The 57,671-nt window shown below is 60.5% G+C and carries 52 protein-coding genes (1 of these 52 running past the window's edge); 29 read left to right on the forward strand and 23 right to left on the reverse strand.

Annotation, left to right across the window (positions count from 1 at the left end; all coding sequences use genetic code 11):
• Window positions 1–1,441 (forward strand): hypothetical protein (locus D8Z78_RS20180; protein WP_206169717.1); only part of this gene is annotated, 1,441 nt, incomplete at its 5' end.
• Window positions 1,442–1,870: 429 nt separating this feature from the next.
• On the opposite strand, the gene D8Z78_RS20185 is transcribed toward D8Z78_RS20180, so the two are convergent.
• The gene (locus D8Z78_RS20185; RefSeq protein WP_121634364.1) at window positions 1,871–2,971 is read right to left on the reverse strand and encodes a DNA cytosine methyltransferase; all 1,101 of its coding nucleotides are present in this window, start codon (window positions 2,969–2,971) and stop codon (window positions 1,871–1,873) included.
• Between the two features lie 126 nt (window positions 2,972–3,097).
• On the opposite strand from D8Z78_RS20185, the gene D8Z78_RS20190 reads away from it, so the two are divergent.
• The 7 genes from D8Z78_RS20190 to D8Z78_RS20220 all read left to right on the forward strand — a co-directional run bounded on the left by D8Z78_RS20190 (window position 3,098) and on the right by D8Z78_RS20220 (window position 7,574).
• Window positions 3,098–3,322, forward strand: coding sequence for a helix-turn-helix domain-containing protein (locus D8Z78_RS20190; protein ID WP_121634363.1), 225 nt, complete (start codon window positions 3,098–3,100; stop codon window positions 3,320–3,322).
• A 4-nt stretch (window positions 3,323–3,326) separates the two neighbouring features.
• Window positions 3,327–4,997, forward strand: coding sequence for a hypothetical protein (locus tag D8Z78_RS20195; RefSeq protein WP_121634360.1), 1,671 nt, complete (start codon window positions 3,327–3,329; stop codon window positions 4,995–4,997).
• Between the two features lie 104 nt (window positions 4,998–5,101).
• Window positions 5,102–5,314, forward strand: a complete 213-nt coding sequence (locus D8Z78_RS20200) for a hypothetical protein (RefSeq protein WP_121634358.1) — start codon at window positions 5,102–5,104, stop codon at window positions 5,312–5,314.
• Between the two features lie 61 nt (window positions 5,315–5,375).
• The gene (locus D8Z78_RS20205; protein ID WP_121634356.1) at window positions 5,376–5,699 is read left to right on the forward strand and encodes a hypothetical protein; all 324 of its coding nucleotides are present in this window, start codon (window positions 5,376–5,378) and stop codon (window positions 5,697–5,699) included.
• A 525-nt stretch (window positions 5,700–6,224) separates the two neighbouring features.
• Complete coding sequence (locus tag D8Z78_RS20210; RefSeq protein ID WP_121634354.1) at window positions 6,225–6,773, forward strand: recombinase family protein; 549 nt, start codon at window positions 6,225–6,227, stop codon at window positions 6,771–6,773.
• Between the two features lie 32 nt (window positions 6,774–6,805).
• Complete coding sequence (locus tag D8Z78_RS20215) at window positions 6,806–7,159, forward strand: hypothetical protein (RefSeq protein WP_128910872.1); 354 nt, start codon at window positions 6,806–6,808, stop codon at window positions 7,157–7,159.
• A 55-nt stretch (window positions 7,160–7,214) separates the two neighbouring features.
• Complete coding sequence (locus D8Z78_RS20220; RefSeq protein ID WP_128910873.1) at window positions 7,215–7,574, forward strand: hypothetical protein; 360 nt, start codon at window positions 7,215–7,217, stop codon at window positions 7,572–7,574.
• Window positions 7,575–7,803: 229 nt separating this feature from the next.
• Here the strand turns inward: D8Z78_RS20220 and D8Z78_RS20225 are convergent, their stop codons facing one another.
• From D8Z78_RS20225 to D8Z78_RS25260, 9 genes are all read right to left on the reverse strand, one after another.
• The gene (locus D8Z78_RS20225; RefSeq protein ID WP_121634350.1) at window positions 7,804–8,145 is read right to left on the reverse strand and encodes a hypothetical protein; all 342 of its coding nucleotides are present in this window, start codon (window positions 8,143–8,145) and stop codon (window positions 7,804–7,806) included.
• Between the two features lie 53 nt (window positions 8,146–8,198).
• The gene (locus tag D8Z78_RS20230) at window positions 8,199–9,512 is read right to left on the reverse strand and encodes a tyrosine-type recombinase/integrase (protein WP_121634348.1); all 1,314 of its coding nucleotides are present in this window, start codon (window positions 9,510–9,512) and stop codon (window positions 8,199–8,201) included.
• A 283-nt stretch (window positions 9,513–9,795) separates the two neighbouring features.
• Complete coding sequence (locus D8Z78_RS20235) at window positions 9,796–11,697, reverse strand: DUF262 domain-containing protein (RefSeq protein ID WP_121634346.1); 1,902 nt, start codon at window positions 11,695–11,697, stop codon at window positions 9,796–9,798.
• Complete coding sequence (locus tag D8Z78_RS20240; protein WP_121634344.1) at window positions 11,687–12,154, reverse strand: hypothetical protein; 468 nt, start codon at window positions 12,152–12,154, stop codon at window positions 11,687–11,689. Before D8Z78_RS20240 ends, D8Z78_RS20235 begins: the two co-directional genes overlap by 11 nt.
• Window positions 12,155–12,273: 119 nt before the next feature.
• The gene (locus D8Z78_RS20245; RefSeq protein WP_121634342.1) at window positions 12,274–14,331 is read right to left on the reverse strand and encodes an ATP-binding protein; all 2,058 of its coding nucleotides are present in this window, start codon (window positions 14,329–14,331) and stop codon (window positions 12,274–12,276) included.
• Window positions 14,328–14,813, reverse strand: a complete 486-nt coding sequence (locus D8Z78_RS20250; protein WP_128910874.1) for a hypothetical protein — start codon at window positions 14,811–14,813, stop codon at window positions 14,328–14,330. The genes D8Z78_RS20245 and D8Z78_RS20250 overlap by 4 nt, the downstream gene beginning before the upstream one ends.
• Window positions 14,810–15,727, reverse strand: a complete 918-nt coding sequence (locus D8Z78_RS20255) for a hypothetical protein (RefSeq protein ID WP_128910875.1) — start codon at window positions 15,725–15,727, stop codon at window positions 14,810–14,812. The genes D8Z78_RS20250 and D8Z78_RS20255 overlap by 4 nt, the downstream gene beginning before the upstream one ends.
• A gap of 91 nt (window positions 15,728–15,818) precedes the next feature.
• Window positions 15,819–16,034 (reverse strand): hypothetical protein, encoded by a 216-nt coding sequence (locus D8Z78_RS20260; RefSeq protein WP_121634336.1) that lies wholly within the window; start codon window positions 16,032–16,034, stop codon window positions 15,819–15,821.
• 65 nt (window positions 16,035–16,099) lie between these two features.
• Entirely contained in the window at window positions 16,100–16,222 is a 123-nt protein-coding gene (locus D8Z78_RS25260; protein WP_255446366.1) for a hypothetical protein, read from the reverse strand.
• 274 nt (window positions 16,223–16,496) lie between these two features.
• Between D8Z78_RS25260 and D8Z78_RS25070 the strand changes: the two genes are divergently transcribed.
• Window positions 16,497–16,862, forward strand: coding sequence for a hypothetical protein (locus D8Z78_RS25070; RefSeq protein WP_240672198.1), 366 nt, complete (start codon window positions 16,497–16,499; stop codon window positions 16,860–16,862).
• A gap of 247 nt (window positions 16,863–17,109) precedes the next feature.
• Here the strand turns inward: D8Z78_RS25070 and D8Z78_RS20275 are convergent, their stop codons facing one another.
• The 4 genes from D8Z78_RS20275 to D8Z78_RS20290 form a co-directional block, all read right to left on the reverse strand.
• A complete protein-coding gene (locus tag D8Z78_RS20275) occupies window positions 17,110–18,921 on the reverse strand; it encodes an AAA family ATPase (protein ID WP_121634334.1) in 1,812 nt (603 codons plus the stop codon).
• Between the two features lie 51 nt (window positions 18,922–18,972).
• Window positions 18,973–19,197: a helix-turn-helix transcriptional regulator gene (locus tag D8Z78_RS20280; protein ID WP_121634332.1), complete on the reverse strand. Its 225-nt coding sequence runs from the start codon at window positions 19,195–19,197 to the stop codon at window positions 18,973–18,975.
• A 153-nt stretch (window positions 19,198–19,350) separates the two neighbouring features.
• Complete coding sequence (locus D8Z78_RS20285; protein WP_164933036.1) at window positions 19,351–20,034, reverse strand: hypothetical protein; 684 nt, start codon at window positions 20,032–20,034, stop codon at window positions 19,351–19,353.
• A complete protein-coding gene (locus D8Z78_RS20290; RefSeq protein ID WP_121634329.1) occupies window positions 20,012–21,205 on the reverse strand; it encodes a tyrosine-type recombinase/integrase in 1,194 nt (397 codons plus the stop codon). Before D8Z78_RS20290 ends, D8Z78_RS20285 begins: the two co-directional genes overlap by 23 nt.
• 295 nt (window positions 21,206–21,500) lie before the next feature.
• Between D8Z78_RS20290 and D8Z78_RS20295 the strand changes: the two genes are divergently transcribed.
• From D8Z78_RS20295 to D8Z78_RS20315, 5 genes are all read left to right on the forward strand, one after another.
• Window positions 21,501–21,761 (forward strand): hypothetical protein, encoded by a 261-nt coding sequence (locus D8Z78_RS20295; RefSeq protein ID WP_164933037.1) that lies wholly within the window; start codon window positions 21,501–21,503, stop codon window positions 21,759–21,761.
• Window positions 21,758–22,969 carry a cyclophane-forming radical SAM/SPASM peptide maturase GrrM/OscB gene (gene grrM, locus D8Z78_RS20300; protein ID WP_121634325.1) on the forward strand — a complete coding sequence of 404 codons (1,212 nt, stop codon included), beginning with the start codon at window positions 21,758–21,760 and terminating at the stop codon, window positions 22,967–22,969. Before D8Z78_RS20295 ends, grrM begins: the two co-directional genes overlap by 4 nt.
• The gene (locus D8Z78_RS20305; RefSeq protein ID WP_128910876.1) at window positions 22,953–23,822 is read left to right on the forward strand and encodes a hypothetical protein; all 870 of its coding nucleotides are present in this window, start codon (window positions 22,953–22,955) and stop codon (window positions 23,820–23,822) included. The genes grrM and D8Z78_RS20305 overlap by 17 nt, the downstream gene beginning before the upstream one ends.
• Window positions 23,823–23,833: 11 nt before the next feature.
• Window positions 23,834–24,574 carry an SAM-dependent methyltransferase gene (locus D8Z78_RS20310; RefSeq protein ID WP_164933038.1) on the forward strand — a complete coding sequence of 247 codons (741 nt, stop codon included), beginning with the start codon at window positions 23,834–23,836 and terminating at the stop codon, window positions 24,572–24,574.
• A gap of 1,093 nt (window positions 24,575–25,667) precedes the next feature.
• Entirely contained in the window at window positions 25,668–29,150 is a 3,483-nt protein-coding gene (locus tag D8Z78_RS20315) for a calcium-binding protein (protein WP_128910877.1), read from the forward strand.
• Window positions 29,151–29,489: 339 nt separating this feature from the next.
• Here D8Z78_RS20315 and D8Z78_RS20320 read toward each other — a convergent pair whose 3' ends face one another.
• Both D8Z78_RS20320 and D8Z78_RS20325 read right to left on the reverse strand, forming a co-directional pair.
• Window positions 29,490–30,929, reverse strand: coding sequence for a sensor histidine kinase (locus D8Z78_RS20320; protein WP_121633342.1), 1,440 nt, complete (start codon window positions 30,927–30,929; stop codon window positions 29,490–29,492).
• Window positions 30,926–31,657 carry a response regulator transcription factor gene (locus tag D8Z78_RS20325; protein WP_121633340.1) on the reverse strand — a complete coding sequence of 244 codons (732 nt, stop codon included), beginning with the start codon at window positions 31,655–31,657 and terminating at the stop codon, window positions 30,926–30,928. Before D8Z78_RS20325 ends, D8Z78_RS20320 begins: the two co-directional genes overlap by 4 nt.
• A gap of 194 nt (window positions 31,658–31,851) precedes the next feature.
• On the opposite strand from D8Z78_RS20325, the gene D8Z78_RS20330 reads away from it, so the two are divergent.
• The 4 genes from D8Z78_RS20330 (at window position 31,852) to D8Z78_RS20345 (ending at window position 36,022) form a co-directional block, all read left to right on the forward strand.
• Complete coding sequence (locus D8Z78_RS20330) at window positions 31,852–33,090, forward strand: ABC transporter substrate-binding protein (protein WP_121633338.1); 1,239 nt, start codon at window positions 31,852–31,854, stop codon at window positions 33,088–33,090.
• Between the two features lie 71 nt (window positions 33,091–33,161).
• Window positions 33,162–34,034, forward strand: a complete 873-nt coding sequence (locus D8Z78_RS20335; RefSeq protein ID WP_121633336.1) for a carbohydrate ABC transporter permease — start codon at window positions 33,162–33,164, stop codon at window positions 34,032–34,034.
• On the forward strand, window positions 34,027–34,920 hold the full coding sequence (locus D8Z78_RS20340; RefSeq protein WP_121633334.1) for a carbohydrate ABC transporter permease: 894 nt from the start codon (window positions 34,027–34,029) through the stop codon (window positions 34,918–34,920). The genes D8Z78_RS20335 and D8Z78_RS20340 overlap by 8 nt, the downstream gene beginning before the upstream one ends.
• A gap of 4 nt (window positions 34,921–34,924) precedes the next feature.
• The gene (locus D8Z78_RS20345; RefSeq protein WP_121633332.1) at window positions 34,925–36,022 is read left to right on the forward strand and encodes an ABC transporter ATP-binding protein; all 1,098 of its coding nucleotides are present in this window, start codon (window positions 34,925–34,927) and stop codon (window positions 36,020–36,022) included.
• Window positions 36,023–36,073: 51 nt separating this feature from the next.
• Here the strand turns inward: D8Z78_RS20345 and D8Z78_RS20350 are convergent, their stop codons facing one another.
• Window positions 36,074–37,009 carry an ornithine cyclodeaminase family protein gene (locus D8Z78_RS20350; RefSeq protein ID WP_121633330.1) on the reverse strand — a complete coding sequence of 312 codons (936 nt, stop codon included), beginning with the start codon at window positions 37,007–37,009 and terminating at the stop codon, window positions 36,074–36,076.
• A 205-nt stretch (window positions 37,010–37,214) separates the two neighbouring features.
• Between D8Z78_RS20350 and D8Z78_RS20355 the strand changes: the two genes are divergently transcribed.
• Window positions 37,215–39,194 (forward strand): oxidoreductase, encoded by a 1,980-nt coding sequence (locus D8Z78_RS20355; RefSeq protein WP_121633328.1) that lies wholly within the window; start codon window positions 37,215–37,217, stop codon window positions 39,192–39,194.
• A gap of 273 nt (window positions 39,195–39,467) precedes the next feature.
• Here the strand turns inward: D8Z78_RS20355 and D8Z78_RS20360 are convergent, their stop codons facing one another.
• The 6 genes from D8Z78_RS20360 to D8Z78_RS20385 all read right to left on the reverse strand — a co-directional run bounded on the left by D8Z78_RS20360 (window position 39,468) and on the right by D8Z78_RS20385 (window position 46,127).
• Window positions 39,468–40,667 carry an alpha-hydroxy acid oxidase gene (locus D8Z78_RS20360; RefSeq protein ID WP_240672199.1) on the reverse strand — a complete coding sequence of 400 codons (1,200 nt, stop codon included), beginning with the start codon at window positions 40,665–40,667 and terminating at the stop codon, window positions 39,468–39,470.
• The gene (locus D8Z78_RS20365) at window positions 40,667–41,407 is read right to left on the reverse strand and encodes an SDR family oxidoreductase (protein ID WP_121633324.1); all 741 of its coding nucleotides are present in this window, start codon (window positions 41,405–41,407) and stop codon (window positions 40,667–40,669) included. Before D8Z78_RS20365 ends, D8Z78_RS20360 begins: the two co-directional genes overlap by 1 nt.
• 10 nt (window positions 41,408–41,417) lie before the next feature.
• Window positions 41,418–42,182 (reverse strand): glucose 1-dehydrogenase, encoded by a 765-nt coding sequence (locus D8Z78_RS20370; protein WP_121633322.1) that lies wholly within the window; start codon window positions 42,180–42,182, stop codon window positions 41,418–41,420.
• Between the two features lie 3 nt (window positions 42,183–42,185).
• Window positions 42,186–43,484: a M24 family metallopeptidase gene (locus D8Z78_RS20375; protein ID WP_121633320.1), complete on the reverse strand. Its 1,299-nt coding sequence runs from the start codon at window positions 43,482–43,484 to the stop codon at window positions 42,186–42,188.
• Window positions 43,485–43,550: 66 nt separating this feature from the next.
• Window positions 43,551–44,360, reverse strand: coding sequence for an SDR family NAD(P)-dependent oxidoreductase (locus tag D8Z78_RS20380; RefSeq protein ID WP_121633318.1), 810 nt, complete (start codon window positions 44,358–44,360; stop codon window positions 43,551–43,553).
• A gap of 18 nt (window positions 44,361–44,378) precedes the next feature.
• On the reverse strand, window positions 44,379–46,127 hold the full coding sequence (locus D8Z78_RS20385; RefSeq protein WP_420824330.1) for an ABC transporter substrate-binding protein: 1,749 nt from the start codon (window positions 46,125–46,127) through the stop codon (window positions 44,379–44,381).
• 314 nt (window positions 46,128–46,441) lie between these two features.
• On the opposite strand from D8Z78_RS20385, the gene D8Z78_RS20390 reads away from it, so the two are divergent.
• The 10 genes from D8Z78_RS20390 to D8Z78_RS20435 form a co-directional block, all read left to right on the forward strand.
• Entirely contained in the window at window positions 46,442–47,404 is a 963-nt protein-coding gene (locus D8Z78_RS20390; protein ID WP_121633314.1) for a sugar ABC transporter substrate-binding protein, read from the forward strand.
• A gap of 81 nt (window positions 47,405–47,485) precedes the next feature.
• Window positions 47,486–48,289, forward strand: a complete 804-nt coding sequence (locus tag D8Z78_RS20395) for an SDR family NAD(P)-dependent oxidoreductase (protein ID WP_121633311.1) — start codon at window positions 47,486–47,488, stop codon at window positions 48,287–48,289.
• A 58-nt stretch (window positions 48,290–48,347) separates the two neighbouring features.
• Complete coding sequence (locus D8Z78_RS20400; protein ID WP_121633309.1) at window positions 48,348–49,322, forward strand: ABC transporter permease; 975 nt, start codon at window positions 48,348–48,350, stop codon at window positions 49,320–49,322.
• Between the two features lie 13 nt (window positions 49,323–49,335).
• Window positions 49,336–50,337 (forward strand): ABC transporter permease, encoded by a 1,002-nt coding sequence (locus tag D8Z78_RS20405; RefSeq protein WP_121633307.1) that lies wholly within the window; start codon window positions 49,336–49,338, stop codon window positions 50,335–50,337.
• A complete protein-coding gene (locus tag D8Z78_RS20410; RefSeq protein ID WP_121633305.1) occupies window positions 50,334–51,842 on the forward strand; it encodes a sugar ABC transporter ATP-binding protein in 1,509 nt (502 codons plus the stop codon). Before D8Z78_RS20405 ends, D8Z78_RS20410 begins: the two co-directional genes overlap by 4 nt.
• 35 nt (window positions 51,843–51,877) lie before the next feature.
• Window positions 51,878–52,732, forward strand: a complete 855-nt coding sequence (locus D8Z78_RS20415; protein ID WP_121633303.1) for a fumarylacetoacetate hydrolase family protein — start codon at window positions 51,878–51,880, stop codon at window positions 52,730–52,732.
• A gap of 172 nt (window positions 52,733–52,904) precedes the next feature.
• On the forward strand, window positions 52,905–54,155 hold the full coding sequence (locus D8Z78_RS20420) for a sarcosine oxidase subunit beta family protein (RefSeq protein WP_121633300.1): 1,251 nt from the start codon (window positions 52,905–52,907) through the stop codon (window positions 54,153–54,155).
• A 12-nt stretch (window positions 54,156–54,167) separates the two neighbouring features.
• On the forward strand, window positions 54,168–54,455 hold the full coding sequence (locus D8Z78_RS20425) for a sarcosine oxidase subunit delta (protein ID WP_121633297.1): 288 nt from the start codon (window positions 54,168–54,170) through the stop codon (window positions 54,453–54,455).
• Entirely contained in the window at window positions 54,452–57,403 is a 2,952-nt protein-coding gene (locus D8Z78_RS20430) for a sarcosine oxidase subunit alpha family protein (RefSeq protein WP_121633294.1), read from the forward strand. Before D8Z78_RS20425 ends, D8Z78_RS20430 begins: the two co-directional genes overlap by 4 nt.
• Window positions 57,396–57,671: the beginning of a sarcosine oxidase subunit gamma gene (locus D8Z78_RS20435; RefSeq protein WP_121633291.1), read on the forward strand. It continues 276 nt past the right edge of the window; only the first 276 of its 552 coding nucleotides appear in the window; the start codon lies at window positions 57,396–57,398; its stop codon lies off the right edge, out of view. Before D8Z78_RS20430 ends, D8Z78_RS20435 begins: the two co-directional genes overlap by 8 nt.

Below are 57,671 nucleotides of genomic sequence, written 5' to 3' on the forward strand. Positions count from 1 at the left end.
CGCACACTCATCACGCCACCTTCAAAGTGGCAACATTTTGCGCTGCCCTTTGGTCCAATTTTGCTCTGCCGTTGACACTCCCCGCAATATCACCGAGGAAGACCTTGCCGCAGCACGTGAAACGCTCGTCGACATTCTTTGTGATTTCGAGCTGGACGGCGTCAGTCGTGCCGATCTGGAAGCCGCTGTCTTGCGTGGAGAGGGCGAGAAGGTCTGGCGCAGCGGCAACGACCCTGATGTCAAGTCGGCGGTGCCCCCGTCCTTCCTTGGCGTTGTCGGCTTCATGCTTGAGCAGCTCGTCCGCCCGATGATCGACGGACCGCTCATGCCGCTGCTGATCTCGAAGACCGCAAAGCGTGCTGGTGGTGGCCTTCTGGCGAGCGTGCTCCAGACGGTGGTCAGGGGCAACGTCAGCGTCCGCCCTTTGTCCATGAATGAGGAAGAGCGCCGCAAGGCTGTAGTTTCCGCGCTCCGGTCGGGGACCTCAATCATCGCATGGGACAATCTTCCTGAGCGGCGGACGGTTGACTCGCCGACGCTGGCGACGCTCTTCACGGAAGGCACGGTCAGCGACCGTCTTCTCTCGACGAGTGACGAGGTCGAGATCGACGTCACCTGCTCGTTCCTGATGGTGGGTAACCGCCCGCCCTTCAGCGCAGAGCTGACCGAACGCCTGAACCTTGTTGAACTGGTGCCGCAGACCGACACGCCTGCTGAGCGCACCGGCTGGAAGCATGCATCCCTGCGCGGCTACGTGGCAGAGAACCGCGGACGCATCCTCGGTGCCCTGTTGGTGCTGGTGAAGAACTGGCTGGATAAGGGCCGTCCTGCGCCGCGCCACGCTCCCATCATCGGGCGCTTCGAAGAATATACCCGCGTAATCGGCGGCATCCTCGAAGCCGCTGGTAAGAACTGGACGAGCTGGCAGGGCAATCGGGACAAGATCAAGGCCGTCGCTGCAGACGACACGGAGGACAACTGGGCTGACCTGCTGTCGGCATGGGCCGCTGAACGCGGCCTCGGGGAAGCCGGGAAGATCGAGACCCATGACCTGATCGCTATTGCTGCCGAGGAAGAGATCGAACTTGATGTGATGCGCATCAAGGATGGCGGACCCTTTGCCTACAATGGTCGGTCCTTTGGCGCAGCGATGCGCTCAATGGTCGAGCGGGTCTTTTCTCTGGAAGGACACGGGAAGGTCATGCTGGTACGTCACGACAAGCGGGGTGACAACGGGGTTCCGTGGGTGCTGAAGCCCGTGAAGGCGGCTCCTACGGCCCCTGCAGCGACCTCAGGGCAGTCCAATGTCACGCCCATGATTGGGCGCAGTCTGCAGCGCCTCATGACGCCGGAAGAGAAGGCCGCAATGCGTTCCATGTCGCCCGAGCAGAAGGCCGCGCTGAAGCAGGTTCTCGAACAGCGGGCGAAGATGGCGGCATAGAGGAACAGAGAATTGGTGAGATGGGAGGGGCCGCGTTAGCGGCCCTTTCTCGTTGCGCCCGCCTTGCCCTTGCTTGGCGAAGGGCGCAGCCCTCCCTGATACGGTCGAATACGGTGGAAATACGGTCGCGAATACGGTGGGAAAATCATTTATTTTTAGTGACTTAGATTTCAGGCCGTATTAACCGTATTAGATTCATCGTTCATTCTACGTGTGGAACGTCTTTCTTTCCTATGATCAGAAAGAACACACACACGCGTGGAAAGGCTGGTGCGGGAAAACTAATACGGTTAATACGGTCGTATGACTAGGTGCCTGTTTTCGAAGGGTTTTGTCGACCGTATTCGCCCCGTATTCGACCGTTCCGTCGACCGTATTCGCCCGTAATCGTTACGGTCAAGGGCTGCGTCCTTCGCAAACGGTGAGCGATCACTCCGCGGCCACCTGCAGGGCGGCTCCGCCATCGAGACCTCTCGCAACGACATTGGCTACCGCTGCAGCCAGCATCGGCGGCACAGCATTACCTATCTGTCTGTACTGAGCGCTGCGTGATCCTGCCAATCGGTAATTCGCCGGGAAGGTTTGGATCGCCAAGCATTCATCCACTGTCAGGCGACGCAGCCGATCCGGCGCACAGCCAGTCCGCGGTTCGCCGCCATTCATTAGGTGGCGGTGGTATTCTTCGACGAAGCTCTGCTCTCCATCGAAAATCTCCGCCTCGTCGATAATGGGTGTCTTATTGCCTCCCATCGACGCAGGCAGCGTCGTCGCCCACTTCTTCGCCGGGAGAGGCCTGCCTGCACCGTTGAACATCATGCCTGCATAGGGTGACTTACGCAAAATCGGTGATCGGGCGTAAGTAATCTTCGCAGCACAAACTCGTGGGTTGGTCTCGGACCCAGCCTTACCAAGCGAGCGCACGATGTCAGAGACTGTAGTCGGGGCAGCTCTCTGGGCGTCAAGGCCGGTCTCAAGGTACGCCTGAAGGTCTTTGTCCGTTCCATCGAAGATGTCGCGATGCAACCCGACGAGGAACATCCGCTCTCTGATCTGCGGCACACCGAAATCGGTCGCATTCAGGATGACCAAGGCTACCCTGTGATTCTTGCGACCCCGCCTCATGAGCGCGGCACGGACGTCGGCCCAGCGGTTCAGAAAGCCCAAAGCCTTCACGTTTTCACATACGAAGGCTTTCGGTTGAAGCCTGTCGACGACATCAAAAAACGAATGTATCAAGCGGCTCCGTTCATCATCAGGGTCCATTTTCCCCGCGACGGAAAAACCCTGACATGGCGGTCCGCCGAATACCAAGTCGACGTCCTTCTGGGTGAGCATGCCTCCAACGCCGGGGTCTAACAAGCTGCCATGATGTATCTCGCCTGTATGGTTCAAGCGGTAGGTCGCGCACGCGTCTTTATCAACGTCATTTGCAAACACGATGTCAAAGCCAGCTTGAGAAAAGCCGACATCCATGCCTCCGGCACCTGAGAATAGTGATACCGCCGTGAAGGCGTTGCGACGATCCTGCATGTATGCCCTCCGCTTGGCATGATCACATCATTTAGTTACCGATAGCCTACCTCGTTTGATAAATCCACCCCAACGTGACTTATAGTCCGTGGACGTATGGTCCACATGCCATCTACGCGTAGCTGCATGGAAGTATTGGACTCGGCCCTCGTTCAGACGTTTGCCAACAACCTGAAAAGGTTGCGCAAAAAGGCGCGTATATCGCAGGAAGAGCTGGCCCTGAGAAGCGGCCTTGACCGAACATACATCAGCGGTTGTGAGCGCGGGGTTCGAAATCCGTCGATCATATCCATCGAAAAGATTGCTGATGCGCTGAACGTCCCTGCCAAAGATTTCTTTGAGGGTGAGTGAAGATATGACCTACGATCTACGAGCCGCCATCCGCGGAGTTCTCCTTCCGGTCGCAGCCTCCCGAGAACAGCAATTCCTTGATGCCGTTGCTGCTTACCTTGATGGCTTAGGTATCGTTCAGGACAAAGCGAGCTGGGTGAACCTCCAACTCAGGCGATGGAAGCGTGGCGGTTCACCGACACCTGCCTTCAGGGCGTTCGTGCGTGAAATGCTATACGCCGACGAACGAGACCCAGTCACCTTCATGTTCGACAGTGTGGACGGCCCCAACGGACCATCCTACCTGCGCGCTGCGCAGCTCGCTTCCAACAACTTCTTCGAACTCCATGCCTCACTCGTGTCTGCGCATTTGCTGCCGCATGACGCGGCTCGGCAAATACTCTCTCATGGCGGAATGATCGCGAGACTGGCCGTCGAAGAGCAGATGACTGCATCTGAAATCAGCCGGTTGATCACGGTCCGCGACAACCGCTTCTCGCTGAATTGGCGTGCAGTGCAGGCCATATTGGCAAAAATGGGATGTGCGCCCAGTCTATCGCTTGATCAGGCTCAACAGACATTTCAAGACGACGGCGCTGCTGAGCCTGAGTTGCTCGGTGACTTGGATATTGCAGGAAGCATCGAGCGCGTTGCCATTGTTGCTGACAGCCTTGGTTGCAAGGGCGACTTTGTCGAATGGCTGACAGACCTGTTCGTCACGGATTTCCATGCACCCTACCTGCTCTTGTTACACTATCAGCTCCTGATCCAAGACAGCTTCGACCACGCGGTAACCTACGCCTACGAATTCAAGCCTCGCGGACAGATCGCGGCATGGCTGACACAGGAGTACATCGCCGCAGGTATCCCCGTAGCTCGCAACGCTTTCTTAAACAACGCAAAAGCAACCCTGCGCTTTGATCAGGTCTGGGTGACAGGCCGAACTGACAGCCCTCGCTCGGCGACGGCGCTAGCAAACATCCTTGAAGCCATTGAAAATATGGGGGCGTTGGCGAAGGATGAGTTAGCATCCCAGATGCGTGGTCTGCTCCATCGTTACTTGCGCGTCGAATCTGAGCGCCACGGTGGCGCGCTTCCCCACATTGTTCCAGCGCTTACCGACTTGCAGTCCGAGGCACTTCTTGCGGCGACCGGCGGAGGGAATACAAACACCACGGGAATTTTGGAGCAAAGACTGGTCGACTGCTTTGGCCTGATTGAGCATGCTGACGATGGTTGGGTCGCAAAGGGCCTCGGCGACTCGGTATTTGCGGCAAATACCTACCGCAGGAAGCTTGGGGACATCGAGTTCGAGCTGCCACTTCGCCCGAATCCTCGGAGTATCTCGTACGAGTCGCATGGAGGTCACTTAACCGAACCCTACGTCCGGGACCATCTAGACTCCTTCGCCTACGTGCTTGGGGTGCGACAGGAAGAACTTGAGACCATTGCGTCGTTGCCGGACTGGCAGTTCGAGGTGGTTTTTGTGGCTCATACGTTCGACCCCGGCTTGCCCAACAATATCGAGGTGAGCGGTTCCAATGTCGCGCTTCGCTACGTCAGTTTCGAAGAAGCAGCACAAGCTTTGTCGGCAGGCCCGCATCTCGACATTGTCAACGAGCACCTTGTCACCCCACTGAACAGTGGTTTCGTCCATCCACGCGTTCGGGAGAGGGCGCTAGCATTTATCGCCTAGCGTTGTCATTCACACGAACAGTGTGTCATCATCACTTACATTGACTCCCATTAGTCCATAGCTTTAGTCTTCTGGTGAATCCTGAATCACCTACGGAGGATCGCTTGGATCAACGCACCACAGACCGCATTCGCGACACCCTGACTGCCCTCGATTGGGACGGACAGGACCTCGGCGTCATTGAAAAAGCGCACATCGCGCTTGCCTTCGAGGCGCTCGACACCGATGCCAGCGTCGAGGATGTCGTCGCCATGCTCCGCCGGGTCATTGAATTGATCGACCAGCTCGACGGCTTTGGCGACGCGAAGGTGCTCTGATGGGGTCCCTCGTTCTCGGTCTGATCCTCGTCCTTCTATTCGTCCAGTTTTAGAGGTAGGTATGCAAGATCAAGAAACTGCGCTCCGCGTGGAATTGGTCAGCGGCGTCACGACAGAGATCGGTAGAGACGTTGTCGAGCGACTGGAAGCGGTCGCTAAAGTTCCGACTTACACAGTCGAGGCGACGCTGGGGGATGAAGGTGTGCTAGTCTTTGATCTGGACCTTGAGATCGACCGCCCAGTCGCAGAGCTGATTGACCTCGCCCGCGCAAATATCCCTTCGTCGGTCTCCGTGCTGTTCACAATCTGGCGCTACTTCGAAGACGACGGCGTCGAGATTGCGCACATTTTTGGCGATCCGCTCCCCGGATTGTTTAATGATTAAACTATATCTCAGCGGCCATACTTGCGAATGATTCGCAATTGCGCAGGAGTGCACACAATAAGTCAGTATTGCTGATCTATTGTGCGCTGACGCGCACAACCCTGTTTCAGAAACCGCAGGGTCAGGGCAAATCAGCCCAGCGCCTAACGGCGCTCAGCACCCACTCCCAAACTCGCGCACGTACGATACGCCCTTCCGACGGCTCAGTGGCACGCCTATTGCCTGCGTCAGCAGGCCATACTGAAAAACCCGTTCAGACATTCCCTTTGCAGAATTTGAGACAAGCCGGGGACCCTCCGGGATTCAAGACCGGGCCGGGGTCCCCCACGGATTCGACGCCGGGGACCCTTCGAGATTCGAGAGGGGGTGGGGGTCATTTCTGTCAGATCGGACGTGTCAGATATAGTATAGATTCAACGACACCCCCCAAAACCGTATAAGAGGTGTACGATAATCTTGACGAATCACTTTTCTGACACTACCCATTAATCAGACAGTTTATCTGACAGGAAAGGAGGTGACGACATGTTGATTGGGTACGCGAGGGTGTCCAGCTCGGGGCAATCGCTTGAGGTCCAGCAGGAGAAGCTGAAGGCCGCGGGCGTCGAGAAGATATTCGAAGAGAAGAAGAGCGGAGCGCGGGCTGACGCCCGCCAGCAGCTTCAGGCAATGCTCGAATATGTCCGTGACGGTGATGTCGTCACCATAACCAAAATGGACCGCATGGCTCGCTCGATGCGCGATCTCCTCAACATCGTCGCCCAGCTCGAAGAAAAGGGTGTCGGTCTCAAGGTGTTGGATCAGGCCATCGACACCACCACACCCGAAGGGAAGATGACCTATCAGATTCTCGGGGCGGTGAGCGAGTTCGAGCTGGCAATCAGGAAGAACCGGATCGACGACGGTGTCGCGCGCCTGCGTGAGCAGGGCATCGAGCCTTTCAAGGGACGCCCTCCCAAGATTAAGCGTCAGGAGGTCGAGCAGGCCATCGAAGAGACCGGCAGCAAGGCCGCTGCAGCCAAGAAGCTCGGGATCAGCCGAGACAGCGTATATCGCGTCCTCAAGCAAGCCTGAGGCGCTGACGCGCCCAGCCTGCCGGAGCGGTGGTGGCGCGCGGCAGCGCGCATTTGACTGCGAGGCGCGTCTGCTCCGACTGCCACCCCGAAGCAAACGACCGTCATCACGATCACTCGATTTTTATCGGGGCTGTTTTGACGGGAGTCCGTTTTGATTCAAGCGCGATTTGTTTTGACGAGTCGTCATTTTTGTTTCTACGAGTCGCCATTTTTATTTTGACGCGCGCTCGTTTTGCCATCCGCGAAATCTGGCGCGAATCCAAGTCGATTTTCTGGGGAAAATCTGGGCGCGTCAGCGCCGCCTTGCAAGCACCTTACCGCGATTCGCATATGCGATGCAGGTACATTGAATCCGAATTTACTCCAATAATGACTCCATCTTGATATGCGAATCGCATATATTGTGAGAGTCAACAAAGGAGAATTGACCATGGAAACAATGGCTTATGTGATCAGCTTGCTAGACCGCGCGCACGCGATTGAACGCCACGCTGCGAACAATGCGATCCGCCTTCCCCGCGATCTAGGGCGCGCACGTCGCGCCATGCGCGCCGCTCTATTGCGCGCCACATGCCCGGACGCGTTGGGCCTTGCGGATGACCTGAACGCCGCCACGGCGCGCCTGATAGCGCAAGGCCGCTCGGGCGAGGTACTGCGCGCCCGTCGCGATCTGGCGTTGACCAGCGCGCGCGCTTATCGGCCTGACGCGATCACGCCTGAGATTGAGGAAGCAATCAACACCCTTGCCGCTGCCGTGGCGCGCGCTGAGGCTATCGCGCGACCGCGAGTCGACGCGTAAAGCCATAGGCGACTCGGTGAAAGCCGAGTCGCCAAAAAAGAAACAATCAGGGTCCCACGTGGGGATTACCCAAAAATTGGAAACAGCGCGCAGTAGCCGCGAATATGTGGTGGAAATGGAAATAGGTACCTACCATATTTAGCGGTACCCTTCCGCCAAAACGCAAAACGCGATTCAAAATTTCAGATTCAAAACTGAAAACTGAAAAGTGGATTGTGGAAGACCCGATCTACGGCAGGAGATTCCAGACGGTCTTATCACCCCAGCGGTGCATCTCCAGCAACTTCTCGGCGCACTCCTTGAACCAGCGCCCGAAGGCGAACTCCCCGGCAAGCTTGTCGGCCTCTGCCTTCATTTTCTCCGACATCGCAACACGAAGAATGCGCCGGTCCCCGTCGCCGCGGCTGTTGTCGAGCCGAAGCGCTTCGGCGTCCCACCCACGAGCGATCCCGACCCGCACGATCTGGCGATAGATCACGGCGAGCGGCTCGTCGGTCAGATCGGAAATGACCTGCAGTTCGTCCGCGAGAGAGCGTGGAACGGACACAGAGGTGGGAAAGAAATCAGACAATTATAGACCCTTCGAGGTGATCGCGTAGACGATACGAGCACACCAAGAGGACGTCAATCGTCGCCACCTTCTCGACGCGCCCACTTTTCGACATCGCCAACAGTTCTGCCGCTGCTCAACTCTGCAGGAGAGGCCAGCCTTCGCTTCAGTGCCGCCTGACGGCGGCTCCCGCTGACCACATACGCCACCCACTGATCGAGAATCTCTTTACGCTGCCTTAGGAGCGATGACCGCTGGTATGCTTGCTCGATAGTACTCAGTACATCATGCTGAATACTCATCTCAGCCAGATCGCGAGAAATATCATGATCTCCGCACCACGTCCTAAACGTGGCCCGCAGCCCATGCGCAACAGCAAGCCGCCCCGGAGTGGTGGAGGGCCATTTGTCCCTCTTTAGTCGATTGTTCAGAAAGTTGATGTGGAAGACATGCTCGTCGTTTCGCGCCCTTTTGTTAGGGAAGACAAGATCGCCGCTCCCCTTGAACGAGAAGCGTTTCGCTCGGTGCAGGATGTCGAGCGCGGGCCGCGTTAGCGGCGCAGAGAAGGGGGTGCCGCCCTTGATGTCTTCCGGCGGGATATTCCACACACCCTCTTTCAGGTCGACATCTGCCCACGTCATGTGCGCGACGTTCGCGACGCGAGGGAGGGTCAGGAGATAGAAGGCGAGAGCGCTGTCGACCACACTGCTATCAAGCGTCTGCCACAGCTTCGGCACATCCTTCCAGTCGAGAGCGGGGTAGTGCCCATCATCGCGCGATTTCTTGATCACCTTCTTGCGCGGCAGTTGGACCTTGGCATCCTCGACAATGTCGGGTTTGACGCGCTCATCCTCTGCGGAAGCATATTGCAGCGCCTGCTTCAATCGGGTGAAGACCTTGTCCCCCGTTTGCGGCTGCTCAACATAAACCTTGCCAAGCTTTTCGACGATCAAGGCAGTTGTCAGGTCCGCCACACCTACATTGCCGATTGCGGGAATGATGTGATTGGTGACCGGGGACATCCAGCGACCTGCCTTCCCGTCGCCCTTGAGTGCGTGCTTCTTCTTCTCGAATAGCTCGGTGATCGCTTGCTCGACGGTCATGCCGCGCCGTGTCGCCTGACGGCGATGCTCCTTCGGATCAATCCCTTCGGCGGCAATCGCCCGATACTGGTCTGCCAGCTCCCTAGCCCGAGCCAGCGAAACTGTTGGATAGGGTCCCAACCCCATCTTCGGGCGCTTCAAGTCCGGGCGACGTTTCACGGTATAACGAAGATGCCATGACGCCGATGTCTTCGAGTAAATCTCGCAGTAGAGACCGCCGCCATCGTGGTAGGTGCCGGGGGTCATCGAGCGGAGCTGGGAGTCGGTCAGAAGGTACTTTGCCATGGACCATTTTATGGACCAATTTTCGACTGGTAGGCAAGTGACCCTTTCAGGGTAAATCTACTAACACACTGAAATAAAACGATTCATGTGGGTGGCGAATTCTTGTTTCGTTCCCGTGTGATTCCGCCCCCGGGCACCATTTAAATAGAATGAAAACAATCGCTTGCCGCGTTCCTGTTGTCGCTAGACAGCCATCTATGTTGTCGTGGGTATCATTTGGGTAGCATTTCGGACCCGGCGGTTATCAGCGCGCAGGGACAGCGTCGTGGTATCGTGGGGATAGTTAGCTTCCGTCCAAACCGATCCATCGGGAAACGGCGACGTCTGCGAACCGCTCGCCGCGTTCTCGAATTTCATCTTCGGTCCACTGCGTTTTTCCGGTGAACCACTTGTTCAGGAACAAGCCCGTGTGCTCGGCGAATTTCGCCTTCTTCTCATCGAAGCCTTTGTTCCCCGATGAAATGTTCAGACCGCCTGTGAGCAGGGTAAGGTTGCCCAAGGTGTGCAGAATGGCGTTTCGTGCGATGGCCTTGCCGTCATCATCCGAGGGGCGACCAGTCGATCCGTCCTCATAGGGCCAGTCATCGCCCCATGATTGCGGCATGACATGCTCGACCCACAGGTTAGGGGGCTGGTCGGACTGCTCGGCGAGTTTTGACCTGCTTGCGAGTTCCAGTTCCCACAGGATGTCCGTCAGTCGTGGACGCGGCGAAATCGCATAAGCGTTCTCGTTCAAGATGCCGTGCCGAACGTCGCGGTCGGTGGGAAACCGGCTGCTGACCCCTGCCTTCTTTGAGAAGTAACCCTTGAAGCTTGCAACCGATACGCCGTTCTCAAGGAACTCGGCGGCGATGGACTGGAACACCTTGTTGAGGTTCTTGGTCGTCAGATTGCAGAGCGTTCGACGCACCAGATAGGAATAGATCAGTTGTGCCAGCTTCTCCCGCTCCTCAGGCGGCACATCCTCCTGCCCCATCTGCAAGGCCACCGGGTAAACGGTCGTCACCTGCCATGTGGTCAATTTTCGCCCGAGCCACATCAGGGACGGGTCGCCCTCTTCTTGCCCTTCAAGGGTTCGGTAAACTGGAGCATACCGTTCAAGAAGTTTCAGCTCATCTTCGACGTTTTCGAAACGTGGTCTGCCCTTCGGCACGGCGAAGTCCCTATACTCAGCGTATAGCTCACGGATCGAAATCTTTTGGCCTGTTTCGGCGACAAGCATGTGGGCAAGGAAGTGATCGAGGCGCGGGCGCTTTGGGCGAGCGTTTGGTGCATCACCACGCCACCACGGATGATCGAGCGGGTCCCACAGCTTCTTGTAAAGCGTCTCGACTTTGGCCTTCTGCTTTTCGGCACGGTGGAAAATGTTGTTGCGCACGAGGTCCATCGCCAACAGCGGTTCGCCCTTTGAGTTCAACGTCTCAAAGATCACCTGCGCGTCGTCGCTTTCGCCAAGCGTGATGACCACCAGCTTCAAACGATCCAGCAGCGCGCTCAAGAGCGCCTCCAGACGCGCCGACACGTCCTCGGGCGTGATACCCTCGTCGATATGATCCTCGGCGTCTTCTGGCTCGTCTGAGGCGCCTTCGAAATCCTGTGGGCCGTGCTGAACGAAATCCTCGATCCACTGGCGGAACAGGTGATAGGCGCGAAACGCGCGTTCGGGCCGGTTCTTCGGCACCGACTTGCCCCAGAACAGGGATTTGTATTTCTTGTCAGCCTCGGCGGCGGTCAGATCGATGATGTCGTGGAACAAGTCTCGGTCGGAGGGCGTGGGCGTCAGCTTGAACCGTGTCAGCGGGTCGGTATCTTTGCTTTGAGGAACATTGGTCAAATAGCCGTTGATGTGGTCGATGAAATCGTCCTGACCGTGATTCCGTGCCACCTCGCGCAACGCAGCGAGAAACAGTTGGAACGTGGTCAGCCGTTGCTGTCCGTCCACCACCTGCACCGTGGGCGTGAAGGCGAATTTCGCGCCGCTATCGACGGGGGCGAGGATCAACGCGCCCATGTAGTGTTCGAACTTGCTTTCGCCTTCCAGCACCTCGGCGGCCTTGGCGGCGACATCCTCCCAGAAGGGGATCAGACGTTCATCGCCCCACTGATACTTGCGTTGGTAGAGCGGTACCATGAACCGGCGCGCTTCCTTCAATACGACTTCGACGGGGTGATCGTCAGCGTCCATCGGCAATACTCCCAAAAATTTCGACCTCGTCGCTGTCGCGCGGCAGTTCCCAGAACTCCACGTCCGGCGGGATCATGTGGCTTTGCGTACGGCGGAAATAGGCAAGCAGGCTTTCGCCCGTTCGGACGCGCAAGCTCTGCTCAACGAAGAAAATCTTGCGGTACATCGGCGGGGCCATGTGGAAATAGAACATTGCTTCGGCCCAGTTCTTCATCTTGGCGCTGGGAACCACGTCGCCCTTTGTCCAAGTCTGCGACTTGCACTCGACGATCACGGGCGGGTCTTCCGAGCCAAGATCGAAGGTGTGCAGCTTCTTGTCGTTCCCTAGACCACAGGGCACTTTGTGGTTCATTTGTAAGGGGATACCGTGGGCGGCAAGGATGGCGCAGGCGCGAGCCTCGAAATCACGGCCGACATGGGCGTTGCTGATCGACCCTTCACGCTGAAAATTCATCATAAGAGCTGTTTCCGAAATTGTGTTTCACAGTCGTCTCTGATCACGAGCAGCAGCGGTTTCTTGCGCCGAAGTAATGGTGGAAAACAACTGACGCATTTATCGACCTTAGCTGATCTTGATCAGTTCAGCGGTTTCAAGATGTAGCCGTTAAATGAGATTAGATTGTATGGACGATCGCCAAGTCCCGCTTTGATAGCATGTTCCTTTTCCGAGGTTGCGATCAAGATCTGATGTCGATCCTGTCTGACCTTGGCCGACTCTTGAAACAAACTTGTAAGGTTCACCGGGTCAGCAGCTTGTTGCCCCGGTTCATCGAACACTACCAGCCCTGCATGGTTGGTATTGTAGTTTTCATCCAGCTCTAGAAGAGAAAGATAGTACGACCACTTCAGGCGAATGCCATCGCTGGCAGACGCTTCGAAGCCGATGTCCTTTTCAATTTCCCCGCCAGAATCCTTATCAACCACCAACACCTGTGGTCTGAAGTTGTCCCTAGCCAAGGTGATTTCAGAGGGTGGGAAGGAATGGAAATCAAAAGTCTTCAGGTGCCCCTGTACGAGGGATTGAAGGCGGGAAATCTTGTTCTTGTCCTCCAAGGAAAAGTCGTCTCCAGTCCGCAATTCCTTAAGTCGGGATGAAAGTCGGGCCCATTCCTTAGCGACTACGACCAGCTCGTCAACTAGGCTGTCCGCGCGCTCCTGCATACCTTCCCATTGCGCCAAGCGCGCCTGCAACCGAACCGATTTTTCAATTGTCGTCCTGTTAATGCTCGACGCTGGGCGCACAAGCGCACGTTTCAAGCTACGCAATTCGCTTTGAGCTTCTTTGTAGTCTTGTTCGATGGACCGGCCTCGCAGACGAAGCTCCCCAAGCCTCTCTTCGGTGGCTGCCAACGCTGACTTGTACATGAGTTGTTGCGATTTTATGAAAGCTATGTTTTCATCAAGGGCCATCGCCCCTGAGGAACTTGGTGGTAGCAACTCTTGAGACAAATGTTGATGGCAGGTCGGGCAACTCTCAAATGCCACGGCATCAGTTACCTCCGAACCAAGCGCCATTAGTTTTTTGGTGTCCTGATGACGCTTGAGGTCGATATCAAGCACGTCTAGGCGTTTCTGCAATGCCCTGTTTTCTTCGAGAACCGAGCGAAATTCAGTTCTCGCGACTTCAAACATTGCTCCGAGTTCATCATAGCGCAACTGAGCCGCTTCAAGGGCTTTTTGTGTGCTCGCCTCGGCCTCTTCGGTAGAAACAAGTTCAATGCTGTTTAGCTCTTCGATCTCTTCCTGAAGCTCCTTGGAGGCGACTTCTAGAGGCAACCACTCGCCATCCATGAATACTTCCAGAGAAATATCTGCCTGATGTGAGAATTCGGCGGTAGGTGCCTTGGGTACGCCAATAAATCGGATGAGGTCGACACCACCTCTTTCCAGCACACGTCGTTTGTCGGCCCAGTCACTTTCAAGGAAACCGATACGCTTGTTCAGCTCAGCCCTTTCCCGACGCACCTTTCCGGCGTCGAGGTTCAGAACGAATTCGAGGACACGTCTGTTAATGTCCTGTATCCGGAAATGCGTCGGCAACGGCCCTTGAACTGTGGACCAACCACGCTTCTGTTCCACAAAGAACATGGGGAATAGGGTCTCGACGTACAGCGGACACTCAGTCCCATCGAACCTAGGAACAAGCGGCAACTCCCATCCCAAGAAATCAGCTAGGAAGTGATGGAACCCACTTTCTCTGGTGGCCGATCCCGGATCATGGACAAAAAAGTCTCGCTGCCTTTCCCTGACCTGACCAGAATCCTCGGCTTTCTGTGTCGACCATGTTGAGATGAGTTTTGGATCTGCGTCCCCAACTATGCTTCGCCGGATGCGAAGCTTCTCGCCCTTTTGGTTGCAAACTTCAATTTCGACATAGGACTGAAGCACCTCCTCATATGGGTCATCCTTGGATTCATGAATCCGTTCCCTCATTGCGAATGGCAATGGGACAGACAAATTCGCACTCAAGGAACGCTCCAAACCCAGAACGTAGATAATGGCTTGCAGGCAGGTTGACTTGCCAGACGTGTTGTCTGCTTGGACGATGTTAAGACCGGAAGTGAAATCAAGATCGACCCCATACACAGTTCTTGCTGTGATCGATCTCAGCTTAAGAGAACAAACTTGGATCATGATGGGGCCTTACTGGCTAGCAAGATTTGGGTCACAAAGCCTTCTGTGATCTTGCTCGAGAACTCTCTGAGAAACGCCTTTTCAGTCACGAAACTCTCTTCGTCGTCCTCAAGCTTCTTTGCAATTTCTTTTCCCTTGTCAGTAAGGCAAATTGCTGCCTTTCCGTTTGCCACCATCCATTCGGCCAGTTGCCCTCCCGTTAGCAGGTCTACATTTCGAGAAAACGCAGGTTCAACACGCATTCGCCACTCTATGAGTGCTGTTTCACCACTTATGATTTTGGCCAATTTATTCCGCGACCTTTCTGAACGCAGCGCGTCATTTAATAGATTTAATTTCGCAAGAGACGCTTTCTTCCCACGCGAATAGTTCAGCATCAAAAGTGTTAGCGGGATACGCCAGCCGATACGAAGATCACCCGGTACAGGCGAAGGCTTGCGTTCGAAGGAAAATTTTCGATCCGTGTGAATTTCGAAGTTCATTTTCCGTTTGGCTCCTGAAAATCCAATGGGCATTCAATGAGCCAAGTTCCTACTTGACCTTGCGAAATTGAGGCAATCTGCTTCTCGGAAAGCCCCGGCACTTGGCTTTTTAGGGAATTCGCGACGCGATCTATCGAGGAGTTTATCTGTTGGGAAGCGGTATCTCCTTCGGCTCCAGCCATCTCAAGACGGCGCTCTTCGGAGTCGATGCACTCAGTTGATGCCTCCCAAAAATCGGGAAATTCATCTCGCAAATCTGAAAGAATATTTTCCCGCTCAACATGTGCATAAACGTAGGTTTTCTTTCGCTTCTCGGTCTTCCCATCATCATCAAGAGGAAACGCACGTTTGAGCTTATCCTCGACGCGCTGATCGAGTTTACTGTGCACAGCTTCAAGCTGATCCGAACTAGGCTTCTTGATGGATAAAGGTGCCCCCACAGCCTTTGTGCGAAGTTGTTGATACTCAGTCTCAAAATCCTCCTGGCTTTGCACAAGAGCGCAAAAATCAGATACCAAGAAATCCAATCCGGCTTCCCTCACTTCCTTGGCGACCGCTTGGACATGAGAAATGACATCTTTGTTGTCCAGAAAAGGGCAAAGCAAAATCCAATTAGATATTTTTCGATCCCCAAGTATTTTAGAGATGACGTCCTTGTTCTTCACCAGTTTTCGAAGATCACGGGCGCCCTTTGATTTCATTGCACTGGCGGCTTTTGCAACGTCCGACGTTTCTTCAGGCGCATAGCTCTGGTAGCAGCATCCATCGGTGGTGATGAATTCGAGACCTGCGTCGCCCTGAACCCTATCAGGAATGTCTTGTACATTTTGGGGAAGGTGCCGCACTTGCACAAGCTGCTTGGAATAGCGCTGCCATTCCTTGCCATCCCAATCTCTTCTATACTTAAATGCCAATAGCCTACCCCAACTCATTTTAGAGTTGAGGTGGACTCGGAACAATTCCCCAGTAAGTCAAGCGTCTAGCTGAGGGCTTTCGCCCGCCGGATCATGTTGACGCGGTTGAAGACGAAAGAACCTTGCGAGCTTCCTTTTCGGCAACTGAACCCTTCACCCACTGCCATGGGGTGCGCGGCTTTCGGGCTTTCGCCAGTTCTGGGTTCGCCTTGGTGTCGCTAGCGGCGGCGCGCAGGCGTTCGCGTGCCTCGCGCGGGTCGATCTTTAGTTCTTCGCAGATGGCCTTGAGCGTCACGATATCGGTCATGTCGATCTCCTAAGTTGCTGATACAGCTAGATAAGACGCAAAGGCAGAGCATGTCAGGGATAACCCTAATTCGGTTTGAGGTTTTCCGAGGTGTCCACGCCGAGGGTCTTGGCGATGCGTTCGGCCACCAAGATCGACGGGTTGCCGATCTGTGCCGCGCTCTGGGGCGAAACTGTCAGCGCCTGCAATTAACCCCGAGGATCGAGAGCGAAACGCGCGCGCGGCGGCGTTGTATTGAGCCAGCAGCGCCGGGGCGTGCCTCGGGCATGGTGATCCCGTCGCAATCCCGGCTGGCGCGCTGTGCGCCGCGCTCATGGCGATCATCCCAACATCTGCACGGACGCGGTGCATCGGCATGGCTACTCCTGTGGTCTCCATAGGCCGCGCGGGAATTACCCTGACGGGCAACGGTCCACGATCTTATTGCGCTGGCATCGAAACCAGCCAGCGAGGAAATCGGTGATGGCGATCAAGGCAACATGGGCCTTCAACGGCCAGACAAAAATCATCTTGGGCAACTGGCACCGCCTATGGTGCCTGCTGTTCGGCCCGTTCTACTACCTGTTCAAGGGCATGTTCCTGTGGGCAATCGTGTCGTTCTTCAGCTCAAGGCCTGTGGGTCGGCTTCCCCTTGTTCAACCGCGCTATCGTGCTGCGCCATTACCATCGCAAGGGGTGGGTGCAGGGATGACCGCCAGCACCTCCGCCCAAGCAGTTTGCCACCCGAGTGGAACCCGGCGCACGATACCGAACCCCAGCGCGAACGCGGACCGCATGAAAAGGCTCGGCAATTTAGGTCCGGCTTACGCCCGACAGACTGATAGATAGTCCTCGTGTCACCCTAGACAGGTCTGACTGGCACCCTACGAGGTGCTGGCACAAAGGCATGGGGGAGGCGTTTTTTTTAAAGGCGCGTATCTCACGGGCAGACAAGTGGTCATGCGTACTTCCGAGGTATTTGGCCCCTAGCCGCTCCGCTGTCCGGTCCAGCGCCGACTACCGGAAAAGCGAAAGACGGGCCGAAGCCCGCCTCTCATTCGATATAAAAATTGTTGTACACGAATTTTTATAACGATCACTCATCGGTGCGGGGTTCGCCGAGCTTCCAGCGAGTGCTTTTTCCTTTACCGACCTGCTCAATCTCGCCAGCCTTCGCCAATTCCGCCCGAAGCTCGTTCAAAGTACCGACAGACGCAAGGCTGCGGCTGGTCACAGCGCTCTCGACTGCCTCCCACCTGACCGGCTGATCGGAAAGGAATTCGAGAATGAACTCTCGCGCAGCGTCGGTGGCTGACGCGGGCCTGCCGACCGCATTTGTCTCAACCCGACAAACCTCGGCTTCGTTCGCGTCGGAAAACTCAATCGGGTGCAGCACAGGCGTTCCGTCCCGACCTCCGCCAAAACGTTCGAAGATCATGGTTCTGCCAAGTTCACTGGCATTGGCCTTGCCGTGCGCCAACGCGAACCTCGATCGATCTGTCGGGTCCGTGCCATAGAAAAGCGCAGACCGGATGCTTGCAGCAAAACCGATGGAGCCGACGATACGGTACAAAGGGTGTTCTGCCGATTGCTTGTTCAGGTGGCCAATGGCCAACACCGCACATCCAGCATCTTCCGCGATCTCCGTTAAGCGCCCGAGAAACTCGCCGACTTCATTTTGCCGGTTCATGTCACGTCCGCTGCCCATGTACGCTGTCAGCGTGTCGATCACGACCAGCTTGGGCTTCTCCTGCTCGATGTAACGCGCCATTGCCTCAAGATTCTCTGGCGATAGAATCTTGAACCGGGTCATCACGCGGATTTGGCCGATGTCCGCGTCGTTCTCCAGTAAACGTGGCAATGTCACCCTCTGCCAATTGTCCTCAGCCGACAGCAATAGCACCTTTCCCTTCGGTGCACGGTCATCGGTAAGCGGCCATCGGTCGCCTGAGGTCACTGCTGCGATCAGTTTGGTCACCAACAGGGATTTACCCATGCCAGGGTTGCCCGCGAGAAGGGTTACGCCGAAATAGGGGATGTACGGGTAGTACAGGAATTCCATCGGCAAGGGCTCGGTTGTCTTTGGTGGCCCGAACAGGGCTGCAGTGTCTTCGACGTAGTTCCCGCTGCTCTGGATGACCGAGCGCAACTCGCTTGGCGACAACGGGGCTTCGGTGAAATCGTTGTTCAGGGTTTCCAGCATGGCCTCAACCGCATCTTCATCATCGAACCTTCGGCGCAAGAAGCAGGCCGTACGAAAGAAGAAATCGTTGCGGCTACCGCTCTTGATGACGAGGTCCGTTGATCCCGTTTGCGGTCCCTCTTTCCTATGCTGCGTTCGATCAGGTTTGAGCTTGCTCAAGTTCTTCGGCAAAGCGGCCATACCGGAAGGCGACCTTGAGGAGTAACGATAAGGCTTACCCGAGGGATGGGTGCTGGGCGGAACCATCAGCATTTTGTTGCTGCCGGTAAGAACATCAACATTTGCGCCCTTGAACGTGCCCTCAGACAACTCGCCTTTGAAGTACAGGTGGTAGCCGCGTCCGGTGAAGACCTTGACCGTTTCTGGAAGGTCAAGCTGCTTCACGGCGGCACGCCCTTCATCGCCGTCCACGTCAACGACTGTAAATCCAGCGAGAGATATCGCGAGGTTTGCATTGGGCTGCCGTCGCAGGGCTTTTTGTACCAGTGCAATATCATCGGTCGCGCTATTCACGCCGTTTGGAAAGAATTTAGACAAGGGGTGCTTGCCGGGTGAAGGGCAGTCGTCACGCTTGCACGCGCATCGCCCGTCCTCGCCAATGCCGTATGTCAGGATCACTTTCCGCCCGGTGGCGATTTGAGCCTTTGCGGCGGTTAGTGTATTTCGAGAGCGCATCTGTTTTGACACGCGAAATTGTTGTCGCATGGTGTTTCCTTTGATTATCTTCTGGGAGAGAAGGGGCTGGAAAGCCCCCAATCAGTAATCAGCGTAGTGGGTTCGAGCGCGCTCATCGGCGCGTTCGGCGAGCCAGTCTTCGATCTCTGACATGAGCCACGCGACGGTGGTCCCACCCATTCTGATGCGACGGGGAAAGCGTCCTTGGGCCTCCCAGCGCAGTTTCGTTGTATTCGAAACGTTGATGCCCATGCGCTTCAGGTCTTCGCGGGTCACAAGCATCTTGTTCGCCATACTATCTGTCATGATTTTACCTTTCGTTGCTGAAAGGAACCGGTTCCTGAGACAGTAGTGGCGCGATAATTTTAGCTTGTCATTTCAATGCTATGAACACGGGCGGGGCAAATTAAGATATTCTGTTCAATCGACTAGGCGATAGTCGGAAACTGCTCGTTGAATTTACCTGTTTAGGTTTTCTAGCTTGGCGGGTTCTTTTATGAACCTTGTGTAGTAGGCCGCGAGGAGCGGTCGCGCTGATGCCCGTATGAACTCAGGGTATTCGCCATCAATTTTACCTTCTGACGCCGAGCGCTTCACATTCTCAAGGCCCCGGATATCGATGAAGACTTCGGTCATACCGTTGACAACTGCTTGCATCGTTTCTGCATGGGCCGTTGCTACCCCCACATCCTTCGGCGTACTGCTGACTGCCTGAACCAGCTCTAGTAGGTTCGATACGGCGGCATCGGCTTCCTGCACCCGTTGCCGCATTTCTGAGGCTGGTACAAATCGGGAGGATTTTCCCATACCGGAGCGAATAACCACTGATGACAACATATCATCACTGTCGGCCAAAACCGCCATCAAACGGCGGGACAGATCATCGACTTTCGCGGCCCAAGCATATTTTTGTGCCGGTGTCGCGGCTCCGCCCACGAAATCGAAAACGGACAGGAGGTACTCGGCGGTCGCTGCAAGTTGGAGGCGAAGTTCCTCAATGTCGGTTGGACTCTCGAGACGTATCGTCTGTGCGATCTCGGCCACTGCATTTTGGCGGTAAATTTCGGACCAAGGATTGTGGCCGGGCGGGAACTTCTTGCCGGCATCTCCAACCCAACGCTCAGGCGTGATGTCGCCTTTCAAGTTGCTGAGCATTCTTGGGCGTTGTGATCTTTTCGATATGCTCATTCCACTTGTCCAGCGCCTCGCGCTTCTCGTCTGCGTATGAATAGACATTGTAGATAGCGGCCACGCCCGAGACCACACCTGTCTTGTGGTTCAACAGGGCCTCAGTGACGGGCTGAGGCACGCCCAACATCGCCATGTTGGTGGACATCGTGCGGCGCAGGTCGTGGATGATCCACGGCTCTGTGCCCTCGGGCAGCTCTTTGTCGAGCCGGTCTTTCAGGCGACCAAACCCCGACATGGGCGATTTGCCGGTGGTCGTGAACACATAGTCCGACCCAATGAACCTCGGCACCCGGCGCAACACGTCCAGCATCGCGTCGGTGATCGGCACAGTGTGCTGCCTGCCGTTCTTGGCGCGCTGCGAAGGCAGCGTCCAAAGGCGTTTTTCGAGGTCGATTTCCGGCCAACGCATTTCAGCGACCTCGGCGCGTCTCTGGCCGCTGAGCATAAGGAACTTCATACAATCCCCGAAAGGATAGCCTTCGTCGCCAAAGACCTCCCACAGCGCGCCCAGCTCTTCGTCGGTCAGTACACGCTCGCGCGACCGTTCCTTCGACAGCGGTTTCATCCCGGCAATGGGGGAGGCGTCGATCATGCCGCGCTCGACGCACCAACCCATCAAGTGCTTGAGGTGGGCCAGTGCGCGGTTCGCGCTGACCGGCGCGGATTTGTGGATCACGTCGCAGGCTTTCACGACATCGGCACGCTTGATCTCGTCGATCCGTTTGCTGTGCAGGGTGGTGAACTTCGCCAGCAGGGCTTCCTTGCGCTTCCAGTCGCGGTTGTGAACCTTGGCGTGCTTCTCGATGTAATCGGGGATCACGTCGCCTAGCGTCGGCTTGGTATCGATCTCAATGCCGGTGCGATCTTCAAACCGGCCAGTCTCGATTTCATAGAGAACCTGTTGCACCCGCTTACGCGCATCAGCCAGTGATATGATGGGGAACCGCCCGATGGTCAGTCGCCGCATTTTGCCGTTGATGCGCTTGTGCAGGCAGAACGTCTTGGTGCCGGACGCGCTGATGCGCAGGACCAGACCCGGCATCAACTCGTCCCGAAAATCGAGACGTTTCGACGGATCGGGCTTCTGGCCCTCGATGAACTTGGTGGTGAGCTTGCGTTTCATAAATCCATGATAAGATGGACGGATGAGCCGCGTCAGGGACAATCCTGATCAACTTGAGTCTGTTCGCGCAGGTTTGCGCAACTGACGGGAACGGGAGCCCGCAACCAATTCGGTTGGTCGCACTCACTTTGAAATCCATTGGAACTGGATCCTTGCGCTTCCGAGATCGCCCCTAAAGAGAAAACTGTAGTCTGGCGTGAATTCATCTGGTAGCCTTGCATGCATAGCGTGAGACTAAAAAATTCGGGAGTACTCAAAGATGCCAGTGAGTGGACCACCAAAACAGTTTCGGCAAGTGGATTTGATGAAGACTTTGCAAGAAGGAGACCTTCGAGAGAGGCTCGCTCAGTTTTCGGGCGATCGCGTGAATCTCGACCAGATGAGCAGAGAAGAGCTAATGAACATTATTGTCGAGTTACAGAACAACGCGCTTACCACACTGGACCCGGATTTCGACCCCAACAATAACAATTCGAGCGACTTTTATGATTATTGGGATGACTGGAACCTGAATAATTGGGGAAACTTTTTCGACCACGACTTTGATAATACATGATGGTTGCGAAAACCGCGGCTGAGGTCCGGGAAGTAATCGAAAAGACTAACGACAGAACGCGCCTACTTGTTCTGCAGTCAACGCCATTCTGCAACTTGAACTGCACCTACTGCTACCTGTCAGAGCAAAGCCGAAGCACAAAGGGTCTAATGTCTCTCGACATTGTCGAGAAAGCGGTAGCGTTTCTCAGAGATGGGGGGCTGATTAAGGATCGATTGACCGTCCTTTGGCACGCCGGAGAACCACTAGTTGCACCGATAGAGTACTATCGAGAAGCGATGAACAGGGTCCAGCAACAAGCCCCGGCTGGTGTTCAGCTCGATTTCGACATTCAAACCAATGCTTGTTTAATTGATTCCGCTTGGTGTGAATTCATTCGTGCTTCCGGCTTACGTGTTGGTGTAAGCATTGACGGCCCGAAAGAGATACACGACGAACATAGGATAAACAGGCAAGGGCAAGGTACATTTTTTGAAACAATGAGGGGCGTTAACCTCCTCAAGGAGCACGGCATTCCCTTTAGTACTATTTCTGTGGTGACATCAAAATCGGTTGAGAATCCCGAGCACCTAATAGATTTTCTTCTTGAGCTGGATTCTGTCAGCATTGGCTTCAATGTGGAGGAGATTGAAGGCGCAAACTTAGAAAGCAGCATTAGCATTGGAAGTGATGAGGTTCGAGATTTTGTGTTCAGAATATACCAACGCCTTAAGTCGCGCGGGCAACTTCAGAGATGCCGTGAGTTCAAGACGATCCTAAGGCAGGTTGCTCAAGCTGGCCGACCAGTGTTTGAGAACCGACAGGGTGAGAACAAGGCGCTTAGTATTATCACCGTTGATCGGCTGGGAGGTATTTCAACATTTTCGCCAGAGCTCCACGGCCTACAAACTCCTTACACAGAGAATGGATTTTCCTTTGGGACCGTTGACGGAAGCCTTCAACAGTTTCTCGCAAATCTGGAGTTTCAAGCTGTCATGCAGGAAATCGAAGCAGGAATTGACGCCTGTAGAAGCGACTGTAAATACTTCGGGTTCTGCGCGGGGGGGTCGCCCTCAAATAAGTTGGCTGAGAATGGATCTCTGTCGAGCACAAAGACACAACAGTGTTGGTTTAGGAAGACACTATTTGCTGACACTCTGTTGGATGATTTCTTCTTAGATTTGGCTGCGAGTTCAAAAGTGGAGGCAGGGAATGGGCTCAGAATTTAAAATCGCACTGTATGGTGACACTGAGCCCCCCAATTCACAGGTTAATTCAGGCGCGTGGAGTTTTGAGAAAAGCTCGTTTATGGATCGCCAGTATTGCGGTGGGCTTTATCTGCCAAACAATGATTGGGCAGATAGCCAGACTGACTATGCGCGTGTTACCAAAGGTTCATTTGCAAGCTGTCTGCATGGGGATACAATCACACTTCTCGCGCTTCCCGATCAAATCATTACCGGTTTCTACCGTGAATACATCCCCCTACTTACCAAGGGAAACATCGTTGAGGCCCAAAAGTGCGTTCGCGAGAACACTGCGGAGAAGATTGTCAGCAGCGTGCTTGAAGAACTGGAGGTTGATGCTGATAAGGTCGAAAAGTCAGTTGTGAATTTAACCATCCGGCATCTGTTTCGCAGCGCGAATATCGCGCAACGAACATCATCTACGGGTGACTCACAAAATCCAAATCAAGTTCGTGGCCTTCATGTGGACAACTGGGAGACGCCTCGAAAATTGATACCGGATCGGTGTGGCGCAGGTCTGAAACTGATCGTCAACATCGGCACTGAGGCTAGGCACTTCGTTTTTCTCAACTATCGGGCTGATGCGATTTACAAAGATCATCAGGATTCAGGATTTGGCGCTTTACAAAATCTCATAATAAACAGTGATTTTGCCTCGCCGATTGCCGACTGGTTCTTGGGCCAGTTCCCTTCAACAGGGCTGATAAGGATCAAACTTGAGCCAGGTATGGCTGTTCTTGCACCCGTTCAGAATGCGGTTCATGACGGAGATCTTTCCGGGAAGGCACAACCGGATGCGGTGTGTATGATTTCTTTCAAAGGCAGCAATGTATGACTCAGTCGAGAGTGTCTATCGTCGGCGCTGGCATCAAGATACCGGACCACATGACAATAGAAGGGCTCTCGGTTCTCCAAAGCTGCGATGAAGTATGGACAGTGCTCCAGGAATCGCCGCAGACTTGGTCCTTAACAAAGAACTGTACTGCAAAGGTTCACAAGCTAACTGATGATTATTCAAGTAACGAACGGAGGAGTGTGAATTACCAGTATGCGGTTCAGCGAATGGTTAATAGAGCACTTCAGGGCTATCATATTTGCTACCTCACTTATGGAAACCCTACGTACTTTGACAGCGTGTGTGCTGGCCTGATTGAGCAGTGTGAGATATCGCAAGTTTATTGTAAAATATATGCAGGTGTATCCTCTTTTGATCTGGTTTTCAACGACTTGGAGAAAGATACCGCGCCTGGAGTTTTGGTGTTGGAAGTCAATAGATTCCTTGCAGAGCAGAAGTCTGTGTCGCCGGATGTATCAGTGTTGTTGACGCAAGTTGGATTATTAGAAAGATCAATTCACACACCAGCTAGCGCCACCTATGGTGGCAAGCTTGCACCTCTGGTCGATGCAATAACTGACCTGTTCGGTTCGGAGCATCAGGTTTCACTCGTTCGATCTACGAATAGAGCAAGCGGAGAAAACGGATTCGTGAAAAGCATGCCAATTGAACACTTGTCACGAATGTCTGAGGGCTTTTTGCTTGGATCATCATTGTTCGTTCCTGCGAGAAAAACTCATAGTAAACATTAGACAAAGGAGCCCCATGGATTGTCTAAAGATTATTAGCTCTTATTGCTTGCGGGGTATCACTCGGGTAGCAGGAGTGGTGAGCTTGTGTGCTCCGGCGTGAGACTGGTCGGGACGATCTGCCAAGCCCAAAGGTCAGGGGTTTCAATCGACTACGTTACAGGTTGAACGATCCTGAGACGGCCCGCATGGATCACAAGGCTAATTGAAAATCCTCGTGTCGGTGGTTCGATTCCGCCCCCGGGCACCATTTACTACGCTAAAACACTGGTTTCACTTCAGCTTTTAGCAACCGCTAGGAGCCGCAGACCATTCTGCCCGCGTTCACCTTCGTCAAAGACGGAGTGTCTTACTCCAGCCACCGTATTCCTCTTGCACTGCGCGACGATTGTTGCCCCCCTCGGGTCGTCTGTTCGATGCGCACCAAGGCCTCTCGCATTGCCGAAGGCTTTTCCCGAAAAGCTGCCGACCAGCTTGATGAATGCTGGTATCGCCTGCGGTCGAAGGTCGCGGAGCTGCCGGGCAAGCACGCGCTTCGACAAGAGCGGCGGTGTGGTAGCCAAGGTGTGCCCGCATCCGTGGCGTCGGCTTAAGACGAAGTGTAGCGAACGGGATATCCCCTTGTGAGAGAAGCCTTACGGGGGCCGAGCACATCCTAGCCCAAGCCAACCCCAGCGCCCATGCCGTTCCACGCGACACCCTCCGCATTCTGCAATTGGTGTCCGCAGGCACCTTTTGGTCTTCGGCTGGCTGCATCTGTTGCGTCAGTCTGGTCGTGCCCTTGGGTTGCCACGCCTTGACCTCACATCCATGGCACGACGCCGGCAGGGCGGGCATCGCAGATGCGGACGCTACGCAGCATTCCGTTCCAGCGTTTTTGTAGTTTCTGCTTTTGCAACAAAACGCATCACGCTTTTGTACAGTTTTGCATGCGGAAACAGTAGTGATCTGCATCACATATTTTGGTCGTTTTTTCTTCATATTGGCGGGCCATTCGGTACGATCCGCGCCGTTTCGATTGGCATGCACCACATGTCGACCTGCCACAGGCTCCCATTTGTGCAGCAGAGCTTTGCGCCTGTTTCGGAGAATTCCCATGCCCGTTCCCACCCCCCTTGACGATACCCTTGTCGGCACGCCGCTGGATGACGTGATCGACCTGCTCGACGGCAATGACAGCTATGACGGCCTCGATGGCGACGACAATGTCGAGGGCGGAACCGGCTCCGATACGCTGAATGGCGGCGACGGAGAGGACACGCTCTATGGCCAGGAAGGCGGGGATTCCCTGACCGGCGGCGATGGCGACGATTTCCTGTCGGGCAACGAGGACAACGACACGCTGATCGGCGGGTTCGGCATGGATGCGCTCTATGGGGGCGCGGGGCTGGATCTGCTCGATGGTGGCGAGGACAATGACAGCCTGACCGGCGGCGCGGACAATGACACGCTCTGGGGCGGCGACGGCGAGGATACGCTCTATGGTCAGGACGGCGACGACGCGATGGAAGGCGAGTTCGGCGACGACTTCCTGTCCGGTGGCGCGGGCAATGACACGATGTCCGGCGGCTTCGACAATGACGCGCTGTTCGGCGGGGACGGGCAGGACGACCTGTCCGGCGATGCGGGCAATGACCTGCTCATGGGCGGGGCGGACAATGACCGTCTGACCGGCGGCGGCGACAATGACACGCTGCTGGGCGGGGACGGGCAGGACACGCTGATCGGCAATTCCGGCGATGACATCCTTCAGGGGCAATACGGCCATGACAAGCTGTTCGGCGGCACCGGCAACGACACCATGGATGGTGGCGGCGGCAATGACTGGGTCTGGGGCGGCGATGGCGACGACTGGCTGAAGGGCGATTTCGGCGCCGACATGCTGCTGGGCGGCGACGGGGCCGACCGGATGCAGGGCGGCACCGGCAGCGACACGCTGTCGGGCGATGCGGGCAATGACTCGCTGTATGGCGATGGCGGCGATGACCGGCTGTCCGGCGGCGCCGATCAGGACTTCCTCAATGGCGGCGCGGGCGAAGACACGATGATGGGCGGCACCGGCTTCGACCATCTGCGCGGCGCCAGCGGCAACGACCTGATGTTCGGCAACGAGGGCGCCGACACGATGATCGGCGGCCTTGGCAATGACACGGTCAGCGGCGACGAGGGCGATGACCGGCTGATGGGCGGCTCGGACGATGACACGGTTCTGGGCGGAACAGGCTCTGATATGCTGTTCGGCAATACCGGCAACGACGTGCTGAACGGCGAGGCGGATGACGACCGGCTGTACGGTGGTGGCGGCGATGACACGCTGATCGCCGATGCGGGCGTGGACACGCTGCATGGCGGGGCGGGGGCGGATGTGTTCCGCGCGACCGGCGGCGGTGAACACTGCGTGCAGGATTTCGACATCGCGGCGGATGCGCTGGACATGGCTGGCCAAGGCGAGGCGACCCTGACGCAGGACGGCACCGACCTGATCGTCGAGACCGCCAGCGCCACGATCCGACTGAAGAACGTCGACGAGGCCGACCTGACCCTCGGCGGCAACCTGATGGTCGATAGTGTCTTCTCCCCGCCGCCATCGACCGGCGGCACGGGGGGCTCGGTCGTGACCGTCACCAACCTGCCCGAGGTTGCCGCCCCGGACGCCGCCACCCTGCAAGAGGTGCTGGAGCGCTTTCCCCTGTCCACCGCGCCGCAGGTGGCCATTCCCGGCGACAACAACCTGATCGGCATGATCACTGCGGTCCAGGGTCAGGGCGGCACCTTTACCTTCCAACCCAACGTGATCTTTACCGATGCGGACGGCCCTCTGGGTGATATGTTGCCGGTCCCGTCGCAAATCCTGTCGGTGACATTTGACGGCAGCGGCGTGGCGACCATCGCCCAAGACCTTGACCCTTTCTCGGCCGGGCAGATCAGCCTTGGGCAAAACCCCGATGGCAGCTTCAGCCTGACCACGACCGGCGGGCTGGCCGCGGGCTATTACCTTGTGGGCGTTCAGATGTTCGACGCCGACAGCGGACTTGCCGATCCCGACCCGGACTTGGGCGAAGAGGCCTATGTCTTTGTCAATATCGGCACGCAAAGCCAGCTTGGCGGCGGCGCGGACAACTTTCTGACCGGAACGGGTTTCGACGACGCCATCAACGGTCAGGACGGCAATGACACGATATTCGGCCTGTCCGGCAATGACCTTTTGCTGGGCCGGGACGGCGCCGATGTGCTGCTTGGCGGCGAAGGTGTCGACACGATGGAAGGGGGTGGCGGCAGCGACACCCTGTTTGTCAGCGCCGATATCGGCGAACAGCTGGACGGCGGCACCGGTGTCGACACCGGAAGCTGGGAACTGACCGGAGACCTCGATTGGGTCATCCGTCTGGAAGATGGCACGGCGTCCACCGGCGGCACGGTCTACACCACCTTCACCCGCATCGAGAACGCCGTCGGCGATGGCGGCGATGACCGGATCATCGGCAATGGCACGGGCAACCGGCTGGAGGGTCAGGCAGGCGATGACACATTGGTCGGCAATGGCGGGCGCGATCTGCTGATCGGCGGCGACGGGAACGACTCGCTGACGGATGGCACCGACGACGATACCTTGCAGGGCGGCAACGGCAACGACACGCTGATCGACGGAGAGGGTGTGGACCTTCTACAGGGGGATGCAGGCGACGATCTGCTGACCACATCCTACAACGGCGACGCGGACACGCTGGACGGTGGGGCCGGCACCGACACGCTGGAGTTGTTCGGGACGCCGTTGGAAAGCTTTGCCATCGATCTGGTCGCAGGGACCCTGACCCATCTGTCGCCTGCTCCGGGTGACGATGCCCTGCGGCTGATCTCGATCGAGAACGTCTTGGGCAGCAGCGGTGACGATTCGATCACTGGCACGGATGATGCCAATATCATCATGGCCCGAGGGGGCGATGACACCGTCCGTGCCGGAGAGGGCAATGACAGCCTGCAAGGCAGCGATGACGTCGATTTCACGCGGCTTTTTGGCGAAGGCGGCGACGACCTTCTGAACGCGCGCGGCGGCAATGGCGTTTATGGTGGCGGCGACGGCATCGACACGCTTCTGGTGACGACGACCAGCACTGGCCGCGGCTTCACCGTAAACCTGGAGACCAATCTCATCGATCTGGACTTCTCTCCGTTCTTCGCCTCCGTGTTCGGGGTCGAGAATGTCTCGGGCAGCGCCAATGATGACAACATCACCGGTGATGCCATTGACAACGTTCTGCAAGGCAACGCGGGCGATGACACCCTGACGGGCAATGGCGGGGCCGACAGCTTTGTCTTTGACACCGGGCATGGCAGCGACGAGATCACCGATTTCGACACAGCCGAAAACGATGCGCTGGTCCTGACCGCCGCTTTGGCGGGGACCGCCGCGACCGGGGCCGATGTGATCGCGCAATACGCCACGACCGCAACCGCAACACTGGTTGTGCTCGATTTCGGCAGCAGTGAAATCCGCATCAGCGGTAGCGATCTGGACTCGCTGGCCGATCATATCGAGATCCGCGACGACATGTTGCTGGCCACGGAGTTTGGCCTTTAGGATCAAGAGCCAAGACCAGAGCACGGCCATGGCAGCTCCGCCGCATGCGGACAGAAAGACGTCCGGCGGGCGGCCTGCCGCATCGGTCATCGCGTGCCGTTTGGAGTTCACCCCGCCCTTCCTGCGCGCGACCGAGGCGTGCCTTGGCATCGATTGGACCGCTTTGGTTGCGCCAGATTTCCGTACTGTCTGGACCCGCTTCGCTCCTCCCTGAAGGCGGATCGCCATGTCGCGCTGGTCATGGATGCGCTGAGGATGGCGGATTACGGACGGCTCAGGCTCCGTGACCGGCAAGAACTGGACCGTTCTCGCGACCAACCTCCGATCGCTGCGCTTTGCTCAGGCACGCCGCAGACGCAGGCGTGCGATCAGCCCGCGCGCGCCTTGTTCAAAGCTCAGTTCGCCGCCATGCAGGGCCGCCACGGTCGATGCGATGGTCAGCCCCATGCCATAGCCGTCGACCGCGCCCGCCCCCGCGCCACGCAGGAACGGGGCGGTCAGGGCGTCCATCTCTTCGGCGGAGGTATCGCCGCCTTCGTCCTCGACGCGGATCACGACCCATTCGGACGAGGTTTCAAGCCACACCGTGGCCCGCCGCCCGTATTTCAACGCGTTGTCCACCAGATTGGTCAGCGCGCGGGTCAGAACGACCGGGCGCGCGGTGACGATCACCTTGCGCTCCTCCGGGACCGCGCCGTGCCCGCGCCGCGACATGAACAGCGACGGCCCGCCCTGCACCGTGATCGGGGCCGTCTCGCGCAGCGAAACCGGGCTGCCGAGATCGCGGTAATCATCCACCACCGCTTCGACAAGGGATGTGAGGGAGACCTGCCGGGGGGGCTCGGCGTCGAGTTCGGCGCGCGTATAGGTCAGGACACTTTCAATGATCCCCGTCATGCGGTCGATATCCGCATCGAACCGGGCGCGCAGATCCGCGTCTTCGATCAGGGCGGCGCGCAAGCGCAGGCGGGTGGCGGGCGTGCCGAGGTCATGGCTGACCCCCGACAGGACAAGGGCGCGCCGCGCCAGCATGTCACGCTCGAGGTCGAGCGAGGCATTCACAGCCGCCACGATGTCGCGCAGTTCCTGCGGCCCCGTGCTGTCATAGCTGTCCGCCCCACCGACGCGACGACGATTGGCGAGGGCCTGCGCGAAGTCGCTGAACTGCCCCGCCGTGTTCAGGATCAGCGTCACCAGAACCGCCAGCGCGATCGCGGCGCCGATGGCGGCGGGGCCGCGCAGATCGGCGGGATGGCTGGCGCAGTCCCAGACGCCCGGACCGGCGATGCGCAGCCATGGCGCCTCGCCCCGGCGGGCATAGAGCACCGGTTCGCTGCAATAGGTGCCAAGCTGACGGGACAGGATCGACAGCGTTTCCGCCTGTGGCTGGTCTGCCCGGCGGGTCAGACCCGCCAGCGGATACCGCAGCTCGGGCGAGACGATGGCCAGCGCAAGCGGCGCCCCCCGGCCCGTCGCGCCGCTATCGGCCAGCAAGGTCAGCTGCGTGACGAAGGCCGGGCGCGGGGCATCGGGCAAACGCTCGAACTGGCCTTTGTCGGCCAGCGCGGCCTCAAGCTCTGGCAAGGTCGTGGCCACCAAGCCCGGCGGCATGGTGCCTTGGGTCGTGATCGCCGCGTGCAGCAAGGCGCCAACGCGTTCGGCGCGGTCAAGATGCGCCTGCCAGCGGGCATCGGACAGCACCCACAGCCCGACCGCCGCGCCCCCCGCGACAAAGGCACAGGCCAGAAGGATCAGGCCGCCGACCCGCAGACTGGTCATGCGTCTTCGGACCGGACATCGACCGCCAGCACATAGCCGACGCCGCGCTCGGTGCGCAGCAGGTTCGGGCGCTTGGGATCGGCCTCGATCTTGGTCCTGAGCCGCCCGACCAGCACGTCCAGCGCCCGCCCCTGCCCGTCCGCGCCGCCATCGCCATCCAGATCCAGCGCGGCGGCGATCTCGGCGCGGGTCAAGGGGATCAGCGGGTTGGCCAGAAACACCTGCAACAGCGCGATCTCGCGCCGCGACAGGGCGACCTGATAGCCATCGGGAGAGATGACCTCGTCGCGCTTGGCATCGAAGACCCACCCCGCGAAGGTGAACCGCTGCTTGCGCCGCCGATGCGCCAGCGACGAGGACCGGCGGGCGCGCGCCAGAACGGCCTTGATCCGCGCCAGCAACAGGTCGGTGTTGAAGGGCTTGGCGATATAGTCGTCGGCCCCGGCAGCATAACCGGCCATGCGGTCGCTGTCGGCGGACAGGGCCGAGACCATGATGATCGGCACGTCCTGCTCGGCGCGCAGGCGTTCACAGATCTTGACGCCGTTCTCGTCGCCCAGCATCACGTCCAGCAGGATCAGGTCGATCCGACCGGTTTCCATGTGGCGGCGAATGTCGTGCTCGGATGCGGCGGGCAACACATGCGCGCCGTTCTGACGCAGGAACTGGGTCAGCATCTGCCGAACCTCGGCATCGTCATCCACCACCAGCAGACGGGGAATCGTCATCGCGTGTCCTCCCTGCGATCGGGGCCAGAATGTAACAGACGGTTACAGTCGCAAGGCTCTTGTAACAGGGCGTAACAAACCTGTCCGATATCTGCACGCGGCGCCCGAAACCCCGCCATGCAGAAATTGCAATGGCACCGCCAATCGCGGCACTTTCGCCGCCACATGTACGACTTTCAACGGGAGGAACCAAAATGAAAGCGACTGTTCTTACAGCATCCACCCTTGCCCTCATCGCAGGCGCGGCGCTGGCCGAACCCAAGGCCGAAGTGCTGCACTGGTGGACGTCGGGCGGCGAGGCCAAATCGGTTGCCGTGCTCCAGCAGGAATTCGCGGACAAGGGCGGTGTCTGGACCGACATGCCCGTCGCCGGGGGCGGCGGTGATGCGGCGATGACCGCGCTGCGCGCCCGCGTGCTGTCCGGCAACGCGCCGACCGCCGTTCAGCTGAAGGGCCCCGCCATTCAGGAATGGTACGAAGAGGGCGTTCTGGCCGATATCTCGGACGTCGCCGAGGCACAGGGCTGGGCCGATGTGCTGCCCGCCTCGATCGCCGGTCACATGAAGTGCGAAGGCACGTGGTGCGCCGCACCGGTCAACGTCCACCGCGTCGACTGGATCTGGGCCAATGCCGAGGTTCTCGCCGCCAACGACATCGAGATGCCGACCACTTGGGAAGAATTCAACGCCGCCGCCGAAAAGCTTCAGGCCGCCGGTATCATCCCGCTGGCCCATGGCGGTCAGGCGTGGCAGGACGCCACCGTGTTCGAGGCCGTGGCGCTTGGCATCCTCGGCGCGGACGGCTTCAAGAAGGCGTTTGTCGATCTCGACGAGGCAACCCTGACCTCGCCGGAAATGGTGCAGGTGTTCGACCAGATGCGCACGCTGCGCGGCTATGTCGACCCGAACTTCCCGGGCCGCGACTGGAACCTCGCCACCGCGATGGTGATGAACGGCGAAGCCGCCTTCCAGATCATGGGCGACTGGGCCAAGGGCGAATTCCTCGCCGCGGGCAAGACACCGGGTGAGGATTTCCTCTGCGCCTCTGTGCCGGGCGACGGCTTTTTGTATAACGTCGACAGCTTTGCCATGTTCGACGTGTCCGGCGACGACGCCAAGGCCGGTCAGGAATTGCTGGCCGAGCTGATCGTTGGCCCGTCCTTCCAGAAGGTGTTCAACCTGAACAAGGGCTCGATCCCCGTGCGCACCGACGTGTCGCTGGAAGAGTTCGACATGTGTGCCAAGCTGTCCTCCGAAGACATGACCGCCTCTGCCGACAATGGCTCGTTGCTGCCCTCCTATGCCCATGGCATGGCGCTGCGCGGCGCGCAGTCCGGGGCGATCACCGACGTTGTGACCCAGCATTTCAACTCGGACATGTCGTCCGAGGATGCGGTGCAGGCGCTGGCCGCCGCCGTGGCCAACAGCCTCTAATCCACATCTGACCGCACAACCCCTCGCGCCGCCCATGGCGCGGGGGGACTTTACAAGAATTGGGGGGACAGATGTCCAAGTGGCTCGAAGAGCACCTGCCCAAGGTGGTGCTCGCTCCATCCTTCATCGCCATCCTGATCTTCGTCTACGGCTTCATCGCATGGACCGGCTGGGTCTCCCTGACCCGCTCGCGCCTGCTGCCGAAATACGAGATCGAAGGCTTCATCCAGTATGACAAGCTGTTCGCCTCGCCGCGTTGGGACGTGGCGATGAACAACCTGTTCCTGTTCGGCTTCCTGTTCATCGGCATTTCGATGCTGCTGGGGCTGGTGCTGGCCATCCTGCTGGATCAGAACATCCGCACCGAAGGCGCGATCCGCACCATCTACCTTTACCCGATGGCGCTGTCGATGATCGTCACCGGGACCGCGTGGAAATGGATCCTGAACCCCGGACTGGGGATCGAGGCCACGGTCCGCGGCTGGGGGTTTGAGAGCTTCACCTTCGACTGGCTGGTGAACCCCGATTACGCGATCTACACCATCGTGCTGGCCGCGATCTGGCAAAGCTCGGGTTTCGTGATGGCGTTGTTCCTCGCCGGTCTGCGGTCCGTGGATACCGAGATCATCCGCGCCGCGCAGGTCGACGGCATCCCCACATGGCGCATCTATACCGCGATCATCATCCCGTCGATGGCGCCGATCTTCCTGTCGGCCTTCATCGTGCTGGCGCATCTGGCGATCAAGGCCTTTGACCTCGTCATCGCGCTGACGGGCGGCGGCCCCGGCTTCGCCACCGACCTGCCCGCCACATACATGTACGCCATGGCGTTTTCGCGCGGCGACATCGGTCAGGCCGCGGCCAGCGCAATGATCATGATGGCCGTCGTGTTCACCATCGTCGTGCCATATCTCTACTCTGAATTGAGGGCGAAAAATGACTGACGTCACCCATTCCGCCGCCCGCACCCAGTCGCGCACCGGCCAGATCGTGCTGCGCTGGCTGCTGTATGTCATCCTGTGCCTGTTCGCCGTCTACTACCTGATGCCGCTCTTCGTGATGGTCACGACCTCGCTCAAGAGCCTAGAGGAAATCCGCACCGGAAGCCTCGTGGCCCTGCCCCGCGAGATCACCTTTGACGCGTGGAAGACCGCGTGGTCCGGGGCCTGCACCGGCATCCAGTGCGACGGCGTGCGCCCGTTCTTCTGGAACTCGGTGCTGATCGCCGTGCCCGGCGTGCTGATCTCGACCCTGCTGGGCGCGCTGAACGGCTATGTCGTGGCGCAATGGCGGTTCAGGGGCGCGAACATCATCTTTGCCCTGATGCTGTTCGGCTGCTTCATCCCGTTTCAGGTCGTGCTGCTGCCGATGGCGCGGGTGCTGGGCCTGATGGGCATCGCGGGGACGATCCCCGGCCTGATCTTCGTCCACGTGGTCTACGGGCTGGGCTTCACCACGCTGTTCTTCCGCAACTACTACGTCACCATCCCGGCCGAACTGACCAAGGCCGCCAAGGTGGATGGCGCGGGGTTCCTGCGGATCTTCTGGTCGATCTTCCTGCCCCTGTCGCTGCCGATCATCGTCGTCACGGTCATCTGGCAATTCACCCAGATCTGGAACGACTTCCTGTTCGGCGTCTCGTTCAGTCAGGCAGGCACCCAGCCGATCACCGTGGCGCTGAACAACATCGTCAACTCCACCACCGGCGTGAAGGAATACAATGTCGATATGGCCGCCGCGATCATCGCCGCGTTGCCCACCCTTCTCGTCTATGTCGTCGCCGGCAAATACTTCATCCGCGGTCTGACCGCCGGATCCGTGAAAGGCTGATCCCATGGCTCCCATCCTGGACATCCAGAACCTCTACAAGAACTACGGCACCACCGAGATCCTCAAGGATATCAACGTCTCGATCGAGCCGGGCGATTTCCTTGTGCTGGTCGGGCCCTCGGGCTGCGGCAAGTCCACGCTGCTCAACTGCATCGCCGGGCTGGAACCGATCTCTGGCGGCGCGATCCATATCGGCGGGCACGACATGACATCGGTCTCGCCCAAGGATCGCGACATCGCGATGGTGTTCCAAAGCTATGCCCTGTACCCGACCATGTCGGTGGCCAAGAACATCACCTTCGGGATGAAGGTGCGCGGCATCGACCAGAAGACCCAGACTGCCAAGCTGGAACAGGTGGCCAGACAGCTTCAGATCGAGGCGCTGCTGAACCGCAAGCCGGGGCAGTTGTCGGGCGGTCAACGCCAGCGTGTCGCCATGGGCCGGGCACTGGTGCGCGACCCCAAGCTATTCCTGTTCGACGAACCTCTGTCCAACCTCGACGCCAAGCTGCGTGTCGAGATGCGCACCGAGATCAAAGAACTGCACCAGCGCCTCGGCGCGTCGATGGTCTATGTCACCCATGACCAGATCGAAGCGATGACCCTTGCGACCAAGATCGTGGTGATGAAAGGCGGCGTGATCCAGCAGATTGGCACACCGGCGGAAATCTACAAGCGGCCCGCCAACCTGTTCGTGGCGGATTTCATGGGCAATCCGGCGATGAACCTGATCCCGGCGCGGACCCGCACCGCTGGCGCGGGCACCGAGATCGAGATCGACAACAAGGGTGGCGCGCCGATCATCCTGCGCGATCCCCATACGTCCAACCTACCCCCGGACGTGATCCTTGGCATCCGTCCGGAGGACATCGCCGAGCCGGGCTTTCGCGCCGCGCAATCCGCCCAAGAGGCAGAGTGCCTTGTCGACATGGTCGAACCGGCCGGGGCCGATACCTTCGTTCTGACCCATCTGGGCGGCAAGCAGGTCACCGCGCGGCTGCATTCGGAAACCGAGGCGCAGCCGGGGCAAAGGCAAAAACTGGCCTTCGATCTGAACAAGGTCAGCTATTTCGCGCCGGACAATGGCCAGCGCCTGAACTGACATTTCGGTCAGCGGTCCGTCATGGCGCCGCTGACCGGCCCGGCCTGACGCTCAGGTGTTCGAGAGGCGCCCCGCGATATACCGCGCGATCATCAGGTCGAGATGCGCGCCACCGCCGTTCTTGAACACCGTGATCTCGGCATCCGAGCGCCGCGCGGGCAGGTCCCGTGCCGCAAGGTCGTAGAGATCGCCAAGCACATCCGCCTCGGTCATGGCTCCGTTTGCGATGGGCGTCATCAGTTCCCCGATATGATGGACCGTCGTCTCGCGGCTGTCGACATGGACCGCCGCGCGCGACATGAGGACGTCATCCGCCTCGCGCATCTCGGGGGTGTAGGCACCGATCAGATCGACATGGGTGCCCGGCCTGATCCAGTCGCCGTGCAGTATCGGCGCACGGGCCAGCGTCGCGGTGCTGATGATATCCGCCTGCCCGGCGACCTTAGCCAGATCGGTGACCGCCTCGACCGCGACCGGCCCCGCAAATGCCTTGGCCAGTGCCTGCGCCTGTTCGGCACGCCGCGTCCAGATCGAGATGCGCGCGAGCTGCGGGAAAACGGCGCAGTAGGCCTTGATCAGGCTGCGCGCGACCGTGCCGCCGCCGACGATCAGCAGATGGCGGCTGTCGGGCCGCGCGAGGTACTGTGCCCCAAGGACGGAATCGGCGGCGGTCTTGATCTCGGTGACGAGGCGGCCCTCGATGATCGCCTCCAGCCCGCCATTGCGCGCGTCGAAGACCAGCATCGCCCCTTGGATCGTCGGTAGCCCCTGCCGGGGATTGTCCTCGAAAACGGTCAGGGATTTCACGCCGAAACCCAACCCCTTGATCCACGCGCCACGGCTCAGCAGGTTGCCGTCACTTTCGCCCAGATACACATCCCCCACCTGCGCCCGTGGCAGGCGGTGGCCCTGCCTCAGGGCTTCGACCGCATCGGGCCAGTTCAGGCGGTCGATCGTGGTCTCATACGGGATGTAGCGCGGGGTCATGGGATGCAGGCTAGCCCCCAAACTGCCGCCCCTCAAGAGAAATAAACACCCGTGAACTTTCAATTGACACACCTGAACAGTTTTTAAATAGTACCCCTATCCTGTGCCAAGGCAGACCGGTCGCCCCGATGCGCTTCCCTCGCCCGGCCAGATCACGCCGCTGCGGGTCTCCATCGGGCATGGCGGCGCAAGCAAGGGATGACGGATGACCTTCAGACATGTTTTTCAACCGCTTGCCCTGCGGCACAGGACATTGCGCAACCGGGTCGTCTTTGGCGCGCACACCACGAACATGGCCAAGGATGGCCTGCCCGGCGATCAGCATCTGGGCTATTATCTGGAACGCGCACGGGGCGGCGCGGCGATGATCGTGGTCGAACCCATGCCCGTCCATCCCGCCGCCGTGCTGACACGCGGCAATTTCCGCCCCGGCACGGATGACGTCATCGCCCCCTTCAAGCGTATCACGCAGGCCTGTCAGGCTGAGGGTACGGTGATGATCCAGCAGCTCTACCATGTCGGCGCGCATGGCGACTGGGACAATTCGTGGAACGCCAACTGGTCGCCCTCGGGCGGGCCCAGCTATCACGACAACGATGGCAGCCGCGCCATGTCCGAGGCCGAGATCGAGGAAACCATCGACGCCTTCGTTCAGGCCGCGATCCGTTGCCAAAAGGCGGGCTTTGACGGGGTCGAGGTCTGGGCCGCCTATCATTCTATGCTGGACCAGTTCTGGACCCCGTTTTCGAACCAGCGCAAGGATCAATGGGGCGGAAGCCTTGAGAACCGCACCCGCATTTCACGCGAGGTGCTGCGCCGGACCCGGGCCGCCTGCGGCGAGGATTTCATCATCGGGCTGGCGGTATCGGATGACCCGACCACCGGCGTCTTTCCCGACCGTGACGAGATGGTGGAAATCGTGTCTCTCCACGATGCCGAAGAGCTCATGGATTACGTCACCGTCGGCGCGGGCAGCTATGTCGATTTCCAGAAGATCATCCCCAGCTTCCAATACCCAGAGAACCTTGGCGCCGATCTGGCAGAACGTCTGAAACAGGCGGGCCTGCGCGCCCGCGTCACCGCCGAGGCGGGCATCCGCACGCCCGACAATGCCAACGCGCTGCTAGGCGCAGGTCAGGCCGATCTTGTCTCGATCGTGCGTGGCCAGATCGCCGACCCGCATCTGGTGAACAAGGCCGCCGGAGGGCGCAGCGACGACATTCGCGGATGCCTGTCCTGCAACCAGCAATGCTGGGGGCGCCGCAGCCGCGACTACTACATCTCCTGCCTGATCAACCCGTCGGTCGGACATGAACATGCGTGGGGCGGAGACACCTTCACCCCCTCCCCCGCTCCGAAATCCGTGCTGGTCGTCGGCGGTGGCCCCGCCGGGCTGGAGGCCGCGCGCGTCGCGGCTGAACGCGGTCACCGGGTGACGCTGGCCGAGGCGGGGCCGGAACTGGGCGGACAGTTTCGCCTCGCCGGTTTGCAACCGCGCCGCGCCCAGATCACCGACCTGATCGCGTGGTATGAGCGCCAGCTCACCGGGCTGCGGGTCGATTTCCGCTACAACAGCTACATGGACGCCGATGACATCGCAGCGCAGGGTGCCGACGTGGTGATCCTCGCCACCGGCTCCCTGCCGTCGGGGACCGGGTTCCAGAAGGCCCTGCCGCAGGTGCCGGAACTGCCCGGCATCGAGACCGGCTCCGTCTGGTCGACCGAAGACGTCATGGGCCGCGCCGCCCGGCTGGGGCCGCGCGTGATCGTTCTCGACGAGGGCGGCCACTGGAAGGGCATCGGCACCGCGTGGCATCTGGCCGAAGCCGGACACGAGGTCACGATCGTCACGCCCGACCCGATGATCGCGCGCGAACTGGTCCGCAGCGCGACTGACTTCAACGCCCGTCAGGTTCTGGCGCGGCTTGGGGTCGGCTTCGTCACCGAAAGCGCGCTGCGGCAATGGTCGGCCCAAGGCGCGCGCATCGTGTCGCTGCTGACCCGCGAGGAAAGCCACCTCGCCGCGGACTCGCTGGTTCTGGCCACCGGCAACCGCTGCGACACCACGCTGCTGGAGGCGCTTCGAGAACGCGGCATCGATGTCCGCCCCATCGGCGACGCCGCCGCCCCCCGACTGGCGGCGGCGGCCATCCATGACGGGCGGGTGACGGGACTGGCCGTTTAGCAGGTTGCGCGCCCGGGCCCGGGGACGGCGAAAACATGCCGAAAGTATATTGTTCTCAGAGGGTTGAAAGCAACTCAGGCTTTCAACCCAACAATACGCGTACGGATATCGAGCCTGCTGTTCGGGGTCATGGCTCTGGGACTGGCGGCAGAGCGACATTGAGCGTTTGGGCAAGGGCGTCATCCTTGGCGTTGCGACACGGACCGACGGCGACATCCGGAATGCCGATCGCCTGTTCAGACAGGCGCTCGACACGGGCGGCGAATGGATCGGCTATGCGCCCGATGGCGGGTTCACCGCCTCGCTGGGGAGGGCACCGAGGGGGTCTGTTGGTTGCTGGGCGAGATGCTCTCGACCGACATGACCAACCTGTGGCACGCCGAGTTGGCCGAGCGCGCGCACAAGTTCGAGCTTCAGTATCTCCATGGCCCGATCCGCCCCCGCCGCGCCACCGGCGCCGACACCAAAGGCCAGCGCCCGTCCGGCAAGGCAGAAATCCGCCCCGAGCGCCTTGGCCCGCAGCAGGTCCGCACCGCGCCTTATGCCGCTGTCGACGATGACGGTCATCTCTCCAGCCACCGCTTTTGCAATTGCCGGAAGCGCTTCGGCGGTGGGCGGACCAAAGGCCACCTGTCGCCCCCCATGGTTGGACACGACGATCCCATCGCACCCGATCCGGGCGCAGCGTCGCGCGTCGTCGGGATGCAGGATGCCCTTGACCACCAGCTTGCCCTTCCAGCGGGCACGCAGCTTTTCGAGGCTGTCCCATGAAAACCCGGCGGTGATCAGGGTCTTTTGCACATCGGCATAGGAGGTCGCGCTTTTCAGCAGGTCGGCATAGTTGGCCACGTTCGGCGTACCGTGCTGCAAGCTTGTCAGGGCCCAACGCGGATGCAGCGCGCATTGCGCGATGACCTCGGGCGTGAACCGGAACGGCACGGCCAATTGGTTGCGGATGTCGCGGTCGCGCTTGCCTGCGGCGGGCACGTCGGCGGTGACGATCATCGTCTCGTACCCGGCGGCTTCGGCGCGGGCGATCAGGCCTTCGGTCACGGCGTCATCGCCCGAGACGTAAAGCTGGAACATGCCGTTGCCATCAGCAGCCTCGGCCAGCTTTTCAAGCGTCGTCGAGGCGGCGGACGAGGCCACGTAGGGGATGTTCTCGCGCTTGCACAGACGGGCCAGCGTCAGGTCCGCCCCCGGCCAGAACGCGTTCAGCATCCCGATGGGTGCCATGCCGAAAGGCAAGGCATAGTCCCGCCCGAACAGCGTCACCCGCGTGTCGATCTGCGAGACATCGACCATGTAGCGCGGGGTCAGCTCGACCTCTTCGAAGGCTTCGACATTGCGGCGCATGTTGCGCTCGGATTCCGCGCCGCCATCGACAAGGTCGAAGGCAAAGCGCGGAATGCGCCGCCGCGCCATGTCGCGCAGGTCGTCGATGCAGGCGGCGCGGGCGAGCGAGCGAGGCATCAGATCGACCACCCCCCATCGACGGCAAAGGCCTGCCCCGTGGTGAACCCGGCCATGTCCGAGGCGAGGTAACAGACCATCTCGGCGATCTCCTCGGGGGTGCCGAGGCGACCCATCGGCTGGCGCGCCTTGAAGGCCGCCAGCGCCGCGTCGAAATCGCCGGTGGCGCGCAGGCGGTCCTCCAGCGAGGGGCTTTGCACCGTGCCGGGGCAGATCGCGTTGCAGCGGACACCCTTCTGCACGAAATCGGCGGCGATGGATTTGGTCATGCCGATGATCGCCGCCTTGGACGCGCCATAGGCAAAGCGGCGCGGCGCGCCCTTCTCGCTGCTGACGATCGAAGCGATATTGACGATCGAGCCAGTGCCATGATCCAGCATCGACGGCAGCACTGCCTTGATCAGGCGGAACATGGCCTTGGCGTTGAGGTCGAAAGACCGGTCCCACGCCGCGTCGTTGCAATCGAGGATCGTCCCGTCATGCACCCAACCGGCGCAGTTCACGAGGATGTCGATGCGCGGCTGCGCCTCGATCAGCAGGGCCACCGCCTCGGGGTCGAGCACGTCCAGCTGGCTCGCGGTGATGCGGTCATTGCCTTGGGCCAGCGAGGCCACGCCGTCGCCGTCGATATCGGTGGCGATCACCTGCGCCCCGCGTGCCGCCAGTGCCTGCGCCGAGGCGCGCCCGATGCCGTTCGCAGCGGCGGTGACGAGGGCGGTCTTTCCGTTCAGCATATCCATGTTGGTCCTTTCAGCGTGCAAGCCAGCCGCCATCGACGGTCACGCAACTGCCATGGCAATAAGCGGCGGCGTCCGAGGCAAGAAAGACGGCGGCCCCTGCGATTTCCGACGGCTCGGCAAAGCGGCCCGCCGGGATGCGCTCCAGCAGCGCGCGGGACCGCTCGGGATCGTCGCGCAGCGCCTGCGTGTTGTCCGTCGCGGTATAGCCGGGCGCGATGGCGTTGACGTTGACGCCATGCGGCGCCCATTCGTTGCACAGTGCCTTGGTCAACCCCAGCACCGCATGTTTGCTCGACGCATAGGCGGGCACCCGCAGGCCGCCCTGCGATCCCAGCACGGACGAGACGATGACGATCTTGCCCTTGCCTTGCCCCACCATGCGCTTGCCTGCCGCCTGAGACAGCAGCCAGACGGAATCGAGATTGACCGACATCACGCGCCGCCAGTCGTCGAGCGGCATGTCGGTGCTGTCCTCGCGGTGGATGATCCCCGCATTGTTGACGAGGATGTCCAGCCCGCCGAGCGCGTCGGCGGCAAAGTCGATCACCTCGCCGGCGGCGGCCTCGTCCATGCCAAGGAAATCCGCGCGCACCGCGGCCCCCTTGCGTCCCATGGCGTCGATCTTGGCGATGGTGTCTTCGGGCGCGTGACTGCGATAGGTCAACGCCACATCGGCCCCGGCGGCGGCAAGGGCAAGGGCAATGCCCTCGCCAATGCCGGTTGCCCCGCCGGTGACCAAGGCCTTGCGGCCGCTCAGGTCAAACGGATTGCGCATCGCTCAGTACCGGTTCGCGATCGGCAGGTCCTCGGCCGGGAAGAGGCTGATGACCTCGCAGCCGGTTTCCGTCACGACGACCTCTTCCTCGATCCGCGCGGCGCTGTATCCGTCGGCGGCGGGGCAGTAGGTTTCCAGCGCAAAGACCATACCGGTCTGGATCTCCATCGGGTGGTCAAGGCTGATCGCCCGGCTGATGATCGGCCGTTCATGCAGCGCCAGCCCCAGCCCGTGGCCGAATTGCAGGCCGAAGGCCGCGTCTTCGTTCGGGAAGCCAAGGCTTTCGGCGGTGGGCCAGACCTCGGCGACCTTGTCGGTGGTCACACCCGGTTTGATCATTGCGATCGAGGCGTCGATCCATTCGCGCGCCTTCACATAGGCATCGTTCTGCGCGGGCGTTGCCCGCCCGACATTGAAGGTGCGGTAGTAGCAGGTCCGATAGCCCTGATAAGACTGGAGAATATCGAAGAACGCCTGATCGCCGGGGCGGATCAGCCTGTCGGTGAAGTTGTGCGGGTGCGGGTTGCAGCGTTCACCGGAAATGGCGTTGATCGCCTCGACATCGTCCGAGCCCATCTCGTAGAGCATCTTGTTGGACAGGGCGACGATGTCGCTTTCACGCACGCCGGGTTTCAGTTCCTCGTAGATCATGTGGTAGACGCCATCGACCATGCTGGCCGCCTGCGTCAGCAGCTGGATTTCGTCCCAGTTCTTGATCTCGCGCGCGGCGAGCATGATCTGCTGGCCGTCGATCACGTTCAGGCCCTCTTCCTGCAGCGCGTGGAACATGGCGGTTTCGGCATAGTCGACACCGACCGGCATGTTGGCCATGCCCGCGTCGCGGATCAGCCCGGCGATCTGCTTGGCGTATTTCTTCATCAGGCCGAATTCCGGCGGGATAGTGCCGCGCATGCCGACGACGCCCGCCAGACAATGATCGGGTTCCAGCCAGTCGGAATAGCGCTTGTGGTGCTCGGCGGCGCTGCCGAAATCCCAGACGTAGGGGCTGTCATCGCCGGTCAGCAGGCAGAAGCGGCACATCTTGTCCCGCTCCCATTCGCCGATCTTGGTCGCCGAGACGTAGCGGATATTGTTCACATCGAACAACAGCAGCGTGCCCGCAGGCGAGTTCTGCAAGGCCTGCCGGGTGCGCGCAAGGCGGTAGCGGCGCAGGCGGTCGTGGTCGATGCGGCGTTCGAAATCCACCGAGGTATGGCCCCAGGCAGGAAGGCGGTCACGCCATTCCCAATTGGGTTCCAGATCCTTCGGGGTGAGCAGGTTCGGCATCAGGGCGCGGGACATGGGGGGCTCCTTCGGGCGCGCGGGGCGGCCCGTTTAACGTGTTGAGATTTATGGAAAGTCAGGGGCTTACTTGGTGACCCAGCCACCGTCGATCGAGATCATCTGACCGGTCATGTAGTCGCTGTCATCGCTGGCGAGGAACGACGCCGTGCCGGTGATGTCCTCGGGATAGGAGACGCGCTTGATCACCAGATTGTTGGCGACGATGTCGTCATAGGCCTGCCCCTCGCGCTCCTTGAAGCCTATCTCGACGAGGTCCTTGTCGAGCTGCTCCCACAGCGGGGTGACCACCACGCCCGGCGCATAGCCATTGACGGTGATGTTATGCTCGGCCAGACCCAGCGCGCCGCATTCCGTCAACGCCAGACAGCCGTATTTCGAGGTGCAATAGACCGTCACGTCGACCAGCGGTTTCTTGGACGCGATCGAGCCGACATTGATCAGCTTGTAGGGGTGACCCTCCATCGGCCCTTGGGCGATCATCTGGCGGGCGGCTTCCTGCATGCCCAGCCACATCGCCTTTGTGTTGACGTTCATGATCATGTCCCAGTTGTCCTCATCGATATCCATGAAGAACCGGGGCTTGTTCAGGCCCGCATTGAACAGCGCAACGTTGATCGAGCCGAACGCATCGACCGTGGCGGCGACGGCGGCGGCGTTGTCGGCGCGGCTGGTCACGTCCATCCGGACGGCGACGGCGCGGCCATTGCCCTTGGCGTTGATGGCCTCCGCGACTTTTTGCGCCTCGGCCTCGTCCAGATCGCCAAGGCAGACGTTCGCGCCGTGGGCGGCAAAGGCCTCGGCATTGGCTTGGCCCATGCCGCGGGCCGCGCCGGTGATGAGAATGTTCTTACCCTTGAGGCGGTTGGGGTCCATGGTGTTTCCTCCCTTTTGTCACGCTGTCCCGTTTGCTCTTATGAGCTCGTCTGCGCGCGCCTGAGCCCGGCGCAGCGTCTCGCGCGGGGTTTGCAGCCCGCGGAGCATGTCGTGGAATTCCTCGCCGCAGATCTGAAAGATGCCGCCGATCTCGGGCACCGGCGGACGCGGCCAGAATTGCAATTCGTCGCGCCAAGACATGCCGTCCACTGCCTCGAAGATCGTCGAGGTGCGGCGCACCTCGGGGTCCGAGCCCACGGAGTAGCGCGGATTGGTGCGGCTGCCGTTCTGCACGAACAGCTTCTGCGCCTCGGGCGATGTGAAGACACGCAAGGCCTCGACGGCGGCAGGCACCCGTTCGGGCGCGAGATTGGCGGGGATGCCCATCACGTAGCCGCCCACCGGGGCGACGGGCTGCGCCCCCGGCGCGGGCGGGTGCGGCAGATAGGTGGTCTGGCCACTGGCGGGCGAGGTCTCGTCCAGTTCGAAATACGGCGCGAGCAGCGTATAGCCGTAGGCCATCGCGACCTTGCCCGACGCATAGGGGCGGACCCGCTCGTACCAAGACATCGACAGGATGTCCGGCGGCGAATATTTCAGCAGTTCAAGCAGGAATTCCGCCACGTGCAACCCGGCCTCGGTGTCGATCATCGCGCGATAGCCGCCTTGGGCGAGCTGCTCGGTGCGAAAGCCTCCGGCGGCTTCGGGCAGGTCGAGGATCGGCTGCCCGAAATCGGCAAAGGTCATCAGCACCGTGTGGCCAAGGGCCGTGCCCCGCGCCGCGTTCCACGCGATGCCGTACTTGCCGCGCTTGGGGTCGTGCAGGGCGCGGGCGGCATGCAGCAGGGCGTCAGTGCTGGTCGGCGGCTCGAGCCCGGCTTCGGCAAAGATGTCATGGCGGTAGAACAGCAATTCGGGCGTGGTCTGCGCGGGCACCCCATAGGCCCTTCCCCCCCAATGCGCCCCTTGCCAACCGGCGGTGTGAAAATCCGCCGGGTCCAGCCGTTCCAGATCCATCACGTCGTCCAAAGGCGTCAGCACGTTGCGGCTGGCGAACTCGCCGATCCAAGGCAGGTCGACGGCGATGATGTCATAGCGGCTGGTTTCGCGCGCGGCGTTGCGCAACGCCTCTTCGCGCAGGCGGTCGATGGAAAAGGCGCGCTGGCTGATATCGGTGCCGATGCTTTGCTCGAACTGGCGCTTGAGGTTGTCCATGACCATGAAGGTCGGATCGCCATGCACCAGAACCCGCAATCCGCCCGACAGCTTGAGCGGCTCGCCCAGCACGCGCAGCGGCGGAATGGATTGCGCCGAGGTATAGCTGCCGCCGAAATAGTAATCCTTGGCATCGCGGTTGCGCGCGACGCCGCCAAAGGCCCGCTCGCCAAGGCGCCGTAGGCGGCCGGACATCTGCATCCAGGTTTCCAGCATGGTGTCGCTGGGATGCAGGGAAAAGCTCTTGCCAGTGGCGGTGCGAGGACGCTGTTCGATCAAACCCACATCGATCATTTCGCGCAGGCGACGGTTGGCCGTGGCATAAGGCACGCAACTGGCGCTGATCAACGAGGTCGCGGTGACTGTCCTGCCGTCGAAATGACCCTGAAGCAGGTGGATCGCCATGCGCAGGTGGGCGTTCGGCGCAAAGATGTCGAGCGCGCCATCCACCTCATTGCTGAACGCCTCTAGGAAGGTCAGCATCTCGACGGCCTCGGGCTGCGCCGATGGCGCTGCCGGACTGCGTCGGGTATGTCCTCCCATGTCGTTCATCGCGAAAGCGGACCTTTTTCTGTCGGGCTTAACCTGCGACGCCTTTGTCGCATCCAATCTGGATGAATCGCGTTGCGCCATCCCTGACCTCCTCGCAAGATGTCCAATGTGATCGCCATAACGTATCGCGAAAGCGTCCATTTTGGATATAAACTTATCCAAACCGAACATTTTCGCGGATTTAGAGGAGGGGGAAAGCGGGCAATCTCCGAGTCGATCGTTCGGTAGCGCCGGATGATGGTTGGGCGTCCGGAGGAGGCCCCGGGCCGCCCGAAGAGGGACCGTCGCCCGTATCAATTCTAGGGAGGAATACCATGAAGATCAGGACTATCCTGGCAGTGACCACCGCAGCCGCCACCCTTGCCGGGGCTGCCTATGCCGAAAGCCATGGCGGCACCATGAAGATCGGCATCACCCAGAACAACGTGGGTGTCGACAGCTATCAGACCACCTACGAAAAGGCCTTCATCGAGGCAGCCGAAGCCAACGACATGGTCGAGACCGTCGTGCTGGACGCAGGCGGCGACGTGGCCCGCCAGATCGCCCAGATGGAAGACCTCATCCAGCAGGAAGTCGACGCCATCATCATCTGGCCGACCAATGGCGAAGCAGTCATCCCCGCCGTCCGCAAGGCGCACCAGGCCGGTATCCCGGTGATCGTCACCAACTCCAACATCGCCGAGCAAGGCTTTGATTTCGTGAAGTCCTTCTCGGGGCCCGACAACATCACGCAGGGCGCGCGCTCGGCCGAGATCATGTGCGACAAGTTCAAGGACATGGGCATCGAAGACGAGGCGCAGGTCGTCCACATCACCGGCCAGCCGGGCTACACCACCGCCATCGAGCGCGCCAAGGGCTTCGAGGATCGCCTGCCCGAGGTCTGCCCGAACGTGACCGTCGTCGACACCCAGCCCGGCGACTGGAACCGCGAGAAGTCGCAGCAGGTCATGGAAGCCTTCCTGGTCAAGTATGACGACATCGACGGTGTCTATGCCGGGGACGACAACATGGGCGTGGGCGCACTCAACGCCGCCAAGGCCGCGGGCCGCGAGGGCATCATCTTCGTCGGCGCCACCAACTTTGCGGTTGGCTACGAGGCGATGGCCGCAGGCGATTACTGGGGGTCGATCTACCAGTCGCCGGTCGATGACGCCAAGGCTGCGCTGCAGACCGCCATCGACGTTCTGGGTGGCGAGGACGTGCCCTTCCTGAACTACTTCGACACGCCGAAGATCACGCAGGACAACATGGACGAGTTCACCAAGCCGGTGTTCTGATCGCTCCTCCTGCGGTGCGGGGGCCTGTGTGCCCCCGCATTGTGTATAGCCTTCAACAAATACGACACGAGGATGCACACCATGGGACGTGTGACGGATCGCGTTTGCCTTGTCACAGGGGCCGCGCGGGGCATCGGGCGCGCCATCGGCGAGGCGCTGCTGGACGAAGGGGCCAAGGTCTGCTTTGCCGATATCGACGGTGAGGGCGCCGCCCACGTGGCCGAGGCAAACCGCGCGCAGCACGGCGATCGGGTGACCTCGGCGCAGGTCGACGTGACGAACCGCGCGCAGGTCCGCGCGATGATCGCGCACACGGTCGACACCTTTGGCCGCCTCGACGTCAAGTTCAACAATGCCGGCGTCAACAAGCCCATGAACTTCATGGATGTGGACGAGGCCAACTGGAATTTCATCATGGGGGTCAACGGCTTGGGCTGCATGATCGGCATGCAGGAAGCGGCGCGTCAGATGATCGCGCAGGGCCCCGGCCCCGACGGCATGACCGGCAAGATCGTCAACACCGCCTCGATCGCCAGCCGACAGGGCTTCGACAATGTCGCGCCCTATTGCGCATCGAAATTCGCCGTCGTCTCGCTGACGCAATCGGGCGCGCGGGATCTGGCCAAACATGGTATCACGGTCACGGGATTTGCACCCGGCGTGGTCCGGACGGAAATGTGGGAGCAGGTCGACCAAGACCTGATGGAGATCGGCGCCGCCGAGCGCCCCGGACAGGCGATGGAGGAGTTCTCATCCTCCATCCTCAAGGGCCGCGTCGCCAATCCGCCGGACATCACCGGAACGACGACGTTTCTGGCCTCGAAGGACAGCGACTACATGACCGGCCAGATCGTCATGATCGACGGCGGCATGACGCTGGTCTGACCGGCGGGACGTCCGGCACGACACATATACAGGCCTGCGCGATTCAAGGGAGGGGATCATGGCAACACTTGACCGACGACAGATCGGCAGCATCTTGGCGAAACAGGGTATCCTGATCGCCTTTGCGCTGTTCATGATCGTCTTCACCATCGCCAATCCGAAATTCATCAGCATCGACAACGTGTTCAGCGTCGTTCGGTCCTCGGCCATCCTTGGCGTCATGGCGCTGGGGGTGACCTTTGTGGTGATCAGCGGCAATCTCGACCTCAGCGTGGGGTCGATGATGTCGTTCTCGACCATCGTGGTGCTGGACCTGCACGACAAGATCGGACCGCTGCTGGCGATCCCGGCGATGTTTGCCATGACGCTGTGCCTTGGCGCCTTCATCGGGTTCCTCGTCGGCTATCTCAGGCTGAATTCCCTGATCGTGACGCTGGGCATGTTGTCGGCCATCCACGGCCTGACGCTGACCTATTCCGGCGGCCAGAACATGGACATCGCCGACAAGGAAGGCACGTGGTTTTCCGTCTTCGGCCAAGGCTCGGCGCTTGGCATCCCGGTGCCGATCCTGATCTTTGTCGGGTTGGCGGCGCTGCTGGGCATCGCCTTGGCGCGCACCCCCTTCGGGCGCAAGGTCTATGCGGTGGGCGGCAACGGCACCGCGGCGACCTTTTCCGGGATCAAGCGCGCGCGCACCGTGTTTACCTGCTACCTGATCTCGGCGGGCTGCGTGGCCACCGCCGGAATGATGCAGGCCAGCCGGTCGCTGGGCTCGCAGAACACCGTGGGACAGGGCTTGGAGCTGGAGGTTCTGGCCGCCGTCATCCTTGGCGGGGCGTCCCTTCTGGGCGGCTCGGGCACGATCTTCAAGACCGTGATCGGCGTGCTGATCCTCGGCTTCATCCAGAACGGCCTGCTGCTGGTCGGCCTGCAATTCTACGTCCAGTTCGTCGTGACCTGGGTCATCATCATCCTTGCGGTCTGGCTCGATATTGCAGCCAAGCGCGGCAAGCTGTTCTCGCATATCGCCTGAGGAGGGTCGGTTCATGAAACAAGGCACACTCTCCAAGGCGCTCAAGGGCGGCGCGATCTGGGGCTTCATCGTACTGGAACTGGTGTTTTTCAGCATCGCGGGCGAATACCTGTCGCTGTCGGACAAGGCCTTCATGGATTGGGAGAACATGCTGCTGCTGTTCAAGCAATCCGCCCCCATCGGCATCATCGCCATGGGCATGACCATCGTCATGGTCAACGGCAATATCGACCTTTCCGTCGGCGCGACCTTCGCGATTGCCGCCATCATCCTGCTCGACAGCATGACTTGGCCGATCTTTGCGGGTCTGGGCGACTGGGTGATCCCGCTGGCGTGGTTGCTGGCGCTGCTGGTGGGCACGGCTCTGGGCGCGCTGAACGGGTTCATCGTGTGGAAGACCGGCGTCGATGCCTTCATCGTCACGCTCGGGTCCATGCTGGGCTATCGCGGCATCGTCTTCATGTTCAACGGCGAGAACCCGACCAGCCACCTCAACTGGACACTGGTCGATTTCGCCGAAGCGGAATTCCTGGGCTTTGCCACGGCGACATGGTTCCTGCTGGGCGTGACGCTGATCATGTGGTTCGTGATGGCGCGCACCGTGCATGGCCGCAACGCCTATGCCATCGGTGACAATCGCGAGGCGGCGGTCAATGCGGGCATCCGCGTCGGTCCGCACATGATGATCAACTTTGCGATCATCGGCTTTCTCGCGGCGCTGTCGGCGGTGGTCTTCTATTCGGAAAGCGGGTCGGTGAACCCCAATGACGGGCAATTGTACGAGCTGTGGGTCATCACCGCCGTCGTGCTGGGCGGGACCAAGATCACCGGCGGCGCGGGCAATGTGATCGGCACCTTTGGCGGGGTCATCGCCATCCAGCTTCTGCGCAAGGGGTTGGGCCATATCGGGGCCGATACCTCGACCGTGAACCTCGTGATCGGCCTGATCCTGATCGCGGTGCTGTTCCTCGACAAGCAACTCAACGTCAAAGGCAAAGAGGAGCTCAGGGTATGACCGATCCGGTTCTCAGACTCGAAGACATCGTCAAGACCTTCCCCGGTGTGCGGGCTTTGGACGGGGTGTCCTTTGCGGTCATGCCGGGCGAGGTCCACGCCCTGATGGGCGAGAACGGCGCGGGCAAATCCACCCTGATGAAGGTTTTGGGCGGCATCCATCAACCGACCGAGGGCGCGATCTTTGTCGGGAATGAGCAGGTCGTCATGGCCGGTCCGCTGGAGGCGAAGGCCAAGGGCATCGTCTTCATCCATCAGGAACTCAGCCTCGCCGAGGAACTGAGCGTGGCCGAGAACATCTATCTGGGCGAGTTGCCGCGCAAACGTTTTGGTATGGTCGATTGGGCGACGCTGCGCGAGCGCACCAACGCAATCCTCGCCAAGCTGAACGTGGGCTTCGATGCGGCCACGCGGGTGGGCGACCTGTCCATCGCCAACCAGCAGATGGTCGAGATCGCCCGCGCCCTGACGGTGGATGCCAAGGCGGTGATCTTCGACGAACCCACCGCCTCGCTGACCGACGCGGAAAAGGTGGTGCTGTTCGACGTGATCGCCGATCTGAAGGCCTCCGGTGTCGGCATCATCTATATCTCGCACCGCATGGAAGAGATCTTCAAGATCACCGACCGGATCAGCATCCTGCGCGACGGGCAATATCAGGGCACGGTCAACACTGCCGAGACCACCGAAGAGGCGGTCACCCAGATGATGATCGGCCGCAAGCTGGACCTGACGCGCAACGCCTCGCATCACGACTTGGGCGACGTTGCGCTGGAGGTGCGCGGCCTGTCCTGCGGCAAGCTCTATGAGGATGTCAGCTTTGAAATCCGCCGGGGCGAGGTCGTGGGGTTCTACGGGCTGGTCGGTGCGGGCCGCACCGAGATTGCCGAAACCCTGTTCGGCTTGCGCACGCCCTCTGCCGGCACCATCCGTCTGGCGGGGCAAGAGGTGCGTATCGGTTCGCCCACCGAGGCGATCGCGCGCGGCATCTCGCTGGTGCCGGAGGACCGCAAGGGGCAAGGGCTGGTCTTGGGCATGAATTGCCGGGACAACATGACCTTGCCGCAGGTCGACGACCTGACCGCCGGGCCGTTCATGGCCGAGGGCGCCGAGGTGGCGATCTTCGACCAGTATCGCGACCGGCTGGACATCCGCACGCCGGGCTGGAAGCAGAAGGTCGGCAACCTGTCGGGCGGCAACCAGCAAAAGATCGTCATCGGCAAGTGGCTGTCCATGCACCCCGAGGTGCTGATCGTCGACGAACCCACGCGCGGCATCGACGTCGGCTCGAAGTCCGAAATCCACAAGCTGCTGCGCGGGCTCGCGGCGCAGGGCTACGCGGTCATGGTCATCAGCTCGGAAATGCCCGAGGTGCTGCATGTCTCGGACCGCATCGTGGCGATGTATTCGGGCCGCATCATGCGGACCTTCACCTCCGATGAAGTGACCGAAGACAGCTTGATTCAGGCGATATCCGGGCTTGGCACCTCGTCCGAGGTGGCCTGAGCCCGCGCCCGAGACGCAATTCGAAAGGACATCAGATGAAACTTCTCCGCTACGGGCCTGCGGGCGCCGAGAAACCCGGTCTTCTGGACAAGGACGGCAAGGTGCGTGACCTGTCCGGCGAGGTGCCGGACATCGCAGGCGACACGCTGCTGCCCGAGACCCTCGCCCGGCTCGCCGCGCTTGACCCCGAAAGCCTGCCGCTTGTCGAGGGCACGCCTCAGGACGATCTGCGGCTTGGGGCCTGCGTCGGCCAGATCGGCAAATTCGTCTGCATCGGGTTGAACTACGCCGATCACGCCGCCGAGGCCGGGATGCCCATCCCCGCCGAGCCGATCATCTTCAACAAATGGACCTCTGCCGTGGTCGGCCCGAACGACGCGATCCAGATCCCGCGCGACTCGGTCAAGACCGATTGGGAGGTGGAGCTGGGCGTCGTCATCGGCAAGCCCGGCGCCTATATCGATGAGGCGGACGCCATGGCGCATGTGGCGGGCTTCTGCGTGATCAACGACGTGTCGGAACGCGACTTTCAGCTGAACCGCGCCGGGACGTGGGACAAGGGCAAGGGCTGCGACACCTTCGGGCCGACCGGCCCGTGGTTGGTGACCCCCGACGAGATCGCCGATGTGGATGCGCTGGACATGTGGCTGGATGTCGATGGCGAGCGGATGCAGTCCGGCACCACAGCGACGCTGATCTTCAAGATCCCGCACCTGATCAGCTATTGCAGCCGCTTCATGAGCCTGCAACCCGGCGACGTGATCTCGACCGGGACGCCGCCCGGCGTCGGCATGGGTTTGACCCCGCCGCGTTTCCTGTCGGGGGGCGAGACGGTGAGCCTCGGGATCGCGGGGCTGGGCGAGCAGCGCAGCAAGGTTCTGCCCGCCTGATCCCACCTTGCATGTCCGATAGGGCCATGGTGGCCCTGTCGAAACCTCCTGTCCAGAAACACATTTCCGATCCGGAACCCGCCCCAATGTCCGATTTGCGCCCGAACCTGTCCGAAGCGGACATTCCATCGGCGCAGCATCCGGCGATACTGGCGCAAAGGAGTCGGATCAGATGCGTTATTCTGGCTGGAAAGTCATCAAGGAGGCCCTGACGGGCCATCGCGGCTGGGGACCGGCGTGGCGGGATGCCACCCCGAAACCCGCCTATGATTACATCATCATCGGCGGCGGCGGGCATGGGCTTGCCACCGCCTACTACCTTGCCAAGCAGTTCAAGCAGGCGAATATCGCCGTGCTGGAAAAGGGCTGGATCGGTGGCGGCAACGTTGGCCGGAACACCACGATCATCCGCTCGAACTATCTGCTCGACGGCAATGAACCGTTCTACGAATTCTCGCTGAAGCTGTGGGAAGGGCTGGAGCAGGAGCTGAACTACAACGCGATGGTCAGCCAGCGCGGCATCCTCAACCTAATCCATTCTGACGCGCAACGCGACGCCTTTACCCGGCGCGGCAACGCGATGATTCTGAACGGCGCCGATGCGGAACTGCTCAGCACAAAGCAGATCCTGGCGCGCTACCCGTTCCTGAACGTCAACGACGCGCGTTTCCCCATCAAGGGCGGGCTGGCGCAGCATCGCGGCGGCACCGTCCGACACGACGCGGTGGCCTGGGGCTATGCGCGCGGGGCGGATCAGCACGGCGTCGACATCATCCAGAATTGCGAAGTCACCGGCTTTCGGATCGAGAACGGCACCGTCAAGGGGGTCGAAACCTCGCGCGGGTTCATCGGCGCGAAAAAGGTCGCGGCCTGCGTCGCTGGCTCGTCGTCGCGGTTGATGGAAAAGGCCGGGATGCGCCTGCCGATCGAAAGCCACGTTCTGCAGGCTTTCGTCTCCGAAGGGCTGAAGCCGGTGCTGCCCGGGGTCATCACCTTTGGCGCGGGGCATTTCTATTGCAGCCAGTCCGACAAGGGCGGTCTGGTCTTTGGCGGCGATATCGACGGCTACAATTCCTACGCCCAACGCGGCAACCTGCCGGTGATCGAGGACGTGGCCGAAGGCGGCATGGCGATCTTCCCGATGCTGGGGCGCGCGCGCCTGCTGCGCATGTGGGGCGGCATCATGGACATGAGCATGGACGGCTCGCCGATCATCGACCGCACCCATATCGACGGGCTCTATTTCAACGGCGGCTGGTGTTATGGCGGGTTCAAGGCCACGCCTGCCAGCGGGTTTGCCTATGCGCATCTGCTGGCCACCGACCGCCCGCATGACACCGCCACGGCCTATCGCTTCGATCGTTTCGCCAAGGGGCGGATGATCGACGAAAAGGGCATGGGCAACCAGCCCAACCTGCACTGAGGAGGCCCGGACATGATCATCAATCACCCGCTTCTGGGCCCGCGCGATGCGGCGGAATTCGTCTACAAGGGCGACGCGGCGCTGATCCATCGCCCCGATGGCATGGCGCCGGACGCCTTGGAAAAGTTCATCGATTACGGCTACTTGCGCGACAACCCCGCAGGCGAGCACCGCGAGCTTTGGTTCCACGAACAGGGCGACCGGTCTTGGCTGGTCGTGACGCGCAACACGCTGACCCATGAAATCACGTCGGTCGAGCTGGCCCGCGACGTGGCCCGCCGGGAGGGACGTTCGAAATGACCCAGAAAAACCGTTTGCAGGGCGGTCTAATCGACCGGTCGCGCAGCTACACCTTCCGTTTCGACGGCAAGACGATGACCGGCCATGCGGGCGACACGCTGGCCTCGGCCCTGCTGGCCAATGGCGTGCGGCTGATGGGCCGCTCGTTCAAGTATCACCGCCCGCGCGGCCCCCTGACCGCCGGGTCCGAGGAACCCAACGCCATCGTGGAACTGCGCGAGGGCGCTCGTCAGGAACCCAACACCCGCGCCACCACCGCCGAGCTGTTCGACGGGCTGGTGGCGAGGTCGCAGAACCGCTGGCCCTCGCTGGCCTTTGACGCGCTGTCGGTCAATGACCGCCTGTCCAGCTTTTTCGCCGCCGGGTTCTATTACAAGACCTTCATGTGGCCCGCCGCCTTCTGGGAAAAGCTCTACGAGCCGATGATCCGCCGCGCCGCCGGTCTGGGCAGTCTCAGCCTGCAGGACGATCCCGACAGCTATGACAAGGGCTTCTTGCATTGCGACCTGCTGATCACCGGGGCCGGGCCTGCGGGCCTTGCCGCCGCCCTGACCGCCGGAGAGGCCGGTCTGCGCGTGATCCTCGCCGACGAGGATTACGTCATGGGCGGGCGGCTGAACGCCGAGACGTTCTCGCTGGGCGATATGGCCGGGCATGACTGGGCGGCTCAGACCGTCGCGCGCCTGCGCAGCCTGCCGAATGTCCGGGTGATGCCGCGCACCACGGTGCTGGGCGCGTTCGATCACGGCATTTATGGCGCGGTCGAACGGGTGGCCGATCACCTTGCAGTGCCCGAGGCAGGCAAGCCCCGGCAGATCCTGTGGCGCATCTATACCAAGCGGTCCTTGCTGACCGCAGGCGCGCTCGAACGCCCCATCGCGTTCGAGAACAACGACCGCCCCGGCATCATGCTGGCCAGCGCCCTGCGCGCCTATGCCAACCGCTGGGCCGCGACACCGGCGCAGCGCGTGGCGATCTTTACCAACAATGACGACGGCCACCGCACCGCAGCCGATCTGCATGCCAAGGGGGTCAAGGTCGCCGCCGTGATCGACACCCGCCCCGGCCAGCCGGTCTCGACCGATTACGAGGTGTTGCAAGGCGAGATCATCGACACCGCCGGACGGCTGGGCCTGACGCGGATCACCGTGCGGCTGGCCAAGGGCGGCACGCGGGAAATCGAGTGCGGCGCGCTGGGTGTCTCGGGCGGCTGGAACCCCAATGTCAGCCTGACCTGCCACCAGCGCGGTCGCCCCGTTTGGGAGGAGGGCATTGCCGCCTTCGTCCCCGGTGGCACCCTGCCCGATGGCATGACCGTCGCGGGCGCGGCGCAGGGTCTGTTCTCGACCCACGCGGCGCTGACCTCGGGGGCCGAGGCGGCGGCGCAGATTGCCACCGATCTGGGGCACGCCGCCACGAAACCCGACCTGCCACAGGCCGAGGACGCGCCCGTGCAGATCACACCCTTCTGGCATGTCACGGATGCCAAGCGCGCGTGGGTCGATCAGCAGAACGACGTGACCGCCAAGGATGTGAAGCTGGCGCATCAGGAAAACTTCGTCTCGGTCGAGCACCTCAAACGCTATACCACGCTGGGCATGGCCACCGATCAGGGCAAGACGTCCAACATGGCGGGCCTTGCGATCATGGCCGAGATCGCAGGCAAGACGATCCCCGAGGTCGGCACCACCATGTTCCGTCCGCCCTATACGCCCACGGCGATGGGCGTGCTGGCGGGTCGGTCGCGCGGCACCGATTTCCGCCCCGTGCGCAAGACCCCCAGCCACACATGGGCCGAGGAGCAGGGCGCGGTCTTTGTCGAGGTCGGCAACTGGCTGCGCGCGCAATGGTTCCCCCGCAAGGGCGAGACGACATGGCGCGAAAGCGTCGATCGCGAGGTGCTGCAAACCCGCAAGTCGGTGGGCATCTGCGACGTCACCACGCTGGGCAAGATCGACGTGCAGGGCACGGACGCGGCCGCCTTCCTGAACCGCATCTATTGCAACGGCTTTGCCAAGCTGGCCGTGGGCCGCACCCGCTACGGCTTGATGCTGCGCGAGGACGGGATCGCCATGGATGACGGCACCGCCGCGCGTCTGGCCGAGGATCATTTCGTCGTCACGACCACCACCGCCAACGCGGTCAGCGTCTATCGCCACATGGAATTCGTGCGGCAATGCCTGTTCCCCGACATGGATGTGCAGTTGATTTCCACGACCGAGGCCTGGGCGCAGTTTTCGGTCGCGGGGCCGAACGCGCGCAAGCTGCTCCAAAAGGTCGTGGACCCGGAATTCGACCTGTCGAACGAGGGCTTCCCCTTCATGGCCTGTGGCGAGATCACCATTTGCGGCGGGCTGCGCGCGCGGCTGTTCCGGATCTCGTTCTCGGGCGAATTGGCCTATGAGATCGCCGTGCCCACGCGCTATGGCGACGCGCTGATCCGCCGCCTGATGCGCGAAGGGCAGGAATTCGACGTGGTGGCCTATGGCACCGAAGCGCTCGGTGTCATGCGCATCGAAAAGGGTCACGCGGCGGGCAATGAGCTAAATGGCACGACCACCGCGCTGAACCTTGGCATGGGGCGGATGGTGTCGCAGGCCAAGGACTCGATCGGCGCTGTGCTGTCACGCCGCGAAGGGCTGAACGAGCCCGTCGCGCTGAAGCTGGTGGGCTTCAAACCCGTCGATCCGACCCACAAGGTCCCCGCCGGGTCGCACCTGATGACCAAGGGCGCGCCCGTCGATGCGGCCCACGATCAGGGCTATGTCACCTCGGCCTGCTATTCGCCCAATCTGGGGCATCACATCGCCATCGGCTATCTCAAGTCCGGCGATCAACGGCTGGGCGAGATCGTCCGGCTGGTGTCTCCGCTGACCGGGTTCGATCACGATGTCGAAGTCGTCAGCGCCCATTTCGTCGATCCCGAAGGAGAACGGCTCCGTGCATGATCTCATCGCCCTCACGCCGCTTGGCGCGCGCGACCCGCGCCGCGACCATCACCTCGGCCATTCCCTGATCGAAGTCACCGACGTGGCGCTGGCCTCGGTCGCCGCCCGGCTGGGCCGCGAGGCAGACGCCGCAGCCCTTGTGGCGACGGTCACCGGGGCCGAGGCCCCTGCCCCGGCGCGCGCCACCGCCAGCGCCTTTTGGATGGGTCCGGATCAATGGATGGTCGAGGCCCCCTTTGCCACCCATGAGGACCTTGCCCGCCAGATC

This window comes from Tropicibacter alexandrii (genome assembly GCF_003667315.2).
In the GTDB taxonomy this organism is placed as follows: domain Bacteria; phylum Pseudomonadota; class Alphaproteobacteria; order Rhodobacterales; family Rhodobacteraceae; genus Tropicibacter; species Tropicibacter alexandrii.

What these genes read in the sequence shown, in the direction of transcription:
- D8Z78_RS20245 (WP_121634342.1), bottom strand. Translation starts at nt 14,331, where the DNA reads ATGATCCAAGTTTGTTCTCTTAAGCTGAGATCGATCACAGCAAGAACT.
- D8Z78_RS20350 (WP_121633330.1), bottom strand. Translation starts at nt 37,009, where the DNA reads ATGACCCCGCGCTACATCCCGTATGAGACCACGATCGACCGCCTGAAC.
- D8Z78_RS20305 (WP_128910876.1), top strand. Translation starts at nt 22,953, where the DNA reads ATGGGCTCAGAATTTAAAATCGCACTGTATGGTGACACTGAGCCCCCC.
- D8Z78_RS20335 (WP_121633336.1), top strand. Translation starts at nt 33,162, where the DNA reads ATGTCCAAGTGGCTCGAAGAGCACCTGCCCAAGGTGGTGCTCGCTCCA.
- D8Z78_RS20230 (WP_121634348.1), bottom strand. Translation starts at nt 9,512, where the DNA reads ATGGCAAAGTACCTTCTGACCGACTCCCAGCTCCGCTCGATGACCCCC.
- D8Z78_RS20210 (WP_121634354.1), top strand. Translation starts at nt 6,225, where the DNA reads ATGTTGATTGGGTACGCGAGGGTGTCCAGCTCGGGGCAATCGCTTGAG.
- D8Z78_RS20385 (WP_420824330.1), bottom strand. Translation starts at nt 46,127, where the DNA reads ATGAACGACATGGGAGGACATACCCGACGCAGTCCGGCAGCGCCATCG.
- D8Z78_RS20410 (WP_121633305.1), top strand. Translation starts at nt 50,334, where the DNA reads ATGACCGATCCGGTTCTCAGACTCGAAGACATCGTCAAGACCTTCCCC.
- D8Z78_RS20380 (WP_121633318.1), bottom strand. Translation starts at nt 44,360, where the DNA reads ATGGACCCCAACCGCCTCAAGGGTAAGAACATTCTCATCACCGGCGCG.
- D8Z78_RS20260 (WP_121634336.1), bottom strand. Translation starts at nt 16,034, where the DNA reads ATGACCGATATCGTGACGCTCAAGGCCATCTGCGAAGAACTAAAGATC.
- D8Z78_RS20355 (WP_121633328.1), top strand. Translation starts at nt 37,215, where the DNA reads ATGACCTTCAGACATGTTTTTCAACCGCTTGCCCTGCGGCACAGGACA.
- D8Z78_RS20205 (WP_121634356.1), top strand. Translation starts at nt 5,376, where the DNA reads ATGCAAGATCAAGAAACTGCGCTCCGCGTGGAATTGGTCAGCGGCGTC.
- D8Z78_RS20370 (WP_121633322.1), bottom strand. Translation starts at nt 42,182, where the DNA reads ATGCGCAATCCGTTTGACCTGAGCGGCCGCAAGGCCTTGGTCACCGGC.
- D8Z78_RS20240 (WP_121634344.1), bottom strand. Translation starts at nt 12,154, where the DNA reads ATGATGAATTTTCAGCGTGAAGGGTCGATCAGCAACGCCCATGTCGGC.
- D8Z78_RS20390 (WP_121633314.1), top strand. Translation starts at nt 46,442, where the DNA reads ATGAAGATCAGGACTATCCTGGCAGTGACCACCGCAGCCGCCACCCTT.
- D8Z78_RS20275 (WP_121634334.1), bottom strand. Translation starts at nt 18,921, where the DNA reads ATGCGACAACAATTTCGCGTGTCAAAACAGATGCGCTCTCGAAATACA.
- D8Z78_RS20365 (WP_121633324.1), bottom strand. Translation starts at nt 41,407, where the DNA reads ATGGATATGCTGAACGGAAAGACCGCCCTCGTCACCGCCGCTGCGAAC.
- D8Z78_RS20195 (WP_121634360.1), top strand. Translation starts at nt 3,327, where the DNA reads ATGACCTACGATCTACGAGCCGCCATCCGCGGAGTTCTCCTTCCGGTC.
- D8Z78_RS25070 (WP_240672198.1), top strand. Translation starts at nt 16,497, where the DNA reads ATGGCGATCAAGGCAACATGGGCCTTCAACGGCCAGACAAAAATCATC.
- D8Z78_RS20185 (WP_121634364.1), bottom strand. Translation starts at nt 2,971, where the DNA reads ATGCAGGATCGTCGCAACGCCTTCACGGCGGTATCACTATTCTCAGGT.
- D8Z78_RS20375 (WP_121633320.1), bottom strand. Translation starts at nt 43,484, where the DNA reads ATGTCCCGCGCCCTGATGCCGAACCTGCTCACCCCGAAGGATCTGGAA.
- D8Z78_RS20280 (WP_121634332.1), bottom strand. Translation starts at nt 19,197, where the DNA reads ATGACAGATAGTATGGCGAACAAGATGCTTGTGACCCGCGAAGACCTG.
- D8Z78_RS20320 (WP_121633342.1), bottom strand. Translation starts at nt 30,929, where the DNA reads ATGACCAGTCTGCGGGTCGGCGGCCTGATCCTTCTGGCCTGTGCCTTT.
- grrM (WP_121634325.1), top strand. Translation starts at nt 21,758, where the DNA reads ATGATGGTTGCGAAAACCGCGGCTGAGGTCCGGGAAGTAATCGAAAAG.
- D8Z78_RS20290 (WP_121634329.1), bottom strand. Translation starts at nt 21,205, where the DNA reads ATGAAACGCAAGCTCACCACCAAGTTCATCGAGGGCCAGAAGCCCGAT.
- D8Z78_RS20340 (WP_121633334.1), top strand. Translation starts at nt 34,027, where the DNA reads ATGACTGACGTCACCCATTCCGCCGCCCGCACCCAGTCGCGCACCGGC.
- D8Z78_RS20220 (WP_128910873.1), top strand. Translation starts at nt 7,215, where the DNA reads ATGGCTTATGTGATCAGCTTGCTAGACCGCGCGCACGCGATTGAACGC.
- D8Z78_RS20190 (WP_121634363.1), top strand. Translation starts at nt 3,098, where the DNA reads ATGGAAGTATTGGACTCGGCCCTCGTTCAGACGTTTGCCAACAACCTG.
- D8Z78_RS20330 (WP_121633338.1), top strand. Translation starts at nt 31,852, where the DNA reads ATGAAAGCGACTGTTCTTACAGCATCCACCCTTGCCCTCATCGCAGGC.
- D8Z78_RS20250 (WP_128910874.1), bottom strand. Translation starts at nt 14,813, where the DNA reads ATGAACTTCGAAATTCACACGGATCGAAAATTTTCCTTCGAACGCAAG.
- D8Z78_RS20420 (WP_121633300.1), top strand. Translation starts at nt 52,905, where the DNA reads ATGCGTTATTCTGGCTGGAAAGTCATCAAGGAGGCCCTGACGGGCCAT.
- D8Z78_RS20325 (WP_121633340.1), bottom strand. Translation starts at nt 31,657, where the DNA reads ATGACGATTCCCCGTCTGCTGGTGGTGGATGACGATGCCGAGGTTCGG.
- D8Z78_RS20415 (WP_121633303.1), top strand. Translation starts at nt 51,878, where the DNA reads ATGAAACTTCTCCGCTACGGGCCTGCGGGCGCCGAGAAACCCGGTCTT.
- D8Z78_RS20360 (WP_240672199.1), bottom strand. Translation starts at nt 40,667, where the DNA reads ATGCCTCGCTCGCTCGCCCGCGCCGCCTGCATCGACGACCTGCGCGAC.
- D8Z78_RS20425 (WP_121633297.1), top strand. Translation starts at nt 54,168, where the DNA reads ATGATCATCAATCACCCGCTTCTGGGCCCGCGCGATGCGGCGGAATTC.
- D8Z78_RS20400 (WP_121633309.1), top strand. Translation starts at nt 48,348, where the DNA reads ATGGCAACACTTGACCGACGACAGATCGGCAGCATCTTGGCGAAACAG.
- D8Z78_RS20430 (WP_121633294.1), top strand. Translation starts at nt 54,452, where the DNA reads ATGACCCAGAAAAACCGTTTGCAGGGCGGTCTAATCGACCGGTCGCGC.
- D8Z78_RS20235 (WP_121634346.1), bottom strand. Translation starts at nt 11,697, where the DNA reads ATGGACGCTGACGATCACCCCGTCGAAGTCGTATTGAAGGAAGCGCGC.
- D8Z78_RS20315 (WP_128910877.1), top strand. Translation starts at nt 25,668, where the DNA reads ATGCCCGTTCCCACCCCCCTTGACGATACCCTTGTCGGCACGCCGCTG.
- D8Z78_RS20345 (WP_121633332.1), top strand. Translation starts at nt 34,925, where the DNA reads ATGGCTCCCATCCTGGACATCCAGAACCTCTACAAGAACTACGGCACC.
- D8Z78_RS20405 (WP_121633307.1), top strand. Translation starts at nt 49,336, where the DNA reads ATGAAACAAGGCACACTCTCCAAGGCGCTCAAGGGCGGCGCGATCTGG.
- D8Z78_RS20395 (WP_121633311.1), top strand. Translation starts at nt 47,486, where the DNA reads ATGGGACGTGTGACGGATCGCGTTTGCCTTGTCACAGGGGCCGCGCGG.